This window comes from Exiguobacterium sp. ZOR0005, from assembly GCF_000798975.1.
GTDB classification, from domain to species: domain Bacteria; phylum Bacillota; class Bacilli; order Exiguobacteriales; family Exiguobacteriaceae; genus Exiguobacterium; species Exiguobacterium aurantiacum.
The window spans coordinates 1-43685 of record NZ_JTLB01000030.1 but is presented as its reverse complement, the minus strand read 5'-3'; the positions used below and the strand labels follow the sequence as shown (position 1 = coordinate 43685).

Below are 43685 nucleotides of genomic sequence, written 5' to 3'. Positions count from 1 at the left end.
TCAAACTCTCCAAAGAATTTGATATAGCTCTTGAAAATGACGAAGCTTGCGCTTCAATCAAAACTTGTAAAACTTTTTTTACCTCATCGTTCAGTTTTCAAAGTTCGTCTGCCGCTCATTGGCGACTCTTAAAATAATACAAGTCATCGACACAGTTGTCAACCACTTTTTTAATTCTTTCCGCTGCCATCAGCGGCAACGTTTATTAATTTACCGTATGTTCAATTAAAAGGCAAGTGTTTTTCGAAAACTTTTTAAAAATAATATTTAGTGATAAGTTCCTGCACATAAAAACACCCGCTTCAGCTGGACTGAAACGGGTGTGTCTCTGCGAATTGAAGACTATTACTGCTGATGACGCATCGTCGGGAAAAGTAAGACATCACGAATCGAAGGTGCATCTGTAAGCAACATGACTAAACGGTCAATCCCGATTCCGAGACCACCCGTTGGCGGCATGCCATACTCAAGTGCTTCCAAGAAGTCATTATCAAGTTCATGCGCTTCATCGTTTCCTGCTTCTTTCTCAAGCAACTGGGCTTCAAACCGTTCACGCTGGTCGATTGGATCGTTCAATTCCGTGAATGCGTTCGCGTGTTCGCGACGAACGATAAACAATTCAAAGCGATCCGTGAAACGCGGGTCTTGGTCGTTCTTCTTCGCAAGCGGTGATACTTCTACCGGGTGCCCGGTGACGAACGTCGGCTGAAGTAACGTCTCTTCGACTTTTTGCTCAAAGAATTCATTGACGATATGACCGAACGTCATATGGTCTTGAACTTCGACGCCGTGCTCTTTCGCCAGTGCGCGCGCGTCTTCGTCCGACATCTGTTGCCAGAAGTCCACACCTGTCTCTTCTTTTACTAGATCCACCATGTGGGCCCGTTTCCAACCGACTCCGAGGTGAATCGTATCTTCACCGTACTGGACGTCCGTCGTGCCGAGAACTTCTTTAGCGACGTGAGCGACGAGTTCTTCCGTCAAGTCCATGATGTCATTATAGTCCGCATACGCTTCATATAATTCGATCATCGTGAACTCTGGGTTATGGCGTGTTGAGATTCCTTCATTGCGGAAGACGCGTCCGATCTCATACACACGCTCGAGACCACCGACAATCAAACGCTTCAAATGAAGCTCGATCGCGATTCGCATATAAAGCTCCATATCGAGGGCGTTGTGATGCGTAAGGAACGGGCGAGCCGCTGCTCCACCTGCGATCGTGTGCAACATCGGTGTTTCAACTTCCAAGTAACCGCGGTGGTTTAAGAAGTTCCGGATTTCTGAAATGATGCGGCTACGCAAAATAAACGTTTGACGTGAATCGTTATTCGTAATCAAATCCAAGTAACGTTGGCGATAGCGTTGCTCGACGTCTTTTAAGCCGTGATATTTATCAGGAAGCGGACGAAGCGCTTTCGTCAAGAGTTCGAACTCCTCAACATGGATCGACAATTCGCCGACATTCGTCTTGAACAACTTCCCTTTCACACCGACGATGTCTCCAAGGTCAGATGATTTAAATAAATCGAACGGTTCGTCACCTACGTCATTTTTACGAACGTAGATTTGGATTTGTCCTGTTACGTCTTGGATATGGGCAAAGAACACTTTCCCTTTTCCACGTTTCGTCATGATTCGTCCGGCAAGCGTCACTTCGACGTCTTGTTCGGCCAAGGCTTCTTTTTCAATCGCCTCATACTGCTCATGTAATTCACCGGCATGGGCAGAGCGTTCGAACCGACGTCCGAACGGGTCAAGCCCTTGTTCACGCATCTCGGTCATCTTCTCAAAACGCACCTGCATTTGGTCGTTCATTTCCAACTCGTGACTCACTACTCCATTCACTCCTCTATACGTATTAGGTTTCTCTCTAATAAAAAACTGTCGACCTGATGGCCAACAGCACAGCCTAAGCCGTTCGCTCATTGCGTATCGCTTTTTCGCCAAACAAGCTTACCATAAATCACTTTTTTACACTAGTTCACACTTCTTGCATTTGTCGCTCGAGCTGTTCGACAAAATGATACAGCACAATCCCGAACGCATCCCGAGATTCAACTTCATTGATTTGCTTACGGACCGGACCGCTTCCTTTTAGACCTTTCAAATACCAGGCCGCATGTTGGCGCATCTCACGTACCGCGGTCAGCTCACCTTTGATGGCCATCAGACGATCGAGATGCAACATACAAATATCAATCTTCTCACGCGCTGCCGGTTCCGGCGGGAGTTCACCTGTCTCTAAATATTGCACCGTCTGATAGAGCATCCACGGATTCCCGAGTGCCGCTCGCCCGATCATGACGGCATCGACGCCATAATGGTCGATCGCGTGCTTCGCTTCTTGCGGCGTCGAGATATCGCCGTTGCCGATAATCGGGACGGTCGCAATCTTTTTCGCCTCACCGATCCAGTCCCAATTCGCCGTTCCTTCATATTGTTGGGAACGGGTACGTCCATGAATGGCAATCGCCGCGGCCCCGCCTGACTGGGCGGCTCTGACGTTGTCTAGCACATAGACATGCTCTTCATCCCAACCGAGACGCATCTTCACGGTCACCGGTTTTTCGACAGCGTTCGAGACGGCGTCCACCATCTCATAGACTTTATCAGGGTCAAGCAACCATTTTGCGCCCGCCTCGCATTTCGTTACTTTCGGGACAGGGCATCCCATGTTGATATCAATGATATCGGCGTTTGTGTTTTGGTCGACGTATTGAGCCGCCCGTACGAGCGTCTCTTTCGACCCACCGAAAATCTGTAAGCTGAGCGGCTTCTCACGTTCATCTACATAGAGCATCCGTAACGTACGAGCGTTCTCTAACAGTATGCCTTTATCACTTACCATTTCAGCGCAGACGAGTCCGGCACCGAACTCTTTGGCGATGAGTCGGAACGCCGGATTCGTGACGCCGGCCATCGGGGCAAGGACCGCCCGATTTTTAATGTCCACGTTCCCAATCTTAAATCCTGACATAGATCCACTTCCTTTTACTGACGTTACACCGGATTGACAAGTGACTGTAACGGTTCAAGCCGAATGACATCGCTTCGTTCCGACTCCGGAAGGGCGACGAGCAGCTTTTGAACCGTCTTTCCTCTCACCTCGAGCGACGGAGCAATCTCCGCAAGCGGGGCAAGGACAAAAGCGCGTTCATGCATCCGCGGATGCGGTACAGATAAGTGCTTCGATTGTATATCTTCGCCGTTAAACACCAAGATGTCAAGGTCGATCGTGCGAGGTCCGTTCTTGAACAACCGCTCCCGCCCGAGCCGCTGTTCGATTTGTTGTAAGAGTGACAGTACTTCCTCCGCCGACCGCGTCGTCGCCACTTCAACGACCATATTATAAAACGAAGGTTGCTCAGTATAACCGACCGGTGCCGTCTCGTACACGGCCGACTGTTTCGTCACTTGAAGGCCGTCCGCTTCCATCGCTTGAATCGCTTCATGCAAATAACTTGCCCGCTCTCCAATGTTTGAACCGAGTGCGACATAAATCATCCGTTTCGCCTCCGTGTCATCTCAATGGCAACCGAATCGTAATGCCCAGGGATGGGCGGATCCGGTTTGATGACCTTCACCGTCACCGCTTGAATCTTCTCACTATGGGCGAGCACCGCCTTCGTGATGCGCTCGCCAAGTGTTTCAAGAAGGTTCACCGCTTCCCCCGTGACGATGTCTTCCGTCACTTGATAAAGCCCGGCATAACTGACGCCGTCTTCCAAATTGTCGGACTGGCCGGCTGGCGCGAGATCCAGTTCACACATCAAATCGATATGAAACCGTTGTCCGAGCCGATTCTCTTCTTCAAACACACCGTGATACCCGTAAAAGCGCATTCCGTTCACATACATCTTATCCACGTTGTCCGCCTCCTAACATTACATCCATCATCCGGGCTGCCCGCTTATTCGCGAGCACGTCATGAACCCTTACCCAGGCACAGCCTTTCATAATACCGAGACACGTCGTCGCGATCGTCCCTTCCCCCCGCTCTTCGGTCGGTAAGTCGAGCGCTTGTCCGATGAAGGACTTGCGTGACGTTCCAAGCAATACCGGGTAGCCGAGGTTCGTGATGACGTCGAGTCGATTCAAGAGCTCCAAGTTCTGTTCATAATCTTTGGCGAACCCGATGCCCGGGTCGAGCCAAATCAATTCATCCGGCACCCCGGCTTCGTGGGCAATTTCAATCGACTCTTGCATGTCACCGACGACTTCTTCGATAAAGTGACCATAATTTCGATTGTTGCGATTATGCATAAGGATGATTGGAACGTTGAACGCTTTGGCGACGTCCGCCATCGAACGATCTCCCCACTTCGAACCCCAGACGTCATTGATGATGTCAGCTCCCGCTTCCAGCGCCGCTCGCGCCACTTCCGGTTTATACGTATCAATCGAGACTAACACGTCTAGCTCTTGTTTCAAACGACGGATGACCGGCACGACCCGGGCGATCTCGTCTTCAGCTGAAACGAGCTGTGCCCCCGGGCGAGTCGATTCACCCCCGACGTCAATCGCGTCGGCGCCGTCTATGACGAGTTGCTTCGCGTGCGCCACCGCAGCATCAAGCGCCGTATAGCGCCCGCCATCCGAAAACGAATCCGGCGTCACGTTTAAAATGCCCATCACGTTTGTCATTTCGCACTCTCCTTTTCAATCGTCTGGATCAAAACCGACCAGGCGTCGATAAAATGTTCTCCTCGTCGTCCCGGGAAACGCTTCCCTGCAAATTCCGTCACCGGGGCGATCTGTTGTACCGAATTTGTGAGCCAAATTTCGGTCGCTTCGGCCAGTTGCGCGAACGTCACGTCGCGTTCGGAGACGTCAAACGTGTCGATCACCCACTGACGGGTCACCCCGGCCAGAGCCCCTGTCGAGAGCGGGGTCGTCCAAAGCCGGCCATCACCGTCCGTCCAACATACGTTCGAGACGAGACCTTCGACGACGCGTCCAGTCTCATCCGCGAACAACCCTTCCGCTGTTCGGTCGACGAGCGCGCGCTTCCCGAGAATGTTGTTCATATAATGATGAGATTTCAGCCGGAACGCCGCCTCGGGCCGGCTTCTCGGAAATGGGAGCGCCTCAAGCGTCTTCTCGACCGGTTCGAACGCGTCGGGCAACGGTTTGACAAGGAGCGTCACGTTCGGTCGCACGTAACGTCCGTCATGAAGACCGAGCGGTGCGACTCCCGCGGAGACGTTGAGCCGGATATAGAGGTTCGGCGCGTTATTTTGACGGGTGACGTCTTGGATCGCCTGCTCGATGTCTTGTTTCTTATATGGGAGGTCGATCCAAAGCGCCTCCATGCTTTTCTCTAGTCGCTCCCAATGCGCGTCCCATAGAAACGGGTGTCCTTCAAACGTTCGGAACGTCTCGAACAAGCCCATCCCGTATAGAAAGCCGTGATCGTATACGGGAATCGTCACTTCATCGCTTCCGCGCAATTCGCCGTTATGCCAAAGCCACATGGCGGTATACCTCAATGAAGTTTCGAACCATCTCTTTGCCGTGTTCCGTCAAAATTGCCTCCGGATGATACTGGACCCCTTCGATTGGCAACGACTTATGCCGTAGCGCCATGATCTCGCCTTCCTGTGTTTCCGCCGTCACTTCGAGACAGTCGGGGAACGACTCCCGGGCTACGGCGAGCGAATGGTACCGTGTCACGATCGTCTCTTGCGGGATTCCCGTAAAAATCGTCTTCCCGTCATGGCGAATCGGCGACGTCTTTCCATGCATGAGACGTTCGGCATGGACGACTTCACCGCCGAACGCTTGCGCGATCGCTTGGTGCCCGAGACAGACGCCGAGAATCGGGATACGACCGGCGAACGAACGAATCGCCTCAATGCTGATCCCGGCCTCGTTCGGCGTACAGGGCCCTGGTGAGATGACGAGATAGTCCGGACTTAACGTGTCGATGTCTTCGAGCGTGATGTCGTCATTTCGCCGGACGACGATCTGCTCGCCCAGTTCCCCGAAGTATTGGACCAAGTTGTAAGTGAATGAATCGTAGTTATCAATGAGTAATATCATGTCGTCGCCTCCGTTGACGCTTTCGCCGCCCATAGCGCTTTCGCTTTCGACAGCGATTCTTCATATTCTGCGGCCGGATCGGAATCGATGACGATACCAGCACCAGCTTGAACGTGGGCCATGCCGTCTTTGACGACCATCGTCCGAATCGTGATGTTGAAGACGAGGTCATCATCCCAACTGATCCAGCCGAACGACCCCGTATAAATTCCACGGCGGACCGGTTCAAGCTCCTCGATGATCTCCATCGTTCGAATTTTCGGGGCGCCGGTGATCGTTCCACCTGGGAACATTGCTCCGAGCGCCTCGGCACCGGACACATCGGGACGTATCATCCCGCGGACGTTCGAGACGATATGTTGGACGTGGGAATACTTCTCGATGACCATCAGCTCATCGACGTGCACCGTCCCATACGCCGCCACTTTGCCGAGGTCGTTGCGCTCCAAGTCAACGAGCATGACGTGCTCGGCCCGCTCCTTCTCATTGTCGAGCAACGTGCGCGCCAACTCCATGTCTTCTTTCTCGTCGCGACCGCGCGGCCTCGTCCCCGCAATCGGGCGAGTCGAGATCGCGGACCCGTGCTTTTCGATCAACAGTTCCGGAGAAGCCGACACCATCGTCAAAGCATCATCCTTAAAATAGCCCATGTACGGGGAAGGATTCATGCGTCGAAGCGTATCGTAAACGTGACGGGGGTCGGCGAGGAGCGGTTCGGATTGCCTGACGCTCAAATTCACTTGAAACACGTCGCCCTCGACGATATAGTGTTGAATCTTCTTGACCGCCGCGACAAATTCTTCGCGGGAGAGCGAACGGGAACGCTCGACCGCATCGTGTGCGACTGGTCCGAACGTATAGTGCGTCTCCGTATGCCAAAGAGCGGCAAAGCGTTCAAGTTTCACATCGACGTCCTCGTCTCCGGTGACCATCACGTATAAGACCGAGTCTTCTTCATCAAACACCGCCACCTCGTCGAACAACAAGAACGATACGTCCGGTGTCGCCAAATCATCTTCCGCTTCTCGCGGCAACCGTTCGAGCGTCCGGGCGACGTCGTAACTGACGTATCCGATCATCCCGCCAAAGAAAGGCGGAGCCCCGGTCGGCCGTGTCGCCACGAAACGCGAACGCACCGATTCGACGATATCGAGCGGGCGACCGTGTATCGTCTCTGTCCCGGCCTCGGTCGTGAGCGTTCCAACCTCGTCTTTCACGTGAAGCGTAGCGAACGGTTCGACTCCCGCTACCGTATACCGCCCGACTCGACCACTCTCGAGCCACGCGTAACGCTCTTTTCCTTCCGTCAACGTCAAATACGTCTCGTACATGCTCTCTTTTGTCATCCGGATTGTTTTGAACGCTGTCGTCCTCACATCCCATTCCCCCGTTCCTCTAGTTCATGCCTTTAATTGTACACAAGAAAAGGCAGTTCCCGAAAGAAGTTGTCTCTCGGTAACTGCCCCTTTTCCTTATGAACGAACGCTGTCCGATTCTTCGTCGAACTGATAAAGCGGCGTACTCAAGTATCGCTCCCCGTTCGACGGGATGATTGCGAGCACGTTTTTGCCTTTGCCGAGTCGTTTGGCCGTGTCGACTGCTGCAGCGATGGCCGCACCTGACGAGATGCCGCCGAGGACACCGTTCGTACGCGCCGCGAGTCGGGCATATTCGAACGCTTGGTCCGTCGTGATTTGAAGGACGCCTTCATAAATCTCCGTATCGAGGATCGAAGGGATAAAGCCGGCCCCGATTCCTTGGATTTTATGCGGACCAGGCTTTCCGCCCGACAAGACCGGTGAATCGACTGGCTCGACCGCCAAAATTTTCACGTCTGGGTATTTCGCCTTCAACACTTTACCGGCTCCCGTGATCGTACCGCCTGTACCGACGCCCGCGATGAACGCATCGACGTCCAAACCGGCCGCTTCAAACGCCTCGACGATTTCTGGTCCTGTCGTCATCTCATGGACGTTCGGGTTGGCCACGTTGTTGAATTGTTGGGGGAGGAAATATCCGTTCGCCTCAGCTTCTTCTGTCGCGCGGCGAATCGCTCCGCCCATCCCTTCCGGACCTGGCGTCAAGATGAGCTCAGCGCCATAACCGCGAAGTAAGTTGCGACGTTCCATGCTCATCGTTTCCGGCATGACGAGAATGGTCTTGTACCCTTTAGCGGCACTGACCATCGCCAAACCGATTCCGGTGTTCCCGCTCGTCGGTTCAATGATCGTGTCACCCGGTTTTAAGGCACCGTCTTTTTCGGCCGCCTCGATCATCGCTAAGGCAATCCGGTCTTTTACACTCGACCCTGGATTCATATACTCCAACTTCATATAAACCGTGGCGTCATCCGGTCCCGTAAGACCGTTCAATTTCACAATCGGTGTCTTCCCAATCAAATCTGTCACTGAATCTACGATACGCATGCTATTTCCTCCTCCATAATTCCGACTATTCCGATATTGTAATCATACCCTATCAGTTTGAAAATATGCAATTTGGAACGAACCGCTTAACGTGCTTGCTGTTTCATCGTTTCTAACTGTTCAGCTGAGAAGTGATACTTTTCCCCACAAAAATGGCAGACCGCTTCGGCTCCGCCGTCTTCTTCGATCATTTGACGAATCTCTTCGGCACCGAGGCCGATGATGGCGCCTTCCATCCGGTCGCGGCTGCACGTGCAGTTGAACTGGACCGGTTTGTTGTCGAGCAGTTCGAGACTGTCCCCGAGGAGCATGCCGAGCATCTCTTCCGGCGTCTTCTCTTCACCGATTAACACAGAGACCGGCGGGAACGTCTTCAACGCGTTCTCTAACGCTTGAATCGTTTCTTCTGACGCATCCGGCATCAATTGCACGATGATCCCACCCGCGGCAAGAATCGATTCATCTTCCGGAAGGACGAGAACGCCCGCACCGACGATTGACGGAACTTGTTCTGACGTCGCGAAGTAGTACGTGAAGTCTTCACTGATCTCTCCGGTTTGGATTTCAGACGATCCACCGACATAGTCTTTCAACCCGAGGTCTTTGATGACCGAGATCGTACCGCGACCGACGACTTCACCGACTTTCAGTTTCGTCAATCCGTGGTCGTTGACGAACGTTCCACCTTCGACGCGCGGATGTGACACGTAACCACGGACATCGCCGACTGTGTCGGCATCGACGATGATTTTCCCGATCGGACCGTCACCTTCGACTTTAAGCGTGACACGGGCGGCACCTTTTTGCATCGCCCCGATCATCGTACCGATCGTCATCGTCCGGCCAAGGGCAGCCGAAGCGACCGGTGTCGTCTGGTGGCGAAGCTGGGTTTCAAAGATCGTTTTTGTCGTACGAACGGCAAAGGCGCGGACTTCTCCGTTGAACCCTAACGCTCGGACGAGATAGTCTGCTTTCATTTGGTCAAGTAACGCTTGTTGTTCTGGTTGGATCATATTGAGTAACTCCTTTAAATTTATTTCTGGTTGCGCTCATAGATGAGGCGGAGCCCATCGAGCGTCAAGAAGGAATCGACGACGTCGATCGTTTCGGCATGTTCACTAATGAGACGAGCGAGACCGCCCGTCGCGATGACGGTCGCCTCTCCGACTTCGCGCTTCATACGACTGACGATTCCGTCGACTTGCGCGACATACCCGTAATACGTTCCCGATTGCATCGCCTGGATTGTGTTCTTTCCGACGACAGTCGGAGGAGTCGCGAGCTCGATGCGAGGCAACTTGGCCGCCCGTTGATAGAGCGCCTCGACCGAAATCATAATTCCCGGCGAGATAATGCCCCCGTGATAGCGACGGGATGCATCGATATAACAATACGTCGTCGCCGTACCGAAGTCGACGATGATGAGCGGACCCTCATATTTCGCGATACCAGCGACCGCGTTGACGATGCGATCGGCCCCGACTTCACGCGGATTATCGACATGGATATCGAGCCCTGTCTTCACGCCCGGGCCAACGACGATCGGGCGGACGTTGAAGTAGCGTTGCGACATCTGTTCAAGCGGAAAGATGACGGGCGGGACGACGGACGAAAGAATCACGCCATCGATTTGATCGAACGAAACGTTCGAGTGGTCAAACAACGACTTGACGAGCATGCCATACTCATCGGTCGTTTTCGTACGGTCCGTCGAGATGCGCCAATGGTGGACGAGCGTCTCGCCATCATACATCCCGAGAACAATATTTGTATTCCCAACATCGATCACTAAAATCATGATATAGTTCCTCACTTTGTTGTCAATTACAGTTCGCTCGAATTATAACACGAAAAAAGACGAATGCCTCATCTAGGGCATTCGTCTCTTTCGTTTAACGCGATTCGTTGTTCGGGCGTTCCGTTGGTGTCGCCTCAGGCTTATCGCCTTCCGGGACGACGTCCGGCTTCACTTCTTGAACCGACTCAGGTTGATCGATGATTTGACCGTGCTTGACGGCCGCCTCATCTTTCTTCGCTTCGTCGTTCGAATCGTCCGTCGATGGTGTCGACGGCTCTTCCGGCTCATGCGGAAGGTACTCGCGCGTCTTGATCAAGTGACGAATCTGCTTCGAGTCGAGCGTTTCGACTTCGAGAAGCGTCTTCGCAACGAGTTCGAGATCGTCACGACGTTCCGTCAAAATTTGCTTCGCTTTCGCATAGCAGCGGTTGATGATATCACGAATCTCAAGATCGATGTCTTGGGCGATGGCATCCGAGTAGTTTTGTTCCGTTTGGAAGTCACGTCCCAAGAACACTTGTCCGCCATGGTTTGATCCGAGTTGGAGCGGTCCGAGTTTGTCGCTCATCCCGTAATCCATGACCATCTTCCGAGCGATTCCCGTTGCGCGTTGGAAGTCGTTGCTCGCTCCGGTTGATACTTCACCGAAGATCACATCTTCCGCCACGCGGCCACCGAGAAGACCGACGATCTTATCTTCGAGTTCTGGTTTCGTCATGAAGTAACGATCTTCTTTCGGAAGCATGACGACATAGCCGCCCGCGTTTCCGCGTGGAACGATCGTCACTTTATGGACTTCGTCAGCGTTCTCAAGCTCGATACCGATGATCGTGTGACCCGCCTCGTGATAAGCCACGATTTGACGTTCTTTCTCCGAGATAACGCGGCTCTTCTTCGAAGGTCCCGCGATGACGCGGTCAATCGCTTCCTCAACGTCGACAATCGATACTGCCGAGCGGTCAGACCGGGCAGCGACGAGCGCCGCCTCGTTGAGCAAGTTCTCCAAGTCAGCACCTGAGAATCCAGGCGTCCGCTGCGCGATCGACTTCAAGTCAACTGTCGAATCGAGCGGTTTGTTGCGGGCATGAACTTTGAGTACTTCTTCCCGGCCTTTCACGTCCGGACGATCGACCGTGATTTGACGGTCAAAACGTCCTGGACGGAGAAGGGCTGGGTCAAGGATATCCGGACGGTTCGTCGCGGCAATCATGATGATCCCTTCGTTGTCGCTGAACCCATCCATTTCGACGAGCAATTGGTTGAGCGTCTGCTCACGTTCATCGTGGCCGCCGCCTAAACCGGCACCACGTTGACGTCCGACCGCATCGATCTCATCGATGAAGATGATACACGGCGCGTTCTTCTTCGCGTTCTCGAACAAGTCACGGACACGTGATGCCCCGACCCCGACGAACATCTCTACGAAATCAGAACCTGAAATCGAGAAGAACGGTACACCGGCTTCACCCGCCGCCGCACGGGCGAGGAGTGTCTTACCTGTCCCTGGAGGACCGACGAGAAGGACCCCTTTCGGAATGCGCGCCCCGAGTTTCGAGAACTTGCGCGGGTCTTTCAAGAATTCAACGACTTCGATGAGCTCTTGTTTCTCTTCGTCCGCTCCGGCGACGTCTTTGAACGTCACACGGCGCTTCTCTTGATCGTACAATTTCGCCTTCGATTTCCCGAAGTTCATCACACGACCGCCACCGCCGCCGCCTTGGGCTTGGTTGAGCAAGAAGAAGAACAAGATGAAGATGATGATGAACGGTAAGATCGCAAACACGATGCTGAACCAGTTCCCACTTGACTCTGCTTCTTCGACGCTAATGTCCGTATTCGCACGGAGTGACGAGAGCACTTCGGCGTATTCGGCCTCGTTGGCCGGGATGTTCGTTTCAAAACGCTGGTCTTCATCTCCTGAAAGATCACCTGTGATCGAGATGGCACCCGGAATTTCTTGCACGGTCGCCGTTTCAATCCGACCTTCTTCCACATATTCCAAAAACTTCGAGTACGTGAGCGTCTCGCTCTGGCTGCTCGGGTTTTGTAAATATTGAAGGAACAAGATCAAGGCTAGGAAAATCACACCGAAAACTAAGGTGTTTTTCACTGCACGATTCATTCTCTGCCTCCTATTCCGAGAAACGATGTTCTCGCCCATTCAGTATATGTGTATACTTTGGGTATTTCTTTTATCTTACCACGTCACATTTTCAAAAGAAAAACGTTAGCCCCCGTAAACGCTCGGCTTGAGCACACCGACGTAAGGAAGGTTACGATATTTCTCCTCATAATCGAGACCGTAGCCCACGACGAATTCGTGAGGAATCACGAAACCGCTATAATCTGCGGACAATCCGTTTTTACGTCCTGTTGGCTTATCGAGCAACGTCACGATTTTCACCGACTTCGCTTTACGATATTTAAGGAGGTCTACGAGATAACCGAGCGTGAGCCCGCTATCAATGATATCTTCTACAATCAAGATGTCACGACCTTCTACAGACGTGTTTAAATCTTTCTCGATTTTCACTTCACCTGTCGAAGACGTCCCTCCGTGATACGTCGACACGTCCATGAAATCCATCTCTAAATGGATATCCATTTCTTTGACGAGGTCTGACATGAATGGCATCGCGCCTTTCAATACACAGACGAGAAGCGGAAACTCTTCTTTATATTCTTCGCTGAGCGTTACCGCGAGTTCTTTCACTTTTCCTTGAATCTCTTCACTCGAAATGAGCACCTTTTCCATATCGTTCATTAATGACATCTTGAAATCCTCCTCTTTCTAATCCGACACAATCACCATTTTACCATTAATCGTGGGCATCTCGCATCCGACTTCTCTGGAAAGTCGGAAACTCTTATTCCTACTATAGCGATAATTCGACCAGTTGCGTCAACTAATAACGGGATAAACGGACGTTTTTCGCGCGGGACTTTTGCATCAATCAACACACGGGCGACTTTCTTCGTCCCGACCGAGAGGCTAATCCGGTCTCCCGGTCGTGGTGAACGGACGTATAGCGGCCACTCGAGTGCATCGAGCGGGAAACCACGACCATCTTCCGTCACTTCAAGCGAAACGACGTGTTCACCGAACGTCACGCGTGTCGGGAGCGTCTCGACTCGTTGCGGCGACGGGATTGACAGTTGTCCTCGTTCCGTCAGAGCGATGCCGCCGTCACGCTTCTCTAAACGAAAATCCCCGCCCACGTCGTACACACCCGTCCCTCGTTTACTTTGCATGAGTCGCGTCATACCTTCCGCTACCTGTACCCCGAATCGCTCGGATAAAAGCCGCCCGAGCACATAACGTTCTTCTGCCGACAAGGCCATAACCGCTTCAAGTTTCACATGAAACGCTTTCATTTCAACATCGACGTGACGGTCCATCCATACGGTCATGGCCGCATAACGTCGTTGCCATGTTCGTCGGTTCGCGCGTGCTGTTGCACACACGTCCCGGACGAGCGTCGGCCACCCCGCCAGTAACGGGGGGATGACGAGATGACGCATTCGGTTACGCAAATAATCCGTCTTCGCGTTCGTAGCGTCTTCACGCCATTCGAGATCGTGCTGTCGCGCGTAGGCGATGAGACTTTGTTTCGTTTCATCTAACAGCGGACGGACGAGCACCCCGCCGCCGAACCCGCGACGCTCCGGGATGCCCGTCACTTCGACGACGTTCCGATGCAATTGAATCAACACCGTCTCGACGACGTCATCGGCGTGATGGGCCGTCATCAACTCACGATAGCCGTACTCCTGCATGACCGTCTCGAAAAATGCATAACGCGCTTCCCGGTAAGCTGCTTGTGACGCCGTCTCGATGATTAACCGCTTGCCGTGAAACGGGACGCCATATTCGCGCGCGAGCTGTTCGACGAACCGATACTCCTCATCGGATGCACGGCGCTGTCCGTGATGGACGTGCGCGACGCCGACGTCGAGGCCTTTCGCGACCATCTGATGAAGCAATACGATCGAATCGACTCCGCCCGATACGGCCAGCAATACGTTCGGCATCTTCCGCCCTCCTTGAGATAACAAAAAAAGCCACCTCAGATGAGATGACTTGTTCGCTTAGGTAAGTGACCCGTACGGGATTCGAACCCGTGTTACCGCCGTGAAAGGGCGGTGTCTTAACCGCTTGACCAACGGGCCTAAATAAAATGGTAGCGGCGGAGGGAGTCGAACCCACGACCTCACGGGTATGAACCGTACGCTCTAGCCAGCTGAGCTACACCGCCATGTTATTGTGTTGTGTCCTAAGCACATTTTCTATAATAACCAGTCACCACGTTTGTGTCAATTCTTTTTTAAAGTTTTTTTATAAAAGAAATCGTGTACAGTGTCGTCTTCCTCACTATACACGATTTTCGTTTCCTTTTACATCACGCTTCAGACGGAATACCCCGATATTTCTTTTTCCAAGCAATCCGGAAATAACCCCATAACAGCCCGAGACAAGCAAGCGAGACGAGCAGGAGGTAAATCGTCGCCGACTGTAAATATTGCGCACCGTCGCCAGATAGAATTTCTTTATAACCGGCCACCGTATACGTCATCGGGAGTAACGCGTTGAACGGTTGGAGTGCCCGTGGGATCAGCTCTAACGGGAACGTTCCGGCCGACGTCGTCAGCTGCAAGATGAGCAGGATGATGGCGACGAAGCGTCCCGGATTACCGAGTACCGTCACGAGCAGTTGGACGATCACTAAGAACGTGATGCTCGCTAGCCAACTGAATCCGAAGAACTGAAGTGGCGCATCGACTTCTAACCCGAGCAAGTATACCATCGCGACGTCTAATACGAGCGCTTGAACGAACCCGATGACAATCAAGACGCCCGATTTCGAGGCGAGCCAAGACAAGCTTCGTTTCGGTTTACCTGCCGGGTCGTAGAGCGGATAGACGATCGAGAGCAAAAGTGCCCCGACGAAGAGGCCGAGCGACATGAAGTACGGGGCAAAGCCCGTACCGTAGTTCGGCACGTGATGAATCGAATCGTTTACGACCGTGACCGGACCCGCCATCATGTCGACGTTGTCGTCTCCGAGATCGATGGACGCTCGGTCGGCTCCTTCGGCCAACGCGTCACGCAGCGTGGCATTCCCTGACTCGAGTTCAGACAAGCCGTCTTTCAGTTCGCTGCTTCCTGACGCGATCGTCGCCCCGCCATCAGCAAGTTGTATCGCCCCGTCAGACAGCGTGCGCGTTCCGTCTTCCGCGTCTTTCGCGCCGGTAGCGAGCTTTTTGCTTCCGTCCGTCAGCGCACCGGTCGCTTCTGTCAAACGCGTACTGCCCGAAGCCAGTTCAGATGTCCCGTCTCTCAACTGCCCTACACCGGCGTTCAACGTCGTACTCGCTGATGCGAGCTCATTCGAACTCGCCGCAGCCGTCTGTGCCCCTTGCTCGAGTCGGGCCGAACCGGCAGCGAGCGCCGTGGCCCCATCGGCCAACTCGGCTTGTCCTTCATTCAGTGTTGCTAAACCTGAAGCAAGTTCATTCGCTCCTGCTTCTGCTTTCGTTAAGCCGGCGTCTAGCGCGGTTTGTCCGTCTCGGACACGTGTCGCCCCTACCGTAAGCTCGTCAAACCCAGCCGCCGTGGCCTGTTGACCTTCCTCAAGTCGACTTACTACTTGTTGAAGCACTTCTGGAGGAATCGGTTGACCCGATTGTGCCAACGCCGAAAGTTGTTGCATCAATTCGTCTTGATTGGCGAGTAGCATCGTCTTCATTTGTCCGATGCCGTCAATCAATTCGGTCTCCCCTGCCAAGAGCGCGGCGTTGCCTTGTTTGGCGTTCGTCATCCCGGTCGCCAACTCACTCGAGCCGGCGACGAGCCGTTCACTGCCAGACTTCGCTTGATCAATCCCCGCCGCCAAGTGTCGCATCCCATCGTCAAGCGACTTCGCGCCCGTATGCAGCTCCTCAAGTTTCAAGGCGAATGTCGTCGTTCCTTCGACGAGTTGATTCGTTCCGTCTAGGAGGACGGACGCGCCGTCATCCACGCGACGGGCCCCATCTGACAGGGCCGCACTTCCTTCATACACTCGTTGACTACCATCAGCCAAATCGGTCGTGCCCGTTGCGAGTTGAGACACGCCTTCACCTAAACGACCCGCTCCGTCTGCAAGTTGTTGCTGTTTCGAAGCTAGGAGTGCGGCGCCATCGGCAAGTTGGGTCGCACCGTTCTTCGCCGTCTCGGAACCGTCAGCGAGAAGTGAGGCGCCGTCTGCCGCCTCCCCAAGACCAGCGCCCGCTTCATCGATGCCATCCCGCAACGCGCTGACGTACTGCTTCGCCACTTCCGTCGACAGTTCCGCTTTTACTTGTTCCATCGCTGAACCGCCAATTTGAGCGGCCAAGAAGTTATAAGATTCGTTGGCGATATACTTGAGTTCGAGCGGTTCCGGTTGATCATCAAGTGCGGTCGTCGCCTTCTCCGAGAAGTCCTTTGGAATCTCAATCGTCATATAGTAGGCGTGGTCCTGTAAGCCCGATTCCGCCTCTTCTTTAGTCGTCTCAACAAATTCAAAAGCTTCCGAAGCGAGCAGTTTATCGACGAGCTCATCTCCGATCGCGAGTGAATCACCTTCGAACGTTGCCCCGCTATCTTCATTGACGATGGCGACCGGTAAGTCCTTCATCTGACCGTACGGGTCCCAAAACGCCCATAAAAACATCCCCGCATACATGAGCGGCACGAGCACGACCGCTAGAATCGGGATCCATACCCGCGGATCTTTCCCAATGCTTCGCCACTCGGCCTTCCATAGTTTCCATCCATTCATATCTGTTCCTCCACCTTCACTTATAAAACATAACTATTTTTTCATGTTCCCTATTGTGCTCGCTTCTTCTGAAAAATGCAACCTTTTTTAGTTATTTTTTATAACTATTTAAACGACAAAAAAGCCACAGACGGTTCACGTCTGTGGCAATGCAGTTCGCATGTGAAAAAGCTTGTATCGTTACGAGTAGAAGCTAGTGGTTTACGAAGGGTTACCCGCGCTTGGCTCCACGCCCACCGCGTTTCGAATCAGTCTGACGTTTCAACGTTGTGAGACGCTCGTCGCTATCTTTCAAGAACTTGCTCATCAACGTGTCAAACGTTTCAGGCTCACGACGTACTTCACGACGTCCGCCGCCACCGCGTGGACCGCCGCCACCGCGTGGGCCACCGCCGCCGCGTGGACCTTGTCCTGGGCCACCTGGTCGTGGTCCTTGACCTTGACCTGGGCCACCTGGACGTGGGCCGCGAGAGAAACGCTCGCCTGCCGGACGCTCAGGACGTTCGCTCACAGGACGATCAACCGCTTTCTTGATGGACAACCCGATTTTGCCATCGTTCTCGACGTTCAATACTTTGACCGTGACTTCCTGACCGACCGTGAGGACTTCATTGATGTCTTTGACGTAAGAATCCGCCACTTCACTGATGTGCACCAAACCTGTTTTTCCGTTTGGAAGTTCTACGAACGCTCCGAAATGCGTAATCCCTGTAACCTTACCTTGTACCTTGCTTCCTACTTCAATTGACATAAAATAATGTACTCCTTTTTTTGATTGATTCCCTACAATTATACGAGTCGTTTCGTCAACGGTCAACGAAGCGACTTATTCCTCTGGTGAGAAGTAAAAAATAATCTCGCCATCTTTCGAGAACAACAACTCGTTGCGCGCGAGATTGGCGATATATTCATCGTCTTGTAAACGTTCGACCTGCTCCTGCAATTCCGCTTGCTCTTCTTTCACTTCATTCAACTCGACTTGCGCTTCGTTCTGATTTCGCTCTTGCTCCGAAACGTAGCCGACTTTTGTGAAGTAGCTCTGACCGATCAACACGATCATCAACAAGAAAAGGAGCGAGGCCGCGGCCAGGCGGCGTCGAAGATGGATACGTCGCCGGGTCTGATCTTTTTCCAGCTGTTCTCTCCGTTCGTCGAGAGCCCGAATTCGCTGTTTGCGATCGATCGGGGTACGTCCATTCATCGAATCACCTTCCTCCTGTCCTAGTACGTCCAGTATACCTTTTTTTTACGCTTCCGTACCACTGTTCACCTTTTCTTCTTTGATCAAGCGGTACATTTCCTTCGCGTCTTCTTTGCGTGCATGTTCGGCAATCGAATCGATGACGACCGTGACGAGTTTATTGCCGAAGCGAATTTGGAGCTCGTCCCCGACCTTGACGTCCGTGCTCGCTTTCGCGGTTTGTCCGTTCAGTTCGATGCGTCCTTGGTCGGCCACTTCTTTGGCTAACGTACGTCGTTTGATCAAACGCGACACTTTCAAAAACTTGTCTAATCTCATAATCCCTGCTCCTTCGCTTCATTCCAGAGCCGGTCCATCTGCTCGAGCGTCATGTCCTCAATCGGACCGTTCGCCTCGATATATTCAAACCGTCTCTTAAATTTTTGATTCGTTCGTTCGAGCGCTTGTTCGGCGTTCAACGCATAATAGCGGGCGACATTGACAATCGAGAACAACACATCACCAAGCTCCGTCTCGTCTTCTGGACGTTCTTTCCACTCCCGTAATTCTTCTTCGAGCTTTTCGAACGCTCCGCTGACGTCGTCCCATTCGAACCCGACCGTCGCTGCTTTCTTTTGCAGTTGTTCCGCGCGCATTAAGCCTGGTTGCGTCATGAGGACACCGTCTAGCTGCGATTTCTTCTTTTCCCCTTTTTCGGTCTGTTTAATCGCATTCCAGTTTGAAATGACATCGTTCGCGTCACTCACCGTCACATCGCCAAACACATGCGGGTGACGACGTACCATTTTCTCGCTGATCGATCCGATGACGTCCCGGATATCGAAATAGCCGTCGTCCGCTCCGATTTGGGCGTGGAGCATGACTTGTAACAACACATCACCGAGCTCTTCGACGATCGCGTCGTCATCTTCGGCATCAATCGCCTCGATCAACTCATACGCCTCTTCAAGCAAATATTTGCGAAGCGACTCGTGCGTCTGCTTCTTGTCCCACGGGCACCCGTCCGGACCGCGGAGCGTCGCGATGATGTGCGTCAACGTCGAAAATTCGCGCGCCAAATGCGTTTCATCCGTCAACGGTGGCACATAAAGCGTCGTCAAGTTGTCGACTTCTGCCACGCGGTCCATTTCATAGAGCGGGATTTCACTGACCCGCTCGCGTTTCGTCCCGGCAGCCGTCACGAGTTTGACGATGTGCTCGTCCGGATAGCGTTCCATCAGCTGGACTTTCACGTCTCCGGCTACGAACCCGTCATACACTTGGCCGATCAACACGTGTTGCGTCACTTGAATCCGTTCGACATCAAGTGCCGTCGCATCGAGTAATTGGAACCCGTTGATCGGGTCGATGCGCAACGCCTGGAACATGGCGTCTAAAAAGCTTTGCCCGCCGAGGAACGTGACGTCAGCACCTTGCTCTATTAAAAGTTCGACCGTTCGTTCGGCGACGAACGGATGACCTGGGACCGCATACGTGATGGCGAGCTCTTCACTTTTAGTCAGGAGCGTCTCGACAATCTCGGTGTAGACAGCATCGAACGTGTCGCACGACTCATATACCGAATCAAACGATTCGAAATGCACACCTTCCGCCTCCAGTTCAGCGACGACAGGATGGTCCTTCGTGCGCAACCAGACGAGGGGCTGCTGTTTCAAATGGCGATACACACCGAGCGGAAGTTGCTCCATTTCGCCGGATCCTAGCCCGACGACCGTAATTCCAAAGCTCATATCAGTTCTCCTTTTTATCAATCAAATGGATGAAACGGTTACCGAACGGAATCATCTCCCATTCCTCCGTCGTCAATACTTGTTCTTTCCATAATCTCCATACATATATGCCGCCGCCTGTCACAATCATAACACCCAGCCAGACGAGCGCATCGAGTCGATGTGTGACGCGTTCGAGTCCGATGAGGTTCATCAAAAAGAGGACGAGTCCCATCGGCACAACCGTCTTCAACAATACACCGTAATGTTTCAAGCGAAGCATGCCGAGCGGAATGACTTGATCGAGCCGATTAAAATTGTAGGCGGCCATTCCTAAAAAGGCGAGCGACGTGCCAATCGCGGCCCCCGCGATCCCGTAGCGAGGAACGAGCCACAAGTTGACGGCCAGTTTCAAGACGATCGCCATCATCATTCCAAGCGCCGCTGTTCGTTCTTTATCAATCGCTTGGAGACACGTCATGCTGGCCACGGCGAGCGAGGCCGCAAACGTGCTCGTCGAGAGCAGAATAAGGGCCATCGTTCCGTCCGCGTTTTCAAACAAGGCCACATTCAACGGGAACATCACTCCCATTAAACCGATCGTGGCAGCGGCAGCGACCGCCGTCGTCACTCGAATCATCGAACGCAACCCAGCAGCCGTCGCCTCGATCCGTTGTGCCCGGTAATGACGGACAAGACTTGGCACGTTCGCCATACCGAGCGCTGTCGTGAACAAAATCGCGAACTGCACGAGCGGGTAGCCCCGGTCGAATACACCTTTGCTCACTTTGGCGTCAAAGTCGGCACCCGTCAAATTGACGATGGTGAACGAATCAACGAGCTGCATCCATAAGATGCCGAGTGAGGCGAATCCGACCGCTAATCCGGTCGTCAACAAGACACGTAATACGGCCCGCAACGTCGAGACGCGGACGCGGACGAAACGAAACGTGAATCCTTTCGCCCAGACGCCGAGCCCGACAATCGCAACGACCCCGCCGACGAGCGTGGCCCCATAGGCGTAACGACTCAACGCATACGCATCGAGGCCGACATGGACACCGATGAGCAATGCGGCGAGCAACACAGCGACACGCACAAGGTTCTCAAGCACTTGTGAGGCCGCACTCGGTTTCAAATCATCAATCGCTTGAAACGACCCCCGTAAGACAGCGAGCGCAGGCATGAGCAAATAACTGAGACTGATCACCCGAAGCGTCGAGGCCAGTTCACGGTCACCAAGCCAGTCTGCAATCGTCGGGGCGAGCCCCCACATGGCGATGACGAGCGTGATGGCCAACGTGAGGAGGACGTAGAAGCTCCCCCACAGCACTTCAAGCTTGCGTCTCGGCCCGTTCGCATCGACCCCGATTTTGGCGATGACGACGGGCATCGCATACATACCGAGCGAAGCGACGATGGCCGCAAACGGATACACGGTTTGGTAGGCGTATAATCCGAAGTCACCGGCAATGTTTTGATAGGGGACGCGATAGGCGAAACTGATAAACTTCGTCAAATAACCCGCGAGCGCGAACAGGACGACACCGGTCGCAAACTTACTGGACGGACGCATGCGCCAGCCTCTTCGTCAGTTCCTCGAGCACCGAATCGGCATCGTTCAACAACTCAACGACCGGCATCCGACCGCTGAGAGATAGTTTAAGCGCACCGTTATCTTGGCCGACACCGAGTTTGCGGCCGAGCGGCATCGTCCACTCCATAAAGGACGGGACGTCGAGCGCTGTCGTCGATTCCATCGTCAAGACGACCTCGACGCGACCTGGCACTTGTTTAATCCGAGCCACCCGCGCCATCTCGCCGTAAATGCGGAGGCGCGTCAATTGAATCAATAGCGCGACCGGTTCCGGGAATTCTCCGAACCGCTCGATCAACTCGTCTTGAAGTGCGAACAACGCTTCCGGTGTATCGACGTATTTGAAACGTTTATACATCTCGATCTTCAGTTCGCTATCCGACAAGTAGTCGTCCGGGATATACGCATCGGCTTGGAACGAGATTTCCGGTTTGAAGACGACTTGCTTCGCTTGTCCTCGCATCCGGTCTTTCCGTTCTTCGATTGCTTCCGACAGCATTTGTGAGTATAAGTCAAAACCGACCGAGTCGATGAACCCAGACTGTTGGGCGCCAAGCAAGTTTCCGGCACCTCGGATCGACAAATCGCGCATCGCGATTTTAAAACCGCTCCCGAGCTCGGTAAACTCCTTGATCGCTTGCAGACGGCTCTCCGCCACTTCCGTCAGACGCTTATCTTTTCGATATGTGAAGTAGGCGTAGGCGATCCGATTCGAACGTCCGACGCGACCGCGAAGTTGATACAGCTGTGACAGCCCCATTTTATCCGCATCGTGGACGATGAGTGTGTTCACGTTCGGGATATCGATCCCCGTCTCGATGATCGTCGTCGACACGAGCACGTCAGCTTCCCCTTCTAAGAAACTGATGAGTTGGCTCTCGAGCTCCGTCTCGGTCATCCGCCCGTGCGCCGTCGCAATCCGCGCTTCCGGTAAGAGCGCCCGAATCTCCTCGGCTTTCCGCTCGATCCCTTCGACCCGGTTGTAGAGGAAGAACGCTTGTCCGCCGCGTGCGAGTTCGCGTTCAAGTGCTTCTCGTAGCACGATGCCATCATATTCCATGACGTACGTCTGAACCGGGTAACGGTTCTCCGGCGGCGTCTCGAGCACCGACAAGTCGCGAATGCCGATCATCGACATGTGAAGCGTCCGCGGAATCGGGGTCGCCGTCAACGTCAACACGTCAATATTCGTCTTCAGTTGTTTCAGACGCTCTTTATGTTTGACCCCGAACCGCTGTTCTTCATCGATGATGACAAGACCGAGGTCGGCGAACGTCACGTCTTTCGACAAGACGCGGTGCGTCCCGACGACAACATCAATCGTCCCTTCCTTTAGTCCTTTTTTCGTCGCCGCCATCTCACTCTTCGAGCGGAAGCGGCTCATGACAGAGACGTTGATCGGGAATTCACTGAATCGTTCGAGCATCGTCTCGTAATGTTGTTGGGCTAGAACGGTCGTCGGAACGAGGAACGCGACTTGTTTCCCCGCGAGCACCGCTTTGAAGGCAGCCCGAATCGCCACTTCCGTCTTGCCGTAGCCGACGTCGCCGCACAGCAAACGATCCATCGGCCGTGAGCGTTCCATATCCGCTTTAATCTCGGCAATCGACCGGACTTGGTCCTCCGTCTCCGCATACGGGAATGAGGATTCGAATTGACTCATCTCCTCATCGTCCGTCGGGAACGCGAATCCGACTGATGCTTCGCGAGCCGCGTACAGCTTGATCAGTTCGTCGGCGATATCTTCGACCGATTTCGCGACTTTCGATTTCACTTTCTTCCATTCGGTCCCGCCGAGCTTGTAAATCTTCGGCTCTTTCCCTTCCGCTCCGACGTACTTCTGGACGAGATCGATTTGATCGACGGGAACGTAGAGGGCATCGTCCCCCGCATAGACGAGATGCAAGTAGTCTTGGTGGATGCCGCCGACTTCGATCGTCTTGATGCCTAGGTACTTCCCAATCCCGTGGTGGATATGGACGACGTGGTCGTTCGGTTTCAATTCCTGATAACTTTTGATCCGTTCGGCGTTCGTTAAGTTCTTCGTCTGACGCTTTCGTTTCGCCACACGCTTGAACAACTCTTCTTCCGAAACGACGACGAGACGGCTCGTCGAGAGCTCGAACCCGCCCTCGATTTGTCCGATCATGACGTGCACATGGCGCGGCAACAAGTCTCCGTCGACGTTCGTGAACGTTGACGGGACACCGTAATCGTCAAGTAACGCCGCCACTTTATCCGCTCGTTCTCGGTCACCGGCAAGGAAGACGATACGGTGATCACTCTGTTGCCACCGCTCGACTTCTTGTTTCAGTAGATGCATCTGTCCGTGAAACGCTGGAAGCGGCCGACAGCTGAGATGGACCGTATTGGATTCCGGAATTCCGGAGCGTCGCGATGGAAGAAGTGAGAACGCGACTTGCTTCATGTCACGAAACACTTTATGCATCGGGACGGCGAGCGTGTAGTTCGAGACCGATTCCCCCCGTTCGATGAGGGACGAGAACCATTCCGCCTCCTCTCGGTCTTGGACGTCCGCCGCATCCTCGATTCGCGCCACTTCGTCTAAAACGAGTACCGCGTCCGATCCGACGTAATCGAGTAACGTCGACTTGTATAAAAGAGGTGTATACTTCCCGACCTTCTCTGGGACGTCCCCGCGTCCGAACAATTCGATGTCACGAGCGATCCCTTCTTCAAGCGCCTGTCGAATCGTCTCTGTCTCGATGAGGGAAAGCGTTCGATCGTATTGACGTTGGAGCGCCTCGCCTGCCTTTTTCAGCAAGTCCGTCGACGCCACAAATTCGGTCGCCGGCGTGACGACCGCCTCTTTCGCGACACCGAGCGATCGCTGTGTCTCGGCGTCGAACGTGAAAACCGAGTCCACTTCTGTATCGAACAAGTCGATGCGGTACGGCCGAGCCTCGGTCAGCGGATACACATCAAGGATGCTACCTCGCACTGAGAACTCTCCCGGAGACGTGACAGTAGCCGTTCGTTCATATCCGAGCGAGACGAGTGTTTCACCGAACGGCTTCAACTCCAGTTCTTGCCCCGGTCGGATGACATGCTGACTCGCCTGCCAGTCGGCCGGGCTCGGCACGAATCGCCGCAACCCACCGAGCGGCACGACGATAACGCCTCCCTCTTCATTGAGGAGACGTGTCCGCGCCTCGATCCGGGCAGCGAGCAGTTCTGGGCTAGATGTCAGCGACAGTTCGCCGGCAAGCGTCTCATCGATCGGGTATAGGAGTGCCTGACTCGGGCCGATGAGCGTCTCAAGTTGATCGTACATCTTTTGGGCTTGATACATGTTGTGCGTGACGACGACGAGACGTCGCGACGACTCTTTCGCTAAACCAGCCAATACGAGTGCTTTGGCACTCGTCGTCAATCCGGTGACGAGTTGACGGTCGAGTTTCGGCAACCGATCGCGAATAATTTTTGTCTCAGGCAGTGTCACCATAAATCTCTCTAGAGCGTTCATTTGTTTTCCTCCACCTCATACGACAAAAAAGGGTACAACGACCCTTTAGTTATATCGATTCATGAGCGCGATCCATTCTGTGTCCACAAAATCCGTTGCGGCTGACACAGATTGGTCGAGCGTGTCGTTTAATTCAGACATGTCTTCTTTCCGATAATTCATGAGCACCCAGTCGACGACTTTTACCGGATGGGGCGGGCGACCAATCCCGAGTTTCAAACGTTTAAAGTCTTGCGTACCTAAATGTTGAATCAACGATTTGATCCCGTTATGCCCACCGGCGCTCCCTTTCGGACGGAAGCGTAGCTTTCCAGGGACCATGTCGAGATCGTCATAGATGACGAGCAAGTCGTCGATATCGATTTTATAGTAGTCCATGATCGGCCGGACCGCCTCACCTGACAAATTCATGTACGTGAGCGGTTTGACGAGGACGACACGTTCTCCATTGATTCTTCCCGTTCCTATCACTGCCTTAAACTTGGCTTCATCTAATTTGATCCCGTGCTTCTCGGCTAGGCGGTCAATCGCCAAAAAGCCAACGTTGTGACGGGTCATCTCATATTTTTTGCCTGGATTCCCTAGGCCGACGATACATTTCATCCGCTTCCTCCTGAACAAAAAAGCCCAAAGGCGGACGCCTTCGGGCCTCGTTTTTTTAATCGAATAACGTGCTCACCGATTTGTGCTCGTGGACACGCATGATCGCTTCCCCAAGCAAACGGGCGACCGACATTTGCTTGATCTTGTTCGAACACTCGCGACCAGCCAAATCGATCGTATTCAATACGACGAGTTCTTTGATCGATGAGTTGTCGATTCTCTCCATCGCTGGACCAGACAAGACAGGGTGCGTACACGATGCGTACACTTCTTTCGCACCCGCCGCGACGATAGCGTCAGCTGCGAGCGTGATCGTGCCGGCCGTGTCGATAATGTCATCGATGAGGATCGCCGTCTTGCCTTCGACGCTGCCAACGATGTTCATGACCTCAGCCACGTTCGCCTCCGGACGGCGCTTGTCGATAATCGCAATCGGCGCTTTCAAACGTTCAGCGAGCTTCCGTGCGCGTGTGACGCCACCGTGGTCCGGTGACACGACGACGATATCTTTCGCTTTGAATTCCTCCGTCTCGAAATACGTCGAGATGAGCGGGACTCCTAGTAATTGGTCTACTGGGATATTGAAGAAACCTTGAATTTGTGCGGCATGCAAGTCCATTGTAATGACGCGCGTGGCGCCAGCTACTGTAAGGAGGTCAGCCACGAGTTTCGCCGTGATCGGTTCACGCGAACGAGCCTTACGGTCTTGGCGTGCGTAGCCGTAATACGGCATGACGATGTTAATCGTCCGAACCGACGCGCGTTTCAACGCATCAATCATGACGAGTAACTCCATGAGCGTCTCGTTGACTGGTGAACTCGTCGATTGGATGACGTACACATCATCGCCTCGAACGCTTTCCTCGATGTTAATGTAAAGTTCTCCGTCGCTAAACCGCTTCACTTGGCAATCGCTAAGCGGGATGCCGATTTCCTTGGCAATCTCTTCAGCGAGCGGGCGGTTTGAATTTAAGCTAAATAGGCGAATTTCACGTTCATATACAGTAGACATGTTTAGGATTCTCCTCCATCGTGTTCAATAGTAATTGGCAGCAAGTTATCGTTTCGTGTAACCTTCTTTATTCGTTTGACGCTCACGTGCGATCGCGAGCGATTCTTCCGGGACATCGTCCGTGATCGTTGAGCCGGCGGCCACAATTGAGCCTTTTCCTACCGTGACCGGCGCAATCAAGTTGACGTTACAACCGACGAACGCATCCGCTTCGACGACCGTCTCAAACTTGTTCGTTCCGTCATAGTTGACCGTGATCGACCCACAACCTAAGTTGACGCGCTCACCGATTGAAGCGTCTCCGATGTAGCTGAGGTGCGAAGCTTTCGCCCCGTCCCCGAATGTTGATTTTTTAATTTCCACGAAATTGCCGACGCGTGTGTTCGCGCCGAGCACTGCTTGTTGACGAAGGTGGGCGAACGGCCCGACCTGTGACCCGTTTCCGACACGGCTGTCGCTCAATACCGATTGACGTACCGTCGCGCCGTCTTCAATCACACTGTCACGAATATCTGAATTTGGACCGATGACACATTCTGAACCGATGACAGTTTTTCCAAGGATGACCGTCCCCGGATAAATGATTGTATCCGAGCCGATGACCGCATCTGGTGAAATATACGTCGATGCCGGGTCCATAAACGTCACACCTGCACGCATGAGGCGCTCATTCGTGCGCTTGCGCATAATCGTCTCAGCCTGCGCGAGAGCGACGCGGTCGTTGACGCCGATCGTCTCGTCAAACGTCGGTGCCGTGTGGGCCGCTACGACTTCTCCTGCTTGTTTCGCGATCGAAATGACGTCTGGTAAGTAGTATTCGCCTTGCGCGTTGTCGTTGCCGACTTGACGGAGCGCTTCAAACAACAACTCATTGTCGAACACATACGTTCCGGTATTGATCTCACGAATCGCAAGCTCCGCTTCTGACGCGTCTTTATGCTCAACGACTTTCGTCACGTTACCATCTTCACCACGAATGACACGTCCATACCCTGTCGCGTCGTCGGCAATCGCCGTGAGGACAGTCACTTTCGCACCTTGCGCTTCATGGTGTGCGAGTAACGCTTCCAATGTTTCCGCTGTCAAAAGTGGCGTATCCCCACAGACGACAAGTGTTGCTCCTTGTTTCCCGGCAAGCTCTGACTCCGCCATCTGTACGGCATGACCTGTCCCGAGCTGCTCTTCTTGGACCGCATAGTCCACACGAGAACCGAGCGTGTCTTGTACCGCTTCAGCCCCATGGCCGACGATGACGATTTGACGACTGACCCCGATGTTATCGAGTTGGTCGACGACGTGCTCGACCATCGGTTTTCCGAGAACCGGATGAAGTACTTTATAGAGCTTCGACTTCATACGCGTCCCTTTACCTGCTGCCAAAATGACTGCAAAACGATCCATGCTTGATTCGCTCCTATCTCAATCGACTGTAATTTCATACTATAGTTCGGGTTTTCTGCATATAAATCCTATTTACACCGTTTCTACTATATCGAAACGGCGAGCCCGTTTCAACCGTTGTAGCGATTCGTAACCAATCGCACGCAAAAAAGCAGCGGAACGAGATTGCGTTCCGCTGTCCGATTATGCTTCATGGATTCCGTCATACACTTCTGACGTCTCATGCGAGGCGACATCGGTATGCGTATAAGCTTCTAATACCGCCGCTTCGACTTTTTGACGCATCTCTCCGTTGATCGGGTGAGCGATATCCCGGAAAATGCCTTCAGGTGTCCGTTTACTCGGCATCGCCACGAAAAGTCCGGTGCTTCCTTCGATGATTCGAAGGTCGTGCACGACGAACTCGTGATCGAGCGTGATGGAAGCGAGCGCCTTCATCCTACCTTCTGTTGCCACTTTGCGAATTTTTACGTCTGTGATCTGCATGTTTCGCATCCCCTTTTCATCGTTGTCTATACTAAGGTGTCCTTTATTCAAGGTTGAGGTGCCGTCTACCGAACGCAACTGATTCCGTATGACTCATATACCCTTTCATCATAAAACGAAATCAATTTTTTGCCAATCACTTTAAGAACTGTTCGACGTTTCCGCGTGAAATCGTGACAAGACCTTCGTCTGAATCGACGTTCGTCAACTTCATCAAGCTGACATACTCACTCACCATTTTCTTCTCGGCGCCTTCTGCCTCCATGAGCACACCGACACCGGCGAGATTCGCTTCGAACTCGTTCAATAAACTCATCATCCCGCGAATCGTCCCGCCGGCCTTCATGAAATCATCGATCAACAACACGTTGGCACCGCGTGGCAAGCTACGGCGAGCGAGCGCCATCGTACGGATCGCTTTCGACGACCCTGACACATAGTTGATGCTGACGGTCGAGCCTTCGGTGACACGGCTGTCAGACCGGACGATGACGAACGGGACACCGAGCTGTTCGGCGACCGCATAGGCGAGCGGAATCCCTTTCGTCGCGATCGTCATGACGACGTCGACTTTCCGATCGGCGAACACCGAGGCAAACACTTGTCCCATCGGCTTGACTTGACGCGGGTTGCCGAGGACATCAGTCAAATATAAATAACCGCCTGGAAGCAGACGTTCTGGTTTCGACAATTGCTCGCACAACCCATCGATCATCGAGAGCGATTTCTCTTGGCTCCAGCCCGGAATGAACATGACTCCGCCAGCCGCTCCAGGAACGGTCACAAGTTTGCCGGTACCGTCGTGGGCCAGCATTTCACTGACGATGACCAAGTCCTCACTGATGGACGACTTGGCGGATTTATAGCGGCTCGAAAACATTGATAACGAGACGAGCTGATGTGGATGGTCGAGCAAATAACGGGTCATATCGACGAGACGACCACTTCTACGAATTTTCATACGGATTCCCCTTCACTTTTACAATAATAGACGAATGTTCTAAACAGAATATATCAGACTCATTCGTCTTTGTTCAATGTTTTTTACCGAGAATCCGAACGACGAACACTTCTGGGCAAAAACCTTTCAACCCATTGTAGACGCGATGGGCTTTCTGCTCGTGTTCGATTAAAGCAAAGACGGTCGGCCCACTTCCGCTCATGAGCACACCATCCGCCCCGCAATGGAGCATCGTCTCTTTAATTTGACGGACTTCCGGATGCAGTTCGAGCGTGACCGCCTCGAGCGCGTTGCCAAGGTTGTCACAAATCGCGTGAAAGTCGCGCTCATGGATCGCTTTCACCATCGCGCCCGTATTCGGATGAACGATTTTTTCCATGTTCACCGCCCGGTACACGTCGGCCGTCGAGACGCCGATCTTCGGTTTCGCTAGTACGACGTAGCACGGCGGAGGTGACGGGATCGTCTCTAACAACTCACCGCGACCGCGTGCGATCGCCGTCCCACCCATGACACAAAACGAGACGTCTGAACCGACTTCGGCACCGAGTTCCGCCAATTCTTCAAGTGATAACCCGAGTTCGAATAGTTCGTTCATTCCGCGGAGCGTGGCCGCCGCGTCGCTTGAACCCCCGGCCAGTCCGGCTGCGACCGGAATGTGTTTATCGAGGACGATCTCTACCCCTTCTGTGATACCAAACCGTTTCCGCAACAAATCGGCCGCCCGATACGCCAAGTTTCGATGATCGCTCGGCACGTAAGCGTGCTCCGATTGAATCCGAATCTCATCTGTATCGAGGACCGTCAGTTCTAATCGGTCCGACAAGTCCACCGTCGTCATGACCATTTCCACATCATGATAGCCGTCCGTCCGCTTCCCTAGGACGTCGAGCGTCAAATTAATTTTTGCCGGCGCTTTCACACTGATCGTGCGCATATCGTTCACCCTTCCCATGTATCTCCTGTTCGCCATTGTACCGTAAACGAGCGCACAAAAAAAGAAGCAGCTGCCAATGCATCCGCCCCTCATTTATCGATCAATTACTGAATTCAATTTTAACTGTATCCGTTAGGACATCAGCGTAGCTATATGAGACACGTTCCACGTTATGATGATCTTCATCCAACTTGACGACGAACACCGCAGGATACGTCTCAACGAGCGTTCCAAACCGAGTAACGACTTTCTTACGACCGCCGTTTGCTTTCAACGTCAATCGTTCTCCAACATGCGATTCGAGTTTCTGTCTGATTTCTTGTAACGTCTTTGGCATACGCTTCACCTCACTGTTACAAGTATAACACATTGGAAAAAGAAAATAAAGAATAAATATTATAGCGACTCACCTCTCGGTCGTCAACTATTTTTAAGTGGTAAAATTGTGTCAGCCAAGCGTGCAAACTCCTTAAGTGACAACGTTTCGCCTCGACGTTTCGGATCGATTCCCGCTTCATGTAACAAGCGTTCGAGCTCGACTTTTTTGTCTTTCCCAAGATGGTTCGTCAAATTGTTTAAAATCGTCTTCCGGCGTTGTGCAAAGCTGGCGCGAGCGATTTCGAAGAAAAACGCCTCATCTTTCACATCGACGGCCGGCTTTGGGCGCATCTTTAACGTGATGACCGCCGAATCGACGTTCGGGGCAGGCATGAACACATTTTTCGGGACGATGAAGCTGACGTTCGCTTCCGCATAATATTGAATGGCGATCGACAAGGAACCATACGCCTTCGTACCTGGCTTGGCACCGATTCGTTCCGCCACTTCTTTTTGAATCATCATGACGAGCGAACGGAATTTAATGCGGCTCTCGAGCAAACGCATGATGATTGGCGTCGTCACATAATAAGGTAAGTTCGCGACGACCGAGATGTCTTCGATGCCCTCGCTAAAGAACTCACGTTCCACGATCTCTTGAATGTCGAGCTCGAGCGCATCACCATGGACGACATGGACGTGCGGGTAAGGCGCCATCGTATCTTCAAGGATCGGCAACAAGCGTTGATCGATCTCGAGGGCGACGACTTTCTTCGCCCGTTTGGCAGACTGTTCGGTCAATGAACCGATGCCTGGCCCAATCTCGAGCACGCCGCTCGCTTCTCCGAGCTCGGCCGCGTCGACGATTTTATTCAAAATATTCAAGTCGATCAAAAAGTTTTGACCGAGTGACTTTTTGAACGAGAAGCCGTGTCGTTCTAAAATGGCTTTCGTCCGATGAATAGTTGCAATGTCTTTCAATGATTTTCCTCCTCTAACTGGATGAGAGCCTGCTCCCACTCCTCGGTCGTGACGCGCATCGCCTCGACCCGTTTTACGAACTGCTTCGCATTCGGTTCACCGATTCGAAGTAACACACCTAGCCGTTTCCGGCGTCGGGCCGCGTCCGCTCCGCCGATCAAGTCGGCTTCAAGCACCATTTTGCGAGTCACGAGCGGGACGTCTGTTTCGATGCGATCTTCGTACACCGCACTGAGCACTCGACGTATCGTCGCAGGCGACGCATGCTCGACGCCAATCTTTCCACGTCTGTCTTTCGCTTCAGCTCGTGGCAAGTAAGCGTGCTTACACCCTTTCACATGTTCCTCGACGATGGCCCGGATGCGGTCGCCCGGATAATCTGGATCGGTCAAGATAATGACGCCTCGCGTCTCTTGCGCTCGTTTGATCCGTTCGATCGTCTGTTTGGACACAGCCGACCCGTTCGTTTCAATCGTGTCGACGTCATACACTTCTTGCAGGCGGGTCGTATCATCCCGTCCTTCGACGACGATCACTTCTTGTATTTTTTCACGCATCATCAGTTCCTTCTTTCTCTTCTTGCTTCGGGATGACCCAAATCGTGAGCGGTTTGCGACCGAACGTGACCGCCTCTTCCTTCGTGTCCATCATGATGTCAATTTTATTTCCTTTGATGGCACTTCCGGTATCAAGGGCGATGGCCATGCCGAATCCTTCTACATAAACACGAGTTCCGAGCGGAATGATGGACGGGTCGACGGCAATGATTCGCAATCCCTCATATAGGATCGTCTCGGTCACGTCGTACCCGCTCCGCGTCAACACGCGACCATCGTACGTGATCGTATCTTCCGGGTTGTTCGTATAGGCGGTCGCTTCGACGAGAAGCTGCTTCGCCGAAGAAAAATCAAGCACGTCTTCGGCTCGCGGCGTCTCCTCAATCTTAATTTCAGCTTCCTCCCGAAACGGACTATCCGTCTGCGGCGCTTCAGCCGTTTGGTCCTCCAGCGGTTCTGGCACCGGCTTTGTCCCAACTTTTATAATCTGCGGGCGGACCGTTTGAAGCGTTTCGATCCCTGTCTCGGTCCGATTTGTAATTGTACCATTTTCAACAGTCAGTGCATACCGCGTCCGTTCGAGTCCAGGGACGCCGACTTGTGCCACCACGGTTTGGCCGACTTCAAGTGTCTCATCCTCTTCTTTGACGATGTCAAATGGGATGAGCCGATTCTCATATTGGACGACATCCCGGCTCGTATTGACCGTGATCGTCATGCCTTCCCGTACAGTTTGGACTAGCGCGGGACTTATCGTATCTCGTTCCGACACGTCTACTCCTGCTTCGCGTAATACTTGTTCCACGGTCGTCGCCATCGTGTACACCGTCTTCGCCTTGTCTTCGACGATAACGTTAACGGCGACGACCGGCTGATAACGAATCGTCATCCCCGAGGTGATCGGGGTGCGGACGTCCGGGTAAACGTCATCCCCTTCTCGGACTGCGACGCCGTAACGTAACAACACGTCACGCACGGTGCGTTCACGTGTCTCGATCGTCTCGATTTGACCGTAGCCGATTTGAAGCGACACTGTATTGGCCCGTTCGATATGGATGATGCGCTCCGACGGAAGCTCTGCACTCAAGGCCGGGGTCACATAATCAGCCTCGTCAATCTCAATACCGGTCTCTTCAAGCACTTCAAGCACGGACTTGGCTCGCGTCTCATGCTCGATGCGCAGCCCATCATCAATGATCGTGATTGGCTCCGGTTGGGTCATCACATAGGCGAGTACGGCGACGACGAGAACCCCGATGCTTAACGTAATCCGTTTCAACATCACGGTAGACGGAACAAACGCTTGGCGTTAGCCGTCGTCGCTTCAGCCAATTCTTCGAACGGCATGTCACGGAGTAGCGCGATCTCTTCGGCGACATATGTCACGTACGCCGGTTCGTTCCGTTTGCCGCGGAAAGGCGTCGGGGTCAAGTACGGACAATCGGTCTCAACGAGAAGTCGTTCGAGCGGAACGCGCTTCGCCACTTCTTTCGGTACTTTGGCATTTTTGAACGTGACCGGCCCTCCGAGCGAAATATAAAAGTTCAGACGCAGGCACCGTTCAAGCAGCTCGACCGACATGCTGTAGCTATGGAACACCCCGCCGACAACTTCCGCGTGCTCTTCTTCCAAAATGTCGAGAACGTCAGCCGTCGCTTCCCGGTTATGAATGACGATCGGCATGTTCGTCCGCTTCGCGATGGCGATTTGTTCACGGAACAAACGTTGCTGTACGTCTTTCGGAGATTTGTCCCAATGGTAATCAAGACCGATTTCTCCGAGCGCCATCACTTTCGGATGCCCCATGAGCGTTTCGATTCGTGTTAAGTCATCCGGTGTGCAATCGATCGCATCGACCGGGTGCCAGCCGACAATCGCATAAATGTCATCATACGTTTCAGCGAGTTCGAGGGCTCGTGTGATCGTCTCATCATCGAAACCAACGACAAGCAACGGCGACACGCCCGCCTCTCGCGCCCGCTCGATCGTCGCTTCGACATCCTCTTTAAACTGTTCAGCATTAATATGGGTATGCGTATCAATTAGCATGGTGCGTCCTCCTTGTTTAAACGAAGAGAGGGAGACCGAAGTCTCCCCCCAAAATTATTTGACGATAGCCCCGTTCGGCATATTCTCAGATACGGTTGCAAGTTCTAACTTACCATCTTTATCGGCTGCCAAAATCATTCCTTGAGACAACTCGCCGCGAAGTTTGACTGGCTTCAAGTTGGCGACGACGATGACTTTTTTGCCGACCAACTCTTCCGGTGCATACCATTCGGCGATGCCCGATACGATTTGGCGCGTCTCGCTACCGAGATCGACTTGAAGTTTTAACAGTTTTTTCGCTTTTTTAATCTTATCGGCTTCGACGATTTGCCCGACCCGGAACTCGACTTGGTCAAAGACGTCGATTGTGATTTCAGGACGGACGTCTTCGTCCGGAGTTTCTTCTGCCGCTTCTTCTTCCACACGCGCTTTCGACGCTTGACGCATCATCTCTTGAATCGCGTCGACTTCCTCTTTCACATCCCGACGCGGGAAGATCGGCGTCCCGTCCGTGACGACCGCTCCGTCGAAGGCCGCGAACGTATCGAGCGCTTCCCACGACATGTCTTGTCCTTCAAGGCCGAGTTGACGGAACATCTCTTTCGGAGCCCGCGTCATGAACGGTTGAATCATGACGGCGACGTGGCGAAGAACACCTGCAAGGTGAGTCATGACCGACGCGAGCTCGTCTCGTTTCGCTTCATCTTTCGCGAGCACCCACGGCTGCGTCTCGTCAATGTACTTGTTCGCTCGGCTGACGAGCTGCCAGATGTTTGTGAGCGCGACTGAAAACTCCATGTGCTCCATCGCCGCTTCTGTTTTCAATGTCGTTTCTTCGACGACGCGAAGCAAATCGGCGTCGAATGCCGTCACGTTGCCCGCGTAGGCGGGGACGTTGCCGTCGAAGTATTTCTTGATCATGGCGACCGTACGGTTAAGCAAGTTGCCAAGGTCGTTCGCGAGGTCGAAGTTCAACCGGTCGACGAACGCTTCCGGTGTGAACGTGCCGTCTGCTCCAAATGGCACTTCCCGTAGCAAGTAGTAGCGGACCGAGTCGAGCCCGTAGCGATCGATGAGCGGGATCGGATCGACGACGTTACCTTTTGATTTCGACATTTTGCCGTCTTTCATAAGCAACCAACCGTGCGCAAACACTTGTTTTGGCAACGGAAGGTCGAGTGCCATGAGCAAGGCTGGCCAAATGATCGTATGGAATCGTACAATCTCTTTTCCGACCAAATGAACGTCAGCCGGCCAGTAACGATTGAACAGTTCGTCGTTCTCCGCTCCGTAGCCGAGTGATGAAATGTAGTTCGTGAGCGCATCGACCCACACGTAGACGACGTGTTTCGGATTTGACGGGACTTGGACGCCCCAATCGAACGTCGTCCGCGACACAGCCAAATCTTGAAGTCCCGGCTTCAAGAAGTTGTTGATCATCTCTGTTTTCCGTGACTCCGGCAAGATGAATTCTGGATGCGACTCGAAATATTCGATGAGGCGGTCCGCATACTTGCTGAGGCGGAAGAAGTAGCATTCTTCCCGTACGAGCTCGACCGGGTGGCCGCTGTCAGGGCTCTTTCCGTCGACAAGTTGCGACTCGGTATAATATGTCTCATCCGGTACCGAATACCAACCTTCATATTCTCCGAGGTAAATGTCCCCGTTTTTAAGAAGCGTCTCGAAAACGTGCTCGACGACAGCTTTATGGCGATCTTCGGTCGTCCGAATATAATCATCGTATGAGATTTCAAGACGATCCCATAGCACTTTGATGTCTTTGACGACTTCATCGACGAACGCTTGCGGTGTGACACCCGCTTCTTTCGCTTTTTCTTGAATTTTTTGACCGTGCTCATCCGTCCCCGTCAAGTAACGGACATCAAACCCTTTTAAGCGTTTGTAGCGGGCAATCGCATCGCCGGCCACTGTTGTATATGCGTGACCGATGTGTAGTTTCGCACTCGGATAGTAAATCGGAGTGGTGATATAAAAAGTAGGCTTCGCCATAATTGTTCTCCATCCTTTCGACATTTGCAATTTCCATTATACACGGTTCGACAAAAGAATTTCCAAACCAATTGTTTGGAATTAATTTGTGTAGCCTTCAAAAAAATGTTCCAAAAAAATCCTTTCTTTGTTTGAGGCTCTATCATTCGGGGAAAATTAGGTGTATATCGTTCCTTTATCGTCTTTTTTCGAAAATGGACATTTCCAATAGTAAGCAGTTGACTGCAATTGGAAAGTTTAGTATGCTTTTTGCTGTAGCAACATTGTCGAATTTTGACGATTCATGTCACCAAGAGATTTCGACATCATTGGAGGAGGAAACACAAAATGAAATCAACAGGTATCGTACGGAAAGTAGACGAGCTCGGTCGGGTCGTTATTCCAATTGAATTACGCCGGACACTCGGAATTGCTGAAAAAGACGCGCTCGAAATTTACGTCGACAACGAGCAAATCGTTTTGAAAAAATATAAACCGAACATGACTTGCCAAGTCACTGGCGAAGTTTCAGACGATAACTTCAAGTTGGCGGACGGCAAATTGATTCTCTCACCAGAAGGCGCACAACGCGTACTCGTCGAGTTGAAAAACATGCTCGAGAACTACTACAGCGAAGAGTAAGCAAGGAATTCCTTGCTTACTCTTTTTTGTCGACCTCATGATAGGCATCATATACTTCATGGCGTGGTAACCCGCGCTCTTTCGCCACTTGTTTAATGGCGGCGTTCGGCTTGAGCCCGTCTTCGATATACCGGTCCACGTGCTCAAGCGGTGATAGCGTGTCCCACCAGTCGTTCGTCGGGGCGGTCTCAGTCGAACCGCTCACGAGAACAACGAACTCGCCGCGCACTTCTCCTTCGCACCAGGCCAGCGCCTCTTCGACCGTGCCGCGTAAAAACTCCTCGTACGTCTTCGTCAACTCGCGACCAAGCACGACGGCTCGATCACCGAATACCGCTTTGACGCCGGTGAGCATCTCTTTTAAACGATGCGGCGCCTCGTAAAATACGAGCGTACCCGGCTCATATTGCAGAGACATCAACACATCCGCCCGTTCTTTCTTTTTGCGGGGTAAAAACCCGTAGTAAAGGAAGCGTTCCGTCGCAAGACCTGACGCGACTAATGCCGTAAGCGCCGCATTGGCCCCTGGCAAGACGACGACCGGAATGTCTGCTTCGATGGCGAGACGGACGAGATCACTGCCAGGATCAGAAATACCGGGCATGCCGGCATCTGAAACGACAGCGACCGATTTGCCAAGTTGGATGTCTTCGATCAGTCGCGGACCGCTCACTTGCTTGTTGTGTTCATGGTAACTGACGAGTTTTGTATCGATGTCAAAGTGACGGCATAATTTCATCGTCTGACGCGTGTCTTCGGCTGCGATCAAATCGACTTCGCGCAACGTACGGACAGCTCGATACGTCATATCCTCTAGATTGCCAATGGGAGTCGGCACGACGTATAGTGTCGGTCCATCAATCTGATAACTTTTTTGTGAGTTCATTACTCGTCCCCTCCATCAGCTTTTGTTTTTGCGTACGGGTCAACTGTTTGATCGACCACTCGTATTGCATCGCTTCTCGCTTCGTATCAAACGACTTCACATACCGAAGCATGACCGGGAGACGGGCTCTCGTATACTTTGCGCCTTTCCCGGCATTGTGCACCTGGAGCCGCTTATCGACGTCGGTCGTATAGCCTGTGTAGTACGTTTCGTCGTTGCACTCGACAATATAGGCGTAATATTTACGCATCGAGGATGTCTCGCATCGCCTTCGTGTACGTATCATCTTCTTCATAAACGATGAACGGAGGTAAAATTGTGAGTCCTGCTTTTCCATCTTTCGACCCCTCTATCAATAATGTGTTGGCGTCTCGTCCCGCCTTTGGATAGACAAGCTGCATCCGTTTCGGCTCAATCCGGTACGCTCGCATTAGCGTCAATATATCAAGCAATCGTTCAGGACGGTGAACGAACGCCACTTTCCCGCCAGGCTTTACTAATTGACTGGCCGATCGGATACAATCCTCGAGCGTGCACAACACCTCATGACGGGCAATCGTATGATGCTCTTTTTGATTACGAAGTGACGTTTCATTCGCTAAGAAATAGGGCGGGTTACATGTCACGACGTCATAACGGGCATGTCCAAGGACCGTTGCCGCTTCTTTGACGTCTCCTTCCACAACGCGTAACCGTTCCTCCAGCTTATTGACCGCGATGCTCCGATTTGCCATGTCGACAAGTTTCGGCTGAATCTCAACACCGGTGACGCTCCCTTTCGTCCGATACGATAAAAATAAAGGGATTGCTCCCGTTCCGGCACACAAATCGACCAAGTTCCCTTTTTGAATCGGCACCCACACGAACTCGGCGAGTAAGACCGCATCTAGCGAGAATGAAAAGACGTCATCGCTTTGAATGATTTTTCCGGGGCGTCCGAGCAAATCGTCAAGGCGCTCCCCTTGTTTTACTGTCACGCTTCGTTCCCTCCTACAATAACGACAAAGGCGACGGACGGACTTTCCGTCTATCGCCCCAATGTATTAATGTTTGTTCAACATGGACATGCAAAAAAGACAATCTCCGTCTTTTCTCACTTGCCCGTAGTGTAAATTACAGATGTGGAAGCCTTCTTGATATAGCGCCGCCAAGTTGTTTTGACCTTTGCCTGATAGCGCAATTTGAGCGTCCCCATCAATCGTTTCCACTTCCGCTAGTTGTTCTACCTTCTCACGCAAGTGATGGTTTTCGAGATACATATGCTGATTTTCTTCGAGCAAGTAGGCCAATTGTTCTTTTAACACGCCTAGATGTTCAGTTAACAACTGCATTTGTTGCTCGATTGCATCGACCCGCATCATAACTTCCTTTTTATCCATTCTTTCCACTGCTCAGCACCCCATCACTGTTTCGACGGTTTTCGTTTGATCGCACCGACCTCAACGAGTTCGTCAATCGTATACGTCACTACTCGGGTCCGGTCACTCAATTCAACTTGCACCATTTGATCTAAGATGTTGAGACCGATGACACGTCCGTCACCTTCCGGAATTTTAATTCGTTTCCCGACGTCCGGTAAGTCACGCTTCAACTCTTCGTACGTATCGTTTTCATATTTCAAACAACACATTAAACGACCACAGACGCCTGAAATTTTGTTTGGGTTCAAAGAAAGGTTTTGGTCTTTCGCCATCTTGATGGATACCGGTTCAAATTCTCCTAAGAATGATGAACAGCACAGCACCCGACCACACGGCCCAATCCCGCTTAACAGTTTCGCTTCATCCCGTACCCCGATTTGACGTAGTTCAATTCGTGTTCGGAACACGCTCGCCAAATCTTTTACAAGCTCCCGGAAGTCAACACGTCCTTCTGCTGTGAAATAAAAGATGACTTTATTACGATCAAATGTATATTCAACATCGACAAGTTTCATCTCAAGTCGATGCTCACGAATTTTTTCCTCACAGACGGCGTGAGCGTCAAAAGCTGCCAATCGATTCTCTTGAACGATTTCAGCATCTTTATGATCAGCGACACGAAGAATCGTTTTTAATGGCAAAACGACTTCATCCTCTCCAAGCTGTTTTCCAACTTGGACGATTTCTCCGTATTCAATACCACGCACCGTTTCAACGATGACATGGTCCCCACGTTCAAGCGTTGCTTCGCCTGGTGAAAAGTAATAGATTTTTCCCGCTTCTTTAAAACGGACTCCAACTACTTCAAGCACGCTCTCTTATCCTTTCTGTAAATCGAACGTTAACCGTTCGAACGTTAGTTGAGGATTGACGTTTGCCTCGAGTCGTCGAATTGCCTCGTGCACGTGTTCAATGGCATGAACGATTTTGTTTACCGATCGATCATTCACAAAAGCCTGATACAAAGCCTGTTCTCTTGTGAACAATTGCGGTACATATTCCGTTCGTACTTTGAAACGCAGTGACTCTTCTAACCAACTTTCAAATAGTTCGAGACCGACCCGCAATTCATTGCGCCCTTTGAAATGGCCAAGCCATTTCTCTTGGGCAAACAAGAGCAATTCTTGCGGACGTTTTGTCAATACTTCAACTAATTGTACCACTAGCCCATACGCCTGCACAAACCAGTCGTTATGAAGCACTTCACGGGCGTCCTCCCATTTAGGATATACCGTGAGAGCAAGCCGGGCCAGATCACTCGTACATGAAACGTCTTCCGCTAACGTTTCTGCGAGTTCGTTGCGATCGATTGGTCGAAACACAAGATGCTGTGCCCGCGAACGAATCGTGGGCAATAAAAGTTGTGGTTGGGTCGTCACTAAGATGGCGAGCTTTCCGACACCCGGTTCCTCAAAGAATTTAAGGAGGCTGTTCGCTGCTTGTGTCGTCATTTTATGAGCTTGATGGATGACATATACTTGGCGGTCCCCTTCGGCCCCTCGCAATGACAAGTCACTTAGCAGTTGTTGAATTTGTTCTTTTTTGATACTGGCTCCATCCGGCTCCATCTCAATATAGTCGACAATGTTTCCCGAATCCATTCGTCGACAGTTTCTGCACACGCCACAAGGTTCAACGCCTTCTGGCGACTCACAAAATAGTGATTTGGCAAATAACTGAGCCGTCTCAATTAAATACGGTTCGTAATCTCCTGAGAAAATGTAGGCATGTCCGACTTTCTCAGACAGAATCGAATTTTCGATGACTTTTGCCACTACAGTCTGAGACTGAGCTAATTGTTGAAAGCGCATCTGACTCACTCCCATTAAAACTGATGAAACCCTTCAATCGGCAAGACAAATACCGTCGCCCCACCCACTTGCACCTCAACCGGATAAGGAATATAAGAGTCGGCGTGTCCGCCCATCGGTGAAATCGGGGTGATCATTTGATCTCGGCTCGAACAGTTCGACTTAATGAGAGATAGCAAATCATCAAGGCGTTCTTTTGGAACCCCAATCATGAAAGTCGTGTTTCCCTCTTTTAGAAACCCTCCCGTTGTCGCAAGCTTTGTTGCTCGAAAGTCTTCTTCAATTAATGCATCCGATAAACGTGCACTATCTTTATCATGTACGATCGCAATAACCATCTTCATCATGCATTCACTCCTCTTTCTCTTAATCGCTCTAACGTAATATCAAATACCTCATCCTGAATACACTCGATTGTCTCATTCGCATTAATTCGAACCATCCGGTCCGGATGCTCGGCAAGCAAACTTTGGAATCCGTCGTATACACGTTGATGAAACGCTTCGTCCCGACTTTCGATCCGGTCCAATTGACCTCGGTCTTTCATTCGACTGCTTGCTTGGCTCGGCGATAAGTCAAAGAGAAACGTCAAATCCGGTTTCAACCCGCCTGTCGCCCACTCATTCAGTGCTAAGATTTGCTCTAAATCATAGCCTAACCCAAATCCTTGATAAGCAATTGAGGCGTCCACAAAGCGATCACAGACTACAACAGCGCCGCGCGACAAAGCCGGACGAATGATTTGTTCTACGTTTTGAGCTCGAGATGCCGCATACAACATCATTTCAACACGAGCCGTCATCTCATCATGTTCGGGTGACAATAGCACTTCACGGATGCTGTTTCCAACTTTTGTTCCCCCTGGCTCACGTGTTGTGACAACCTCGTACCCTTTATCGGTCAAGGCCTGGACTAACAACTTTAGTTGAGTCGTCTTTCCAGAACCATCTGGTCCTTCAACCGTAATGAACATACCTTTCACACTTAAAACTCCTCTACGATAACATCAATTTGTTTCATCATAACATGTCTGCTCGCTTGAAGCTTCCGACCGAGTGAAATCCATTCGATTAACACCCGAACTTTCTCATCCGTAATCACTTCGCCTTTTAGAATCCACGGGATTCCCGGCGGATACGGAATTACTGTCTCGGCAGCAATGTTACCAACTGCCTGTTCAAACGACAGTCTAGTTGTCTTCATTTCATCGGATAGCGTGTGCAACTGTGATACACGTTCCGTCACGGGAAAGGGATAGATTGTTTCATCATCTTCAATAAGCGGTACGTGTTGCGAAGCGTTTTTAATCAATTTAACCCAATGCTCGATCTCTTCCATTTTTACTTCCCGTAATGGAAGGCAGAGTAACACATGATCTTCCGCCGCAAGTTCGATATCAATCCCTATAGAAGAGAGATGCCGACTGAAGGCAATTCCGTTTTTAGGATAGGTCAGTATCGTCACTTTAGTGAAATCATCACCGACTTTGACAGAGAAACCGGCTCGTCTCAGTTCCATGACAAATGCAAAATGACTTGTTTGAATATGAGACCAGTCGCGTTCTGTCAAACTTTCCAAATACATTCTCGCATGGTCTAAAGAGCCCATGATCAAGTAAGAAGGACTAGAAGTTTGAAACGAGGATAACGCGTGAAATAAACGTTTTTCATCAATATTCTCTTTATAATGAAGCCACGCCCCCATTGTAAACGCAGGAAGGGTTTTATGTGCGGACTGGACCACCATACTTGCTCCTTCAAAAATAGCAGATCGTTTTGGAAGGTCAGAATAAATAAGGTGAGCACCGTGCGCTTCATCGACAAGTAATGGAATAGAAAATGTGTTAAGAAACTGACTGATGGCTCGAACGTCCGCCATATCTCCATAATAAGTGGGAGAAGTGAGCAAGAGAGCCTTTCCATCCGGGTAGCGGGAAACCGCTTCTTGGACAGTCGCGAGGCTGACGACTGTCGGAAGCCCACTCCCGCGCTCTATTTCAGGAGTGAGTAGCACAGCCTCTAATCCTAACCACTCAATCGCATTCCAAACAGATTTATGGGAGTTACGCTGAACGTATACACGCTCACCGCGCTTCACGGTCGTTGCTAGCATGCTCCAGTTCCCGGCAGTCGATCCGTTGACTAACCATTTGCTCTTACTTTCATATAAGGCTCCTAGCGCGTCCTCGGCCTGATGGATAATTCCTTCGGCTTGATGCAAATCGTCCAGATGCTCTAACTCGGTTAAATCATAAGGCATTATTTTAGCAAACGGGGTAGGGAGGCTTGAATGCCTGACTGTTCCATTATGGTGACCCGGCACATGAAACGACACTCGACCTTCACGTACGTGTTGCTCTAACACTTCCATGAAAGTGAAAGGGTTTTTTTTAGGTTGACGTGTCATATAAAAAATACTCCTTCCTTTAAACGATTGATATACAAAAAAGAGACGACCAAGCATCTGCTTGATCGTCTCTGCGTTGGCCTGGCAACGTCCTATCCTCACAGGGGGAGACCCCCAACTACTTTCGGCGCTGAAGCGCTTAACTTCCGTGTTCGGCAT

The 43685-nt window shown here is 52.1% G+C and carries 43 protein-coding genes and 2 tRNA genes; 1 reads left to right on the top strand and 44 read right to left on the bottom strand.

The window, feature by feature from the left end; all coding sequences use genetic code 11:
- Positions 1-345: 345 nt before the first annotated feature.
- The 35 genes from lysS to metG all read right to left on the bottom strand — a co-directional run bounded on the left by lysS (position 346) and on the right by metG (position 36381).
- Entirely contained in the window at positions 346-1836 is a 1491-nt protein-coding gene (gene lysS, locus L971_RS12965) for a lysine--tRNA ligase (RefSeq protein ID WP_024372375.1), read from the bottom strand.
- Positions 1837-1984: 148 nt separating this feature from the next.
- Entirely contained in the window at positions 1985-2980 is a 996-nt protein-coding gene (dusB, locus tag L971_RS12960) for a tRNA dihydrouridine synthase DusB (RefSeq protein WP_047376207.1), read from the bottom strand.
- A gap of 23 nt (positions 2981-3003) precedes the next feature.
- On the bottom strand, positions 3004-3507 hold the full coding sequence (folK, locus tag L971_RS12955) for a 2-amino-4-hydroxy-6-hydroxymethyldihydropteridine diphosphokinase (RefSeq protein WP_029334035.1): 504 nt from the start codon (positions 3505-3507) through the stop codon (positions 3004-3006).
- Complete coding sequence (gene folB / locus L971_RS12950; protein WP_024372372.1) at positions 3504-3869, bottom strand: dihydroneopterin aldolase; 366 nt, start codon at positions 3867-3869, stop codon at positions 3504-3506. The genes folK and folB overlap by 4 nt, the downstream gene beginning before the upstream one ends.
- Positions 3862-4647 carry a dihydropteroate synthase gene (gene folP / locus L971_RS12945; RefSeq protein WP_024372371.1) on the bottom strand — a complete coding sequence of 262 codons (786 nt, stop codon included), beginning with the start codon at positions 4645-4647 and terminating at the stop codon, positions 3862-3864. The genes folB and folP overlap by 8 nt, the downstream gene beginning before the upstream one ends.
- Positions 4644-5477, bottom strand: a complete 834-nt coding sequence (locus tag L971_RS12940) for an aminotransferase class IV (RefSeq protein ID WP_029334032.1) — start codon at positions 5475-5477, stop codon at positions 4644-4646. Before L971_RS12940 ends, folP begins: the two co-directional genes overlap by 4 nt.
- The gene (gene pabA / locus L971_RS12935; RefSeq protein ID WP_029334031.1) at positions 5461-6045 is read right to left on the bottom strand and encodes an aminodeoxychorismate/anthranilate synthase component II; all 585 of its coding nucleotides are present in this window, start codon (positions 6043-6045) and stop codon (positions 5461-5463) included. Before pabA ends, L971_RS12940 begins: the two co-directional genes overlap by 17 nt.
- Complete coding sequence (locus L971_RS12930; protein WP_047376203.1) at positions 6042-7421, bottom strand: anthranilate synthase component I family protein; 1380 nt, start codon at positions 7419-7421, stop codon at positions 6042-6044. Before L971_RS12930 ends, pabA begins: the two co-directional genes overlap by 4 nt.
- 96 nt (positions 7422-7517) lie before the next feature.
- The gene (cysK, locus tag L971_RS12925; RefSeq protein WP_024372367.1) at positions 7518-8471 is read right to left on the bottom strand and encodes a cysteine synthase A; all 954 of its coding nucleotides are present in this window, start codon (positions 8469-8471) and stop codon (positions 7518-7520) included.
- A gap of 86 nt (positions 8472-8557) precedes the next feature.
- On the bottom strand, positions 8558-9484 hold the full coding sequence (gene hslO / locus L971_RS12920) for an Hsp33 family molecular chaperone HslO (RefSeq protein WP_052200392.1): 927 nt from the start codon (positions 9482-9484) through the stop codon (positions 8558-8560).
- Between the two features lie 20 nt (positions 9485-9504).
- Positions 9505-10269: a type III pantothenate kinase gene (locus L971_RS12915; protein WP_024372365.1), complete on the bottom strand. Its 765-nt coding sequence runs from the start codon at positions 10267-10269 to the stop codon at positions 9505-9507.
- Positions 10270-10363: 94 nt separating this feature from the next.
- A complete protein-coding gene (gene ftsH, locus L971_RS12910) occupies positions 10364-12391 on the bottom strand; it encodes an ATP-dependent zinc metalloprotease FtsH (protein ID WP_029334028.1) in 2028 nt (675 codons plus the stop codon).
- A gap of 105 nt (positions 12392-12496) precedes the next feature.
- A complete protein-coding gene (hpt, locus tag L971_RS12905; protein ID WP_024372363.1) occupies positions 12497-13042 on the bottom strand; it encodes a hypoxanthine phosphoribosyltransferase in 546 nt (181 codons plus the stop codon).
- Between the two features lie 32 nt (positions 13043-13074).
- Entirely contained in the window at positions 13075-14301 is a 1227-nt protein-coding gene (tilS, locus tag L971_RS12900; RefSeq protein WP_024372362.1) for a tRNA lysidine(34) synthetase TilS, read from the bottom strand.
- A gap of 66 nt (positions 14302-14367) precedes the next feature.
- Positions 14368-14439: transfer RNA gene (locus tag L971_RS12895), tRNA-Glu, on the bottom strand.
- 9 nt (positions 14440-14448) lie between these two features.
- A tRNA-Met gene (locus L971_RS12890) sits at positions 14449-14525 on the bottom strand.
- A 144-nt stretch (positions 14526-14669) separates the two neighbouring features.
- Entirely contained in the window at positions 14670-17072 is a 2403-nt protein-coding gene (locus tag L971_RS12885) for a YhgE/Pip domain-containing protein (protein ID WP_047376200.1), read from the bottom strand.
- Positions 17073-17283: 211 nt separating this feature from the next.
- Positions 17284-17823, bottom strand: coding sequence for a S1 domain-containing RNA-binding protein (locus L971_RS12880; RefSeq protein WP_024372360.1), 540 nt, complete (start codon positions 17821-17823; stop codon positions 17284-17286).
- Between the two features lie 75 nt (positions 17824-17898).
- A complete protein-coding gene (locus L971_RS12875) occupies positions 17899-18273 on the bottom strand; it encodes a septum formation initiator family protein (protein ID WP_024372359.1) in 375 nt (124 codons plus the stop codon).
- A 45-nt stretch (positions 18274-18318) separates the two neighbouring features.
- A complete protein-coding gene (locus L971_RS12870) occupies positions 18319-18591 on the bottom strand; it encodes an RNA-binding S4 domain-containing protein (RefSeq protein WP_024372358.1) in 273 nt (90 codons plus the stop codon).
- Entirely contained in the window at positions 18588-20003 is a 1416-nt protein-coding gene (gene mazG, locus L971_RS12865) for a nucleoside triphosphate pyrophosphohydrolase (RefSeq protein WP_047376198.1), read from the bottom strand. The genes L971_RS12870 and mazG overlap by 4 nt, the downstream gene beginning before the upstream one ends.
- Before the next feature lies 1 nt (position 20004).
- The gene (locus tag L971_RS12860; RefSeq protein ID WP_047376196.1) at positions 20005-21558 is read right to left on the bottom strand and encodes a polysaccharide biosynthesis protein; all 1554 of its coding nucleotides are present in this window, start codon (positions 21556-21558) and stop codon (positions 20005-20007) included.
- A complete protein-coding gene (gene mfd / locus L971_RS12855; RefSeq protein WP_047376194.1) occupies positions 21542-25066 on the bottom strand; it encodes a transcription-repair coupling factor in 3525 nt (1174 codons plus the stop codon). The genes L971_RS12860 and mfd overlap by 17 nt, the downstream gene beginning before the upstream one ends.
- A gap of 45 nt (positions 25067-25111) precedes the next feature.
- The gene (gene pth / locus L971_RS12850) at positions 25112-25669 is read right to left on the bottom strand and encodes an aminoacyl-tRNA hydrolase (RefSeq protein WP_024372354.1); all 558 of its coding nucleotides are present in this window, start codon (positions 25667-25669) and stop codon (positions 25112-25114) included.
- 55 nt (positions 25670-25724) lie between these two features.
- The gene (locus L971_RS12845) at positions 25725-26681 is read right to left on the bottom strand and encodes a ribose-phosphate diphosphokinase (RefSeq protein ID WP_024372353.1); all 957 of its coding nucleotides are present in this window, start codon (positions 26679-26681) and stop codon (positions 25725-25727) included.
- Between the two features lie 45 nt (positions 26682-26726).
- Positions 26727-28082 carry a bifunctional UDP-N-acetylglucosamine diphosphorylase/glucosamine-1-phosphate N-acetyltransferase GlmU gene (gene glmU / locus L971_RS12840; RefSeq protein WP_024372352.1) on the bottom strand — a complete coding sequence of 452 codons (1356 nt, stop codon included), beginning with the start codon at positions 28080-28082 and terminating at the stop codon, positions 26727-26729.
- A 183-nt stretch (positions 28083-28265) separates the two neighbouring features.
- Positions 28266-28568 carry a septation regulator SpoVG gene (gene spoVG / locus L971_RS12835; RefSeq protein ID WP_024372351.1) on the bottom strand — a complete coding sequence of 101 codons (303 nt, stop codon included), beginning with the start codon at positions 28566-28568 and terminating at the stop codon, positions 28266-28268.
- A gap of 136 nt (positions 28569-28704) precedes the next feature.
- The gene (gene purR / locus L971_RS12830; protein WP_024372350.1) at positions 28705-29529 is read right to left on the bottom strand and encodes a pur operon repressor; all 825 of its coding nucleotides are present in this window, start codon (positions 29527-29529) and stop codon (positions 28705-28707) included.
- Between the two features lie 73 nt (positions 29530-29602).
- The gene (gene ispE, locus L971_RS12825; RefSeq protein WP_034798836.1) at positions 29603-30466 is read right to left on the bottom strand and encodes a 4-(cytidine 5'-diphospho)-2-C-methyl-D-erythritol kinase; all 864 of its coding nucleotides are present in this window, start codon (positions 30464-30466) and stop codon (positions 29603-29605) included.
- Between the two features lie 100 nt (positions 30467-30566).
- Positions 30567-30803 (bottom strand): Veg family protein, encoded by a 237-nt coding sequence (locus L971_RS12820; protein WP_021065751.1) that lies wholly within the window; start codon positions 30801-30803, stop codon positions 30567-30569.
- 83 nt (positions 30804-30886) lie between these two features.
- Entirely contained in the window at positions 30887-31765 is an 879-nt protein-coding gene (gene rsmA, locus L971_RS12815; RefSeq protein ID WP_024372348.1) for a 16S rRNA (adenine(1518)-N(6)/adenine(1519)-N(6))-dimethyltransferase RsmA, read from the bottom strand.
- The gene (rnmV, locus tag L971_RS12810; RefSeq protein ID WP_024372347.1) at positions 31762-32322 is read right to left on the bottom strand and encodes a ribonuclease M5; all 561 of its coding nucleotides are present in this window, start codon (positions 32320-32322) and stop codon (positions 31762-31764) included. Before rnmV ends, rsmA begins: the two co-directional genes overlap by 4 nt.
- Entirely contained in the window at positions 32315-33604 is a 1290-nt protein-coding gene (locus L971_RS12805) for a 3D domain-containing protein (RefSeq protein ID WP_047376191.1), read from the bottom strand. The genes rnmV and L971_RS12805 overlap by 8 nt, the downstream gene beginning before the upstream one ends.
- Positions 33604-34371 (bottom strand): TatD family hydrolase, encoded by a 768-nt coding sequence (locus L971_RS12800; RefSeq protein WP_029334016.1) that lies wholly within the window; start codon positions 34369-34371, stop codon positions 33604-33606. The genes L971_RS12805 and L971_RS12800 overlap by 1 nt, the downstream gene beginning before the upstream one ends.
- A gap of 54 nt (positions 34372-34425) precedes the next feature.
- Entirely contained in the window at positions 34426-36381 is a 1956-nt protein-coding gene (gene metG, locus L971_RS12795) for a methionine--tRNA ligase (RefSeq protein ID WP_047376188.1), read from the bottom strand.
- 327 nt (positions 36382-36708) lie between these two features.
- Here metG and L971_RS12790 point away from each other — a divergent pair, with 327 nt between their 5' ends.
- Positions 36709-37002, top strand: coding sequence for an AbrB/MazE/SpoVT family DNA-binding domain-containing protein (locus L971_RS12790; RefSeq protein WP_024372343.1), 294 nt, complete (start codon positions 36709-36711; stop codon positions 37000-37002).
- A gap of 16 nt (positions 37003-37018) precedes the next feature.
- Here L971_RS12790 and rsmI read toward each other — a convergent pair whose 3' ends face one another.
- The 9 genes from rsmI to L971_RS12745 all read right to left on the bottom strand — a co-directional run.
- Entirely contained in the window at positions 37019-37888 is an 870-nt protein-coding gene (rsmI, locus tag L971_RS12785; protein ID WP_024372342.1) for a 16S rRNA (cytidine(1402)-2'-O)-methyltransferase, read from the bottom strand.
- Positions 37860-38138 carry a GIY-YIG nuclease family protein gene (locus L971_RS12780; RefSeq protein WP_024372341.1) on the bottom strand — a complete coding sequence of 93 codons (279 nt, stop codon included), beginning with the start codon at positions 38136-38138 and terminating at the stop codon, positions 37860-37862. The genes rsmI and L971_RS12780 overlap by 29 nt, the downstream gene beginning before the upstream one ends.
- Positions 38131-38865 carry a tRNA1(Val) (adenine(37)-N6)-methyltransferase gene (locus L971_RS12775; RefSeq protein ID WP_047376186.1) on the bottom strand — a complete coding sequence of 245 codons (735 nt, stop codon included), beginning with the start codon at positions 38863-38865 and terminating at the stop codon, positions 38131-38133. Before L971_RS12775 ends, L971_RS12780 begins: the two co-directional genes overlap by 8 nt.
- A 66-nt stretch (positions 38866-38931) precedes the next feature.
- On the bottom strand, positions 38932-39267 hold the full coding sequence (yabA, locus tag L971_RS12770) for a DNA replication initiation control protein YabA (protein WP_024372339.1): 336 nt from the start codon (positions 39265-39267) through the stop codon (positions 38932-38934).
- Positions 39268-39290: 23 nt separating this feature from the next.
- Positions 39291-40121, bottom strand: a complete 831-nt coding sequence (locus L971_RS12765) for a stage 0 sporulation family protein (RefSeq protein ID WP_024372338.1) — start codon at positions 40119-40121, stop codon at positions 39291-39293.
- A gap of 6 nt (positions 40122-40127) precedes the next feature.
- Positions 40128-41120 (bottom strand): DNA polymerase, encoded by a 993-nt coding sequence (locus L971_RS12760; RefSeq protein ID WP_051151438.1) that lies wholly within the window; start codon positions 41118-41120, stop codon positions 40128-40130.
- Positions 41121-41134: 14 nt separating this feature from the next.
- Complete coding sequence (locus tag L971_RS12755; protein WP_024372336.1) at positions 41135-41464, bottom strand: cyclic-di-AMP receptor; 330 nt, start codon at positions 41462-41464, stop codon at positions 41135-41137.
- Positions 41464-42102: a dTMP kinase gene (gene tmk, locus L971_RS12750; RefSeq protein WP_024372335.1), complete on the bottom strand. Its 639-nt coding sequence runs from the start codon at positions 42100-42102 to the stop codon at positions 41464-41466. Before tmk ends, L971_RS12755 begins: the two co-directional genes overlap by 1 nt.
- Before the next feature lie 2 nt (positions 42103-42104).
- Positions 42105-43685 (bottom strand): aminotransferase class I/II-fold pyridoxal phosphate-dependent enzyme (locus tag L971_RS12745; protein WP_231557610.1); only part of this gene is annotated, 1581 nt, incomplete at its 5' end.

Coding starts and splice junctions, on each gene's coding strand:
- dusB (WP_047376207.1), bottom strand. CDS start 2,980: ATGTCAGGATTTAAGATTGGGAACGTGGACATTAAAAATCGGGCGGTC.
- folK (WP_029334035.1), bottom strand. CDS start 3,507: ATGATTTATGTCGCACTCGGTTCAAACATTGGAGAGCGGGCAAGTTAT.
- folP (WP_024372371.1), bottom strand. CDS start 4,647: ATGACAAACGTGATGGGCATTTTAAACGTGACGCCGGATTCGTTTTCG.
- L971_RS12940 (WP_029334032.1), bottom strand. CDS start 5,477: ATGTGGCTTTGGCATAACGGCGAATTGCGCGGAAGCGATGAAGTGACG.
- pabA (WP_029334031.1), bottom strand. CDS start 6,045: ATGATATTACTCATTGATAACTACGATTCATTCACTTACAACTTGGTC.
- cysK (WP_024372367.1), bottom strand. CDS start 8,471: ATGCGTATCGTAGATTCAGTGACAGATTTGATTGGGAAGACACCGATT.
- hslO (WP_052200392.1), bottom strand. CDS start 9,484: ATGATCCAACCAGAACAACAAGCGTTACTTGACCAAATGAAAGCAGAC.
- L971_RS12915 (WP_024372365.1), bottom strand. CDS start 10,269: ATGATTTTAGTGATCGATGTTGGGAATACAAATATTGTTCTCGGGATG.
- ftsH (WP_029334028.1), bottom strand. CDS start 12,391: ATGAATCGTGCAGTGAAAAACACCTTAGTTTTCGGTGTGATTTTCCTA.
- hpt (WP_024372363.1), bottom strand. CDS start 13,042: ATGTCATTAATGAACGATATGGAAAAGGTGCTCATTTCGAGTGAAGAG.
- tilS (WP_024372362.1), bottom strand. CDS start 14,301: ATGCCGAACGTATTGCTGGCCGTATCGGGCGGAGTCGATTCGATCGTA.
- L971_RS12885 (WP_047376200.1), bottom strand. CDS start 17,072: ATGAATGGATGGAAACTATGGAAGGCCGAGTGGCGAAGCATTGGGAAA.
- L971_RS12880 (WP_024372360.1), bottom strand. CDS start 17,823: ATGTCAATTGAAGTAGGAAGCAAGGTACAAGGTAAGGTTACAGGGATT.
- L971_RS12875 (WP_024372359.1), bottom strand. CDS start 18,273: ATGAATGGACGTACCCCGATCGATCGCAAACAGCGAATTCGGGCTCTC.
- L971_RS12870 (WP_024372358.1), bottom strand. CDS start 18,591: ATGAGATTAGACAAGTTTTTGAAAGTGTCGCGTTTGATCAAACGACGT.
- mazG (WP_047376198.1), bottom strand. CDS start 20,003: ATGAGCTTTGGAATTACGGTCGTCGGGCTAGGATCCGGCGAAATGGAG.
- L971_RS12860 (WP_047376196.1), bottom strand. CDS start 21,558: ATGCGTCCGTCCAGTAAGTTTGCGACCGGTGTCGTCCTGTTCGCGCTC.
- mfd (WP_047376194.1), bottom strand. CDS start 25,066: ATGAACGCTCTAGAGAGATTTATGGTGACACTGCCTGAGACAAAAATT.
- pth (WP_024372354.1), bottom strand. CDS start 25,669: ATGAAATGTATCGTCGGCCTAGGGAATCCAGGCAAAAAATATGAGATG.
- L971_RS12845 (WP_024372353.1), bottom strand. CDS start 26,681: ATGTCTACTGTATATGAACGTGAAATTCGCCTATTTAGCTTAAATTCA.
- glmU (WP_024372352.1), bottom strand. CDS start 28,082: ATGGATCGTTTTGCAGTCATTTTGGCAGCAGGTAAAGGGACGCGTATG.
- spoVG (WP_024372351.1), bottom strand. CDS start 28,568: ATGCAGATCACAGACGTAAAAATTCGCAAAGTGGCAACAGAAGGTAGG.
- purR (WP_024372350.1), bottom strand. CDS start 29,529: ATGAAAATTCGTAGAAGTGGTCGTCTCGTCGATATGACCCGTTATTTG.
- ispE (WP_034798836.1), bottom strand. CDS start 30,466: ATGCGCACGATCAGTGTGAAAGCGCCGGCAAAAATTAATTTGACGCTC.
- L971_RS12820 (WP_021065751.1), bottom strand. CDS start 30,803: ATGCCAAAGACGTTACAAGAAATCAGACAGAAACTCGAATCGCATGTT.
- rnmV (WP_024372347.1), bottom strand. CDS start 32,322: ATGCGTGAAAAAATACAAGAAGTGATCGTCGTCGAAGGACGGGATGAT.
- L971_RS12805 (WP_047376191.1), bottom strand. CDS start 33,604: ATGTTGAAACGGATTACGTTAAGCATCGGGGTTCTCGTCGTCGCCGTA.
- L971_RS12800 (WP_029334016.1), bottom strand. CDS start 34,371: ATGCTAATTGATACGCATACCCATATTAATGCTGAACAGTTTAAAGAG.
- metG (WP_047376188.1), bottom strand. CDS start 36,381: ATGGCGAAGCCTACTTTTTATATCACCACTCCGATTTACTATCCGAGT.
- L971_RS12790 (WP_024372343.1), top strand. CDS start 36,709: ATGAAATCAACAGGTATCGTACGGAAAGTAGACGAGCTCGGTCGGGTC.
- rsmI (WP_024372342.1), bottom strand. CDS start 37,888: ATGAACTCACAAAAAAGTTATCAGATTGATGGACCGACACTATACGTC.
- L971_RS12780 (WP_024372341.1), bottom strand. CDS start 38,138: ATGCGTAAATATTACGCCTATATTGTCGAGTGCAACGACGAAACGTAC.
- yabA (WP_024372339.1), bottom strand. CDS start 39,267: ATGGATAAAAAGGAAGTTATGATGCGGGTCGATGCAATCGAGCAACAA.
- L971_RS12760 (WP_051151438.1), bottom strand. CDS start 41,120: ATGCGCTTTCAACAATTAGCTCAGTCTCAGACTGTAGTGGCAAAAGTC.
- L971_RS12755 (WP_024372336.1), bottom strand. CDS start 41,464: ATGAAGATGGTTATTGCGATCGTACATGATAAAGATAGTGCACGTTTA.